Annotated in this window: 52 protein-coding genes (1 of these 52 running past the window's edge); 28 read left to right on the forward strand and 24 right to left on the reverse strand. The window is 67.5% G+C overall.

Going from position 1 to position 57329, the window contains the following annotated elements; all coding sequences use genetic code 11:
* Both aceE and nboR read left to right on the forward strand, forming a co-directional pair.
* On the forward strand, positions 1-2143 hold a 2143-nt coding region (gene aceE, locus ABD243_RS11840), incomplete at its 5' end, for a pyruvate dehydrogenase (acetyl-transferring), homodimeric type (protein WP_344365747.1).
* 34 nt (positions 2144-2177) lie between these two features.
* Positions 2178-2798, forward strand: a complete 621-nt coding sequence (gene nboR / locus ABD243_RS11845) for a nicotine blue oxidoreductase (RefSeq protein WP_344365750.1) — start codon at positions 2178-2180, stop codon at positions 2796-2798.
* 28 nt (positions 2799-2826) lie between these two features.
* Here the strand turns inward: nboR and ABD243_RS11850 are convergent, their stop codons facing one another.
* The 9 genes from ABD243_RS11850 to ABD243_RS11890 form a co-directional block, all read right to left on the reverse strand.
* On the reverse strand, positions 2827-3471 hold the full coding sequence (locus ABD243_RS11850) for a uracil-DNA glycosylase (RefSeq protein ID WP_344365754.1): 645 nt from the start codon (positions 3469-3471) through the stop codon (positions 2827-2829).
* Complete coding sequence (locus ABD243_RS11855; RefSeq protein ID WP_344365757.1) at positions 3468-4208, reverse strand: HEAT repeat domain-containing protein; 741 nt, start codon at positions 4206-4208, stop codon at positions 3468-3470. The genes ABD243_RS11850 and ABD243_RS11855 overlap by 4 nt, the downstream gene beginning before the upstream one ends.
* A gap of 51 nt (positions 4209-4259) precedes the next feature.
* Positions 4260-5243 carry an aldo/keto reductase gene (locus ABD243_RS11860; RefSeq protein ID WP_344365759.1) on the reverse strand — a complete coding sequence of 328 codons (984 nt, stop codon included), beginning with the start codon at positions 5241-5243 and terminating at the stop codon, positions 4260-4262.
* Between the two features lie 69 nt (positions 5244-5312).
* A complete protein-coding gene (locus ABD243_RS11865; protein WP_344365762.1) occupies positions 5313-6056 on the reverse strand; it encodes an aspartate/glutamate racemase family protein in 744 nt (247 codons plus the stop codon).
* A gap of 27 nt (positions 6057-6083) precedes the next feature.
* Positions 6084-7652: an NCS1 family nucleobase:cation symporter-1 gene (locus ABD243_RS11870; RefSeq protein WP_344365764.1), complete on the reverse strand. Its 1569-nt coding sequence runs from the start codon at positions 7650-7652 to the stop codon at positions 6084-6086.
* Between the two features lie 208 nt (positions 7653-7860).
* On the reverse strand, positions 7861-10743 hold the full coding sequence (locus tag ABD243_RS11875) for a molybdopterin-dependent oxidoreductase (protein WP_344365768.1): 2883 nt from the start codon (positions 10741-10743) through the stop codon (positions 7861-7863).
* Between the two features lie 2 nt (positions 10744-10745).
* On the reverse strand, positions 10746-11744 hold the full coding sequence (locus ABD243_RS11880; protein ID WP_344365770.1) for an FAD binding domain-containing protein: 999 nt from the start codon (positions 11742-11744) through the stop codon (positions 10746-10748).
* Positions 11735-13099, reverse strand: a complete 1365-nt coding sequence (locus tag ABD243_RS11885) for an XdhC family protein (protein ID WP_344365773.1) — start codon at positions 13097-13099, stop codon at positions 11735-11737. Before ABD243_RS11885 ends, ABD243_RS11880 begins: the two co-directional genes overlap by 10 nt.
* Positions 13100-13171: 72 nt before the next feature.
* Positions 13172-13660 (reverse strand): nucleoside deaminase, encoded by a 489-nt coding sequence (locus ABD243_RS11890; RefSeq protein ID WP_344365775.1) that lies wholly within the window; start codon positions 13658-13660, stop codon positions 13172-13174.
* Between the two features lie 374 nt (positions 13661-14034).
* Between ABD243_RS11890 and ABD243_RS11895 the strand changes: the two genes are divergently transcribed.
* Positions 14035-15399 carry an 8-oxoguanine deaminase gene (locus tag ABD243_RS11895; protein WP_344365778.1) on the forward strand — a complete coding sequence of 455 codons (1365 nt, stop codon included), beginning with the start codon at positions 14035-14037 and terminating at the stop codon, positions 15397-15399.
* A 62-nt stretch (positions 15400-15461) separates the two neighbouring features.
* On the opposite strand, the gene ABD243_RS11900 is transcribed toward ABD243_RS11895, so the two are convergent.
* The gene (locus tag ABD243_RS11900) at positions 15462-15638 is read right to left on the reverse strand and encodes a hypothetical protein (RefSeq protein WP_344365780.1); all 177 of its coding nucleotides are present in this window, start codon (positions 15636-15638) and stop codon (positions 15462-15464) included.
* A 399-nt stretch (positions 15639-16037) separates the two neighbouring features.
* Here ABD243_RS11900 and pucL point away from each other — a divergent pair, with 399 nt between their 5' ends.
* Complete coding sequence (pucL, locus tag ABD243_RS11905; RefSeq protein ID WP_344365782.1) at positions 16038-16946, forward strand: factor-independent urate hydroxylase; 909 nt, start codon at positions 16038-16040, stop codon at positions 16944-16946.
* A 184-nt stretch (positions 16947-17130) separates the two neighbouring features.
* Positions 17131-18636: a nucleobase:cation symporter-2 family protein gene (locus ABD243_RS11910; RefSeq protein ID WP_344365785.1), complete on the forward strand. Its 1506-nt coding sequence runs from the start codon at positions 17131-17133 to the stop codon at positions 18634-18636.
* 103 nt (positions 18637-18739) lie between these two features.
* Here the strand turns inward: ABD243_RS11910 and ABD243_RS11915 are convergent, their stop codons facing one another.
* A complete protein-coding gene (locus ABD243_RS11915) occupies positions 18740-19495 on the reverse strand; it encodes an IclR family transcriptional regulator (RefSeq protein WP_116767191.1) in 756 nt (251 codons plus the stop codon).
* Positions 19496-19698: 203 nt separating this feature from the next.
* Here ABD243_RS11915 and ABD243_RS11920 point away from each other — a divergent pair, with 203 nt between their 5' ends.
* From ABD243_RS11920 to ABD243_RS11975, 12 genes are all read left to right on the forward strand, one after another.
* Positions 19699-21123 (forward strand): NAD-dependent malic enzyme, encoded by a 1425-nt coding sequence (locus ABD243_RS11920; protein ID WP_344365789.1) that lies wholly within the window; start codon positions 19699-19701, stop codon positions 21121-21123.
* A 25-nt stretch (positions 21124-21148) separates the two neighbouring features.
* A complete protein-coding gene (gene aceB, locus ABD243_RS11925; RefSeq protein ID WP_344365791.1) occupies positions 21149-22747 on the forward strand; it encodes a malate synthase A in 1599 nt (532 codons plus the stop codon).
* 3 nt (positions 22748-22750) lie between these two features.
* Positions 22751-24088 (forward strand): DUF6986 family protein, encoded by a 1338-nt coding sequence (locus tag ABD243_RS11930; protein WP_344365794.1) that lies wholly within the window; start codon positions 22751-22753, stop codon positions 24086-24088.
* Complete coding sequence (locus ABD243_RS11935; RefSeq protein WP_116767195.1) at positions 24085-24900, forward strand: bifunctional allantoicase/(S)-ureidoglycine aminohydrolase; 816 nt, start codon at positions 24085-24087, stop codon at positions 24898-24900. The genes ABD243_RS11930 and ABD243_RS11935 overlap by 4 nt, the downstream gene beginning before the upstream one ends.
* A gap of 234 nt (positions 24901-25134) precedes the next feature.
* A complete protein-coding gene (locus tag ABD243_RS11940) occupies positions 25135-25296 on the forward strand; it encodes a glycine zipper domain-containing protein (protein WP_202615868.1) in 162 nt (53 codons plus the stop codon).
* Between the two features lie 206 nt (positions 25297-25502).
* Positions 25503-26303, forward strand: coding sequence for a hydroxypyruvate isomerase family protein (locus tag ABD243_RS11945; RefSeq protein WP_344365801.1), 801 nt, complete (start codon positions 25503-25505; stop codon positions 26301-26303).
* A gap of 43 nt (positions 26304-26346) precedes the next feature.
* On the forward strand, positions 26347-27225 hold the full coding sequence (locus ABD243_RS11950; RefSeq protein ID WP_344365803.1) for a 2-hydroxy-3-oxopropionate reductase: 879 nt from the start codon (positions 26347-26349) through the stop codon (positions 27223-27225).
* A gap of 122 nt (positions 27226-27347) precedes the next feature.
* The gene (gcl, locus tag ABD243_RS11955) at positions 27348-29138 is read left to right on the forward strand and encodes a glyoxylate carboligase (protein WP_344365805.1); all 1791 of its coding nucleotides are present in this window, start codon (positions 27348-27350) and stop codon (positions 29136-29138) included.
* A 1-nt stretch (position 29139) separates the two neighbouring features.
* The gene (locus ABD243_RS11960) at positions 29140-30351 is read left to right on the forward strand and encodes a glycerate kinase (RefSeq protein ID WP_344365808.1); all 1212 of its coding nucleotides are present in this window, start codon (positions 29140-29142) and stop codon (positions 30349-30351) included.
* The gene (gene allB, locus ABD243_RS11965) at positions 30344-31687 is read left to right on the forward strand and encodes an allantoinase AllB (RefSeq protein ID WP_344365811.1); all 1344 of its coding nucleotides are present in this window, start codon (positions 30344-30346) and stop codon (positions 31685-31687) included. Before ABD243_RS11960 ends, allB begins: the two co-directional genes overlap by 8 nt.
* The gene (locus ABD243_RS11970; protein ID WP_344365813.1) at positions 31684-32496 is read left to right on the forward strand and encodes a winged helix-turn-helix domain-containing protein; all 813 of its coding nucleotides are present in this window, start codon (positions 31684-31686) and stop codon (positions 32494-32496) included. The genes allB and ABD243_RS11970 overlap by 4 nt, the downstream gene beginning before the upstream one ends.
* Positions 32497-32540: 44 nt before the next feature.
* Positions 32541-33038: a peroxiredoxin gene (locus ABD243_RS11975; protein ID WP_344365816.1), complete on the forward strand. Its 498-nt coding sequence runs from the start codon at positions 32541-32543 to the stop codon at positions 33036-33038.
* Between the two features lie 133 nt (positions 33039-33171).
* Here the strand turns inward: ABD243_RS11975 and ABD243_RS11980 are convergent, their stop codons facing one another.
* The gene (locus tag ABD243_RS11980; RefSeq protein WP_344365819.1) at positions 33172-34146 is read right to left on the reverse strand and encodes a serine hydrolase; all 975 of its coding nucleotides are present in this window, start codon (positions 34144-34146) and stop codon (positions 33172-33174) included.
* A 175-nt stretch (positions 34147-34321) separates the two neighbouring features.
* Here ABD243_RS11980 and bcp point away from each other — a divergent pair, with 175 nt between their 5' ends.
* Both bcp and ABD243_RS11990 read left to right on the forward strand, forming a co-directional pair.
* A complete protein-coding gene (gene bcp / locus ABD243_RS11985; RefSeq protein WP_344365822.1) occupies positions 34322-34801 on the forward strand; it encodes a thioredoxin-dependent thiol peroxidase in 480 nt (159 codons plus the stop codon).
* A gap of 256 nt (positions 34802-35057) precedes the next feature.
* Positions 35058-36008: a hypothetical protein gene (locus ABD243_RS11990; protein WP_344365847.1), complete on the forward strand. Its 951-nt coding sequence runs from the start codon at positions 35058-35060 to the stop codon at positions 36006-36008.
* 191 nt (positions 36009-36199) lie between these two features.
* Here the strand turns inward: ABD243_RS11990 and ABD243_RS11995 are convergent, their stop codons facing one another.
* Positions 36200-37048, reverse strand: coding sequence for a class I SAM-dependent methyltransferase (locus ABD243_RS11995; RefSeq protein WP_344365850.1), 849 nt, complete (start codon positions 37046-37048; stop codon positions 36200-36202).
* Positions 37049-37137: 89 nt separating this feature from the next.
* On the opposite strand from ABD243_RS11995, the gene ABD243_RS12000 reads away from it, so the two are divergent.
* From ABD243_RS12000 to purM, 3 genes are all read left to right on the forward strand, one after another.
* The gene (locus ABD243_RS12000; RefSeq protein ID WP_116767206.1) at positions 37138-37506 is read left to right on the forward strand and encodes a hypothetical protein; all 369 of its coding nucleotides are present in this window, start codon (positions 37138-37140) and stop codon (positions 37504-37506) included.
* Between the two features lie 77 nt (positions 37507-37583).
* Complete coding sequence (gene purF / locus ABD243_RS12005; RefSeq protein ID WP_344365854.1) at positions 37584-39284, forward strand: amidophosphoribosyltransferase; 1701 nt, start codon at positions 37584-37586, stop codon at positions 39282-39284.
* On the forward strand, positions 39281-40450 hold the full coding sequence (gene purM, locus ABD243_RS12010) for a phosphoribosylformylglycinamidine cyclo-ligase (RefSeq protein WP_116767208.1): 1170 nt from the start codon (positions 39281-39283) through the stop codon (positions 40448-40450). Before purF ends, purM begins: the two co-directional genes overlap by 4 nt.
* A 91-nt stretch (positions 40451-40541) precedes the next feature.
* Here purM and ABD243_RS12015 read toward each other — a convergent pair whose 3' ends face one another.
* A complete protein-coding gene (locus ABD243_RS12015; protein ID WP_344365857.1) occupies positions 40542-41339 on the reverse strand; it encodes a VOC family protein in 798 nt (265 codons plus the stop codon).
* Between the two features lie 233 nt (positions 41340-41572).
* Positions 41573-41806 carry a DUF3073 domain-containing protein gene (locus tag ABD243_RS12020; RefSeq protein ID WP_116767215.1) on the reverse strand — a complete coding sequence of 78 codons (234 nt, stop codon included), beginning with the start codon at positions 41804-41806 and terminating at the stop codon, positions 41573-41575.
* 292 nt (positions 41807-42098) lie between these two features.
* Here ABD243_RS12020 and ABD243_RS12025 point away from each other — a divergent pair, with 292 nt between their 5' ends.
* Positions 42099-42890: a septum formation family protein gene (locus ABD243_RS12025; protein WP_344365860.1), complete on the forward strand. Its 792-nt coding sequence runs from the start codon at positions 42099-42101 to the stop codon at positions 42888-42890.
* A gap of 125 nt (positions 42891-43015) precedes the next feature.
* Here the strand turns inward: ABD243_RS12025 and clpB are convergent, their stop codons facing one another.
* On the reverse strand, positions 43016-45685 hold the full coding sequence (clpB, locus tag ABD243_RS12030; protein WP_116767217.1) for an ATP-dependent chaperone ClpB: 2670 nt from the start codon (positions 45683-45685) through the stop codon (positions 43016-43018).
* Between the two features lie 1168 nt (positions 45686-46853).
* Between clpB and ABD243_RS12035 the strand changes: the two genes are divergently transcribed.
* Complete coding sequence (locus ABD243_RS12035) at positions 46854-47345, forward strand: carboxymuconolactone decarboxylase family protein (RefSeq protein WP_344365862.1); 492 nt, start codon at positions 46854-46856, stop codon at positions 47343-47345.
* Between the two features lie 57 nt (positions 47346-47402).
* Here the strand turns inward: ABD243_RS12035 and ABD243_RS12040 are convergent, their stop codons facing one another.
* Genes ABD243_RS12040 through ABD243_RS12055 form a run of 4 tightly spaced genes read right to left on the reverse strand, consistent with a single transcriptional unit; the run spans position 47403 to position 50509 of the window.
* Positions 47403-48452, reverse strand: a complete 1050-nt coding sequence (locus ABD243_RS12040; RefSeq protein ID WP_344365878.1) for a sulfate/molybdate ABC transporter ATP-binding protein — start codon at positions 48450-48452, stop codon at positions 47403-47405.
* Positions 48449-49312 carry an ABC transporter permease gene (locus tag ABD243_RS12045; RefSeq protein ID WP_344365884.1) on the reverse strand — a complete coding sequence of 288 codons (864 nt, stop codon included), beginning with the start codon at positions 49310-49312 and terminating at the stop codon, positions 48449-48451. Before ABD243_RS12045 ends, ABD243_RS12040 begins: the two co-directional genes overlap by 4 nt.
* Before the next feature lie 7 nt (positions 49313-49319).
* Entirely contained in the window at positions 49320-50102 is a 783-nt protein-coding gene (modA, locus tag ABD243_RS12050; protein WP_344365888.1) for a molybdate ABC transporter substrate-binding protein, read from the reverse strand.
* Positions 50099-50509: a TOBE domain-containing protein gene (locus ABD243_RS12055; protein ID WP_116767221.1), complete on the reverse strand. Its 411-nt coding sequence runs from the start codon at positions 50507-50509 to the stop codon at positions 50099-50101. The genes modA and ABD243_RS12055 overlap by 4 nt, the downstream gene beginning before the upstream one ends.
* 272 nt (positions 50510-50781) lie before the next feature.
* On the opposite strand from ABD243_RS12055, the gene ABD243_RS12060 reads away from it, so the two are divergent.
* Positions 50782-51651 (forward strand): DUF4031 domain-containing protein, encoded by an 870-nt coding sequence (locus tag ABD243_RS12060; protein ID WP_344365893.1) that lies wholly within the window; start codon positions 50782-50784, stop codon positions 51649-51651.
* Positions 51652-51719: 68 nt separating this feature from the next.
* Here ABD243_RS12060 and ABD243_RS12065 read toward each other — a convergent pair whose 3' ends face one another.
* The 3 genes from ABD243_RS12065 to ABD243_RS12075 form a co-directional block, all read right to left on the reverse strand.
* Positions 51720-52193 carry an SRPBCC family protein gene (locus ABD243_RS12065; protein WP_091252778.1) on the reverse strand — a complete coding sequence of 158 codons (474 nt, stop codon included), beginning with the start codon at positions 52191-52193 and terminating at the stop codon, positions 51720-51722.
* Between the two features lie 72 nt (positions 52194-52265).
* Entirely contained in the window at positions 52266-52682 is a 417-nt protein-coding gene (locus ABD243_RS12070) for a YccF domain-containing protein (RefSeq protein WP_091252775.1), read from the reverse strand.
* Positions 52683-52784: 102 nt separating this feature from the next.
* Positions 52785-53339, reverse strand: a complete 555-nt coding sequence (locus ABD243_RS12075; RefSeq protein ID WP_344365899.1) for a YceI family protein — start codon at positions 53337-53339, stop codon at positions 52785-52787.
* 387 nt (positions 53340-53726) lie between these two features.
* On the opposite strand from ABD243_RS12075, the gene ABD243_RS12080 reads away from it, so the two are divergent.
* A complete protein-coding gene (locus tag ABD243_RS12080) occupies positions 53727-54833 on the forward strand; it encodes a metallophosphoesterase (RefSeq protein ID WP_344365902.1) in 1107 nt (368 codons plus the stop codon).
* A gap of 73 nt (positions 54834-54906) precedes the next feature.
* Here ABD243_RS12080 and ABD243_RS12085 read toward each other — a convergent pair whose 3' ends face one another.
* Positions 54907-55632 carry a glycoside hydrolase family 16 protein gene (locus tag ABD243_RS12085; RefSeq protein WP_344365904.1) on the reverse strand — a complete coding sequence of 242 codons (726 nt, stop codon included), beginning with the start codon at positions 55630-55632 and terminating at the stop codon, positions 54907-54909.
* A gap of 664 nt (positions 55633-56296) precedes the next feature.
* Here ABD243_RS12085 and ABD243_RS12090 point away from each other — a divergent pair.
* Entirely contained in the window at positions 56297-57076 is a 780-nt protein-coding gene (locus tag ABD243_RS12090) for a glycosyltransferase family 2 protein (RefSeq protein ID WP_344365906.1), read from the forward strand.
* Between the two features lies 1 nt (position 57077).
* A protein-coding gene (locus tag ABD243_RS12095; protein WP_344365909.1) for a glycosyltransferase family 2 protein crosses the window boundary here: on the forward strand, positions 57078-57329 show its start. The gene runs 747 nt beyond the window's last position; 252 of the gene's 999 nt are visible here — the first part of the coding sequence; its start codon is at positions 57078-57080; its stop codon lies beyond the right edge, outside the window.

Below are 57329 nucleotides of genomic sequence, written 5' to 3' on the forward strand. Positions count from 1 at the left end.
CTGGGAGTTCCCCACGGTCTCGATGGGCATCGGGCCGATGAACGCGATCTACCAGGCCCAGTCCAACCGGTACCTGCACAACCGCGGCATCAAGGACACCTCCGACCAGCAGGTCTGGGCGTTCCTGGGCGACGGGGAAATGGACGAGCCCGAGTCCCGCGGCCTGCTCCAGCTCGCCGCGAACGACAAGCTGGACAACCTGAACTTCGTGATCAACTGCAACCTCCAGCGCCTGGACGGCCCGGTCCGGGGCAACGGGAAGATCATGCAGGAACTCGAGGCGTTCTTCCGCGGCGCGGGCTGGAACGTGATCAAGGTCGTCTGGGGCCGGGAGTGGGATGACCTGCTGGCCAAGGACGAGGACGGCTCGCTCGTGAAGATCATGAACGAGACCGTCGACGGGGACTACCAGACCTACAAGGCCGAATCCGGCGCGTTCGTCCGCGAACACTTCTTCGGCCAGACCCCGCAGACCAAGGAAATGGTCCAGGACCTCACCGACGACCAGATCTGGAACCTCAAGCGCGGCGGCCACGACTACAACAAGGTCTACGCCGCGTACAAGGCCGCGACCGAGTTCAAGGGCAAGCCGACGGTCATCCTGGCCCACACGGTCAAGGGCTACGGCCTGGGCACCCACTTCGAGGGCCGCAACGCCACGCACCAGATGAAGAAGCTCACCCTCGCGGACCTGAAGGCCTTCCGCGACCACCTGCGCATCCCCATCACCGATGACCAGCTCGAAGCCGACCCCTACCGGCCCCCGTACTACCACCCCGGCCCGGACGCACCCGAAATCCAGTACCTCATGGAACGCCGCCGCGCCCTCGGCGGCTTCGTCCCCGAACGCCGGCCGGACCACGCGCCCGTGGAGCTTCCCGACCGCAAAACCTATGAGGTGGCCAAGCGCGGCTCGGGAAAGCAGCAGGCCGCCACGACCATGACCTTTGTGCGCCTGCTCAAGGACCTGCTCCGGGACAAGAAGTTCGGACACCGCATTGTCCCGATCGTTCCGGACGAATCCCGCACCTTCGGCATGGACGCGTTCTTCCCCTCGGCAAAGATCTACAACCCGGACGGCCAGGGCTATCTCTCCGTGGACCGGGACCTCGTCCTGGCCTACAAGGAATCGGCCCAGGGCCAGCTGATCCACCCGGGCATCAATGAGGCCGGCGCGGTGGCCGCGTTCACCGCCGCGGGCACCTCGTACGCCACGCACGGCGAACCGCTCGTGCCGATCTACGTGTTCTACTCGATGTTCGGTTTCCAGCGCACCGGCGACTCCTTCTGGGCCGCCGCGGACCAGATGACCCGCGGGTTCATCATCGGCGCCACCGCCGGCCGCACCACCCTGACCGGTGAAGGCCTGCAGCACGCCGACGGCCACTCCCCGATCCTCGCCGCCACCAACCCGGCCGTCGTCACCTACGACCCCGCGTACGGCTACGAGATCGGCGTGATCATGCGCGACGGCCTGGAGCGGATGTACGGACCCGACTCCGAAGACCGGAACCTGATGTACTACCTCACGGTCTACAACGAGCCGATCTCCCAGCCGGCCGAACCCGAGAACCTCGACGTCAACGGTGTGTTGAAGGGCATCTACCGGGTGTCGGCTTCGGAAGTGGCCGGGCCGAAGAGCCAGATCCTTGCCTCCGGCGTGTCCGTCCCCTGGGCTCTCGAAGCCCAGCGGATCCTCGCCGAGGACTGGGGCGTCTCCGCCGATGTGTGGTCCGTGACGTCCTGGAGCGAACTGCGCCGCGACGCCATGGCCGCCGAGGAAGAGGCCTTCCTCAACCCCGGCCAGCCGGCCCGCGTCCCGTTCGTGGCCCAGCAGCTCGCGGACGCGACCGGTCCGATCGTGGCCGTGACCGACTACATGAAGGCCGTGCCGGACCAGATCCGGCAGTTCCTCCCGCACCAGTTCGCCTCCCTCGGCGCGGACGGCTTCGGCTTCTCCGACACCCGCGCCGCGGCACGCCGCTTCTTCAAGAACGACACCCACTCGATCGTGGTGAAGACCCTGCAGCTGCTCGCGGCGAGGGGCGACGTGGAGGGGGGCGCGCCGTCGTACGCCATGGACCGCTACAAGCTCCTGGATGTCAACGCCGGGACCACCGGCGGAGCGGGCGGCGACTCCTGAGCGTTGCGTTCGAGGCGCGCGTTAGGGTGGGCAGATGAGCGACAGCGGAACCCTGAGCCCGACTACACGCACGACGGCGGTGCTGCTTGCCGCCGGCGCCGGCACACGGCTGGGGCTCGGCCCCAAGGCGCTGCTCCGGTTCCGCGGCCGCACGCTCGTCGAAGTGCTCGCTGACATGCTGCTGCAGGGCGGCTGCCGGGAAGTGGTGACGGTGCTCGGCGCGGACGCGGCAACGGTCCGCGCCACCACCGACCTCAGCCGGCACAAGGTCATCGAAAACCCGGACTGGGAGTCCGGGATGGGCAGCTCCTTCCGGGCGGGGGTCGCCGCGGCGCCTCCGGAGGATCATGTGCTCATCGCGCTCGTGGACCAGCCCGGCCTGACCGCCGGGACGGTCGCCCGGCTGCTGGCGGCCCATCGGCCGGGCCGGGTGACGGCGGCCGCCTACCGCGGCCCGCAGGGCAAGCTACGGCGGGGACATCCGCTGCTCCTGGATGCCGGCCTTCGCGCTGCGGCCGCGGAAACGGCGACGGGCGACGCCGGGGCGCGCGTCTTCCTGCAGGCCCGCCCGGATCTGGTTGATCTGGTGGATTGCAGTGACCTCTCCGGCGGTGAGGACCTCGACACCCCGGACCAGTTGCACCTGCTGGATTAGGGTCCGGCGCGGCAACCGAGGGTTGGTCTTAGCCGGAGGTGCCCAGCAGCTCCTGCAGGCCGCGTTTGAATCCGGAGCGGCCGCCGTGGGCAGGATGCCTGATTTTCGGTGCGTCCAGGCCGCTGCGTTGCAGGCTGCGGTGCGCCACATTGCCTACCGCCACCACGGCTTCGATGGGAAACAGCTCTGTTAGCGCCTGCCAAAACGGGGTTCCGAGGGCTGCTTCGGCGGATGTCGGGGTGCGGTTGGACAGCGGCCGACCCGGCATGTGGGTATGCCACGGGCAGGCGCTCCATAACAGGGGAAGGAAGTCCAGCTCGGCCAGGACCTCCCACAGCACCGTTGCGGTCGGCTCCGCCGCGACGCCGGCGGCGTCCGCCGGCAGCACGTAGCCCTTTCCCGGCCCGAAGAGCCCGAAGCCGTTGGCGGGCCCCTCCAAAATGGTCCGGTTGGTGAAGGGCACGCCGGTGATCCGCATGCCCCGGAAACCGGGGGCTTCGCCCAGCAGCAACACCTGCGGGGAGCGGTTCAGCATCTCCTGCAGGTAGATACGCAGGTTCTGCCGGCGCTGCGCGTTCCCCGGGATGGCGTGATCGAAGAAGTTGTTGCACCAGGGCCCTGTTTCCACCGAAGCGAGCCGGTCAATGAAGGCATCGAGGGAAGAAGCGGTCATTTGCCGGCCCGCTCCAGGACGGCGGCCACGCGTTGGGCAGCTGCAGGGTCGGCCTTGGCCAACCGTGCCTTCGTGAGGTTCTCCCGCACGATCCAGCGCACATCCTTGTCGTCGCTGGCGGCCCACCTTTCCAGGCGTCCGAAACCCTCCGCCGGTGCAGCCGCAATTGCGACGCTCCAGCAGTACCCAAGCCCCTGCCGCAGCACGCGGAACTGCTCGTCACGCCGCGATTGATGATCCATGCCCCGGAATGACGCTGTGATCCGGTCCAGGGTGTCCAGGGCCCGGACGGCGTCGTCGGGTGCGCGAAGCAGGCGGGGTTCGCAGATACCGGCCGCAAGGGCGCGTTGCACCAGCGGCGGACCATCTACCCAATCCTCAGCCAGGGTCCACAACGACGGCATATTCTCATCGCCGAGCCGCTGCAGGGCCATGGCAGCGCCCTCTCGCACGCGCCAGCGCGAATCGGCCGCCAGCACCCTCAACGTCTCGGCGGCGTGCCGCTCGCCGTCGGCCAGCAGTCGGCCAAAGCCGACGGCGCCGCACGTCGCCAGGTATTCGTCCGGGCTCTCCGCGCACGTCCGGATCAGCGCAGGGTCAGCCACATCAGCGAACGCCTCCGCAAGTTCAATGTTCCCCCTGGGACCGGGAAGGCCGGATTCGGCGTTCAGGTATCCCACCCACTTCTCAGGCGGGAGCGATTCCAGGACCGCTCTGTAGTCCGATCGTTTGGTCACGGGTCAATTCCTCGCTGCCGAAGTGCGCCTGACCGTGGAGAATCCTGCGCCTTACCAGCGCGGGTGGATCGATTCGCGGAAGTAGCGGTCATAGATTTCCCGGACGCCGACGTCGAATGTGGCGTCAATGCCGCTGACGCCCGCCGCGGCGGCGTTGGAGCGCGCCTGGTCCACGTTCCGCGCCCCCGGAATCACCGTGCTGATGCCGTCCTGCGCCGCGATCCAGGCGATCGCGGCCTGGGCGGTGCTGACGCCGTCGGGCACCAGTTCCTCGAACTCGGCGACCGCTTTGAGGCCCTGCTCAAAGTCCACGCCCGAGAAGGTCTCCCCGACATCGAACGCGGAGCCGGTGCGGTTGTAGTTCCGGTGGTCGTTCTCCGCGAAGGACGTGTCCTTGGTGTACTTGCCTGACAGCAGCCCGGAGGCAAGGGGCACGCGAGCAATGACGCCCACACCGGCTGCCTGTGCGGCGGGAAGCACCTCGTCCAGGGGCTTGAGCCGGAAGGCGTTGAAGATAATCTGCACCGTTGACGTGCCTTCGTGGCGGATGGCTTCGAGGGCTTCGTCGGTCCGCTCCACACTGACGCCGTAGTTCCGGATGGCGCCGTCGGCCACGAGGGTGTCCAATGCGTCGTAGACTTCGGCGTTGCTGTACACGGCGGTGGGCGGGCAATGCAGCTGGACCAGATCCAGGCAGTCCATCCCCAGGTTCCGCCGGGAGCGGTCCGTCCATTCGCGGAAGTTGGCCAGGTTGTAGTTCTCCGGCGTCTGTTCCACCCGCCGGCCCATCTTGGTGGCCACCGTGATGTCCAGGCCGGGGTTGTCCGCCAGGAACGCTCCGATGGCCTGCTCGCTGCGCCCGTCGCCGTAGACGTCGGCGGTATCAAAGAAGGTGACGCCTGCCTCCGCCGCAGCGGCGAGAACAGCCTGCGCCTGCGCGGGATCCACGTTGCCCCAGTCCGCGCCCAGCTGCCAGGTCCCCAGGCCAACGATGGAGACGTTCCGTCCGGTCTTGCCCAACATTCGCTGTTCCATCGTCCGACTATAAGCCGTCGGCGCCCTCAATGTGAGTGGCCGACGGCGTCGGGCGCCTCTAGCTCCGGCTCAGGGCATCGCCGCCGTGGCGGCCCCCGTCAGCGGCCATCCGATGACCGTCTTGGGCCGCGGGGTGGCATAGGTCCGGACTTTTGAAGTGCTCAGTCCCAACCGGACCAGCGATTCGGCGATGGTGACGGCAGCCGCCACCCCGTCCACCACGGGGACGCCGGCACGCTTACGGATCTCCTCGTCCAGGCCGGCCATGCCGCCGCACCCGAGGACGATGACTTCCGCCTTGTCCTCGCGGACCGCCAGGAGTGCCTGTTCGATGATGGCTTCCACGGCGCGCTCCGGTTCCTCCTCGAGTTCCAGCACGGCCATTCCGCTGGCCCGGACCGAGGCGCACCGGGCGTCGAGGCCGGCCAGCTTCAGCCGGTCCTCGATCAGGGGGACGGCACGGTCCAGGGTGGTAATCACGGAGTATTTGTGGCCAAGGAACATCGCGGTGCTCGCGGCCGCTTCGGTGATGTCCACTACCGGAACGTCGAGGAGCTCCTGGAGTCCTTCGCGGCCGTGCTCACCGTAGCCGGCCTGGATGACGGCGTCGAACGGCTCCGGATAGGACAGGACCCTGTCCATGACGGCGATCGCCGCGAGGTAACTCTCAAAGTTTCCCTCGCAGGAGTCGGCGCCGAAGCGGGGAGTGAGTCCCACGATCTCCGTGTCCGGCAGCGCGGCCTGGCGTGCCTGGGCGGCGATGGTGTCTGTCATGGACTGCGTGGTGTTGACGTTGGCGACAAGAATGCGCATGGTGCTTTCCGCTTTCGGACAGATGGGTCAGTGGTTGCTGGCGACGGCGATTGCTTCGCCGTCGACGTCGACGAGCCGCTGGGAGCGGTCCGAGATGGCGTAGTAGACCGCCGCGGCGATGCCGGCTGCGACGAACCACGCGAACGGGGCGGCGGCTTCGAGCGCCGGAACAAAGGCGACCAGGAGCGCAACGCAGGCGGCCGGCACCAAAGCAATGATCGCCCGGGGATTGAAGCCCTTCTTGTAGAAGTAGGCTCCCGCCGGGTCCTCGGTGTAGAGCTCCAGGACGTTGACCTTGCCGCGGCGCAGCAGCCAGTAATCGGCCATTACGACGCCGAATAGCGGGCCGAGCAGCGCTCCGAGTCCGCCCAGGAAGTACACGATCACGATCGGGTTGTTGTACAGGTTCCACGGCAGGATGATGAGGCCGATCGTGCCGCTGACCCAGGCCGCCTTGCGGAAGTTCAGGTGCTTCGGGAAGAGGTTGGTCAGCGCATAGACGGGAGCCACAAAGTTGGCCATCAGGTTCACGGCGATGGTCAGGATCAGCAGCGCAAGGCAGGCCAGGACCAGGAACATCGTGTTCGGGATGGTCTGGACGATGTCCGACGGGCTCTTGATGATCGTGCCGTTGATCTTGAACTGGCCGCCGGCCATGACCACAACGATCGCGCCGAAGAGAAGCATGTTGATGGGGATACCCCAGAAGTTGCCCCGCACCACCGCCTTCTTGGAGACGGCGGACCGGGTGAAGTCACAGAAGTTCAAGACGAACGTTCCGTAGATGGACACCCACAGCGCACCGCCGGCAAAGATGGTGCGCCACATTTCGGCGCCTTCGAGGGCGTGGTTCGAGGTCCAGGCGATGGAGCCGCCGGCTTGAACGAAGATCCAGATGGCCATGGCCGCCATGGTCACCAGGATGATGGGCCCGGCGAAGGCTTCATACTTGCGGATCATTTCCATGCCGAAGCTGACGATGACCAGTTGGACGATCCAGAGGAACACGAACGAGGCCCAGCCCAGCGTGGAGAGGCCGAGGATGGAGTTGGCGTCCAGCTCCCGCAGCGAGGGGACCATGGCCACGAGCATGACGCGGAGCACCACAGATGCCAGGTACGTCTGGATACCGAACCACGCCACGGCCACCGCCCCGCGCAGGAGGCTGGCGATCTGTGCTCCCCTGATGCCGAAGCTGATCCGGCTCATGACCGGGAACGGGACGCCGGTCTTGACACCCATAAAACCGGAGAAGCTGAGAAGCCCAAACAAGAGGACGGCTCCGACGCCCAGGGCGAGAAGGATCTGCCAGCCGCCCAGCCCGAGGGCGAAGAGCCCGATGGCAAAGGCATAGTTTCCGAGGCTGTGGACGTCGTTGGCCCAGAGCGTGAAAATGCTGTAGCTGGTCCAGCGGCGACCTTCCCGCTTCGTCGGGGCAAGGTCGATGTTGTAAAGGGAAGGGCTGATCGTTCGGCCGGAGGCGGCGCTGGCTGCTTCGCAAAGCGCGTCGACACCCATGGAAGGGTGGGCAGCTTTGCTCAAGCCAACTGCGGTCTCGGGAGCCGGGTCGACGCCGGTCAACGGGGTCGTCTGCATCGTGATCTCACTTCTTGAAGATGTCTTCCATGCATTCCGCGCTGGGATATGTGCCGGAAACTACCGGCAGGAGCGTCATTGCATTCATTCCACAATGCGGAAGATGGGTATCGAGTAGTGAAATAACGGTATGACCTGGATCACGTGTCAGTCAAGGGTCACCGGATCGCGGCCAGTCACAAACCGTTCCTACGGCCCCACGTTGGGTCTAGCGGGAGGGGACCAGCCCGGCTTCCTTCAGTCCCAGGTAGATCTTGTCGCGGGAGATGGGCAGCTCCGCGAACCTCACGCCGGTGGCGTTCCGGATGGCGTTCGCGAGCGCCGGCGCCACCGGGTTGAAGGGGCTTTCGCTCATGGACTTGGCGCCGAGCGGGCCCAGTTTGTCGCTGGTGTCGGCGAAGTACACCTCGCTGCGCGGCACGTCCGCGAAGGAGGGGATGTGGTATTGCCGGAGGATGTCCGTAGTGACGCGGCCGGCGTCGTCCACCCTGACTTCCTCGTACAGCGCGGCACCGAGGGCCTGGGCGATGCCGCCTTCGATCTGGCCGCGGCACTGGCGCGGATTGACCACCATGCCGGCGTCGGCCGCCTGGACGCTTTGCAGGATCCGCAGCTCACCGGTCCCGGTGTTCACGGCCACCCGGAAACCCTGGACGTTGAACGCCACGGAGCGCGGCGTCCCGCCCCAGTGACCCTCGGCGGCGAGTTCGACGCCGGACTGCTTAGCGGCGTCGTATATTTCCGTCAGCGGCACCCGGGTTCCCTCGCGGACGACGGCGTCCGCCTCCAGCACGCACCCGGCGGCGGGGACCTGCCGGAGTCTGGCGGCGAAGGCGCGGATGCGCACGGCGAGGTCCTCGGCGGCGGCGAGCGTGGCCTTCCCGGCCACCACGGTGCCGGCCGAGCCGAACGCACCGGAGTCGTGCTCGACGAGGTCGGTGTCGGACTGCCGCACAGTGACGCGGGCGGCAGTGGTGGACAGGGCGGTGGCGGCGAGCTGGGCGTGGACGGTGGTGGTGCCGTTGCCAAATTCAGCCGTCCCGACGGCGGCGGCGTAGGTCCCGTCGGGCAGGAGCCGGAGCCGTGAGTGGGCAAAGTGGCCGCGCGGCGGGACGGTGTCGATCATGGACAGGGCGGAGCCCTCCCCCGTGACCCAGTCCGGGCCGAGGTCCTCGAGTCCGGCGACCCGGTAGCGTTCCCGGCCGCGGTCCAGGGCATCCTGTACCAGCCGGGTGCACTGGTCCAGGCCGTAACTGCCGTAGAGCACGTCCTCTTCGGGGTCGGGGTGGGTGGAGAGCATGTCGTCGCCCTCGCGGACCATATTGCGGCGGCGGAACTCCATCGGGTCCATGCCGATCCCGGTCGCGAGCTCGTCCATGCCGGATTCGATGGCGAAGATCACCTGGCTCAGCCCGTAGCCGCGGAACGCGCCGGACGGCACCGTGTTGGTATACACGGCGTGGGCATCCACTTTCTTGTTGGCGCAGTTGTACACGGCCAGGGATTCGCCGCAGCCGTGGAACATCACGCCCACGGAATGGTTGCCATAGGCGCCGGCGTTGGTCAGCACGTCCAGTTGAAGCGCCGTCAGTTTGCCCTCGTTGCTGGCGGCGGCCTTGAGGTGGATAGTGAACGGGTGCCGGGTGGTGGCGGCCGTGAACTGCTCGGTGCGGGTGAATTCAAGCTGCACCGGGCGCCGCAGTGTCAGCGCGGCGAGGGCCACAATGTCCTCGGTGAGGACTTCCTGCTTGCCGCCGAAGCCGCCGCCAACGCGGCCGGCCACCACCCGGATCTGTTCTTCCGGCAGACCGAAGACCCGGCCCAGGGTGCGCCGGACCAGGAAGGGCACCTGGCTGGACGTTCGGACCTGCAGCCGTCCATCGTCATCGATCGAGGCGATGGCGGCGTGGGTCTCCAGTGCGGTGTGCTGAACCCGCTGGGTCCGGTAGGTCTGCTCGTGGATGAAGTCCGCGGTGGCGAAGGACGCGGCGACGTCGCCCAGCTCGGAGTGCAGTTCGGCCACCACGTTCTGCTCCGGTCTGCCGATGCGGGCTGTGAGGGCGTCCTTGTCCCCGTGGATCGCCGGCGCACCCGGGTGCATCGCTTCTTCGGGAGTGAAGACGGCCTGCAGGACCTCGTATTCGACGGCCAGGGCGAGGACTCCGGCTTCCGCCGCGGCAACAGATTCAGCTACGACGGCGGCGACCTTTTGCCCGATGAACCGTACGACGTCGTCGAGGACCCGGGTGTCATCCGGGTCGTCGGTGTGCTGCTCGTGCTGGGCCGTGGAAAACAGCTGGGCCGGGGCGTCCTCATGGGTGAAGACGGCCACGACTCCGGGGACCTGCAACGCTGCGGACTTATCGATGGCGACCACCCGGGCGTGGGCGTACGGTGAGCGCAGCAGCTTCAGGTGCAGCAGTCCGGGCATTTCGTCGGCGGGGACGTCCAGGGTGTAGCGGGCCTGTCCCGTGACGACGGCGAAGCTGGCGGGTGCCGGAACGTCATCGCCCATTTGTCCGGGACGCGGTGCCGGCTGGCTTGGTCCGGCGACCCCGGATCCCGGACCTGCGGCGTCGGGGTGCCCTTCCCGCCCGCAGACAGCGTCTTCGATGGCGCGATAGCCGGTGCAGCGGCACAGATTGCCCTTGAGGTTCCGCGGCAGGTCCGCCTTCTGCTCGTCGTCGAAGGTGGCCGCCGTCATCACCATGCCCGCCGTGCAGAAACCGCACTGGAAGCCCTGCCGGTCCAGGAACTGCTGCTGCATCGGGTGGAGTGCTGTGGTCCCGGCGGCGCCGCCGCCTGGGGTGTCAGGTCCGCCGGGGTCACAGGTGGCAGCCAGTCCTTCGATCGTGGTGACGGCTCGTCCCGCTGCCCGGACGGCCGGGTAGATGCAGCTGTGCACCGGGGTTCCGTCCACGTGGACCGTGCAGGCCCCGCAGTCGCCGCCGTCGCAGCCCTTCTTGACGCCGAGGGCGCCCTGTTCCCGCAGGAACGTCCGCAGGCACTGGCCCGGCCGCGGGCTGTCCGCTGCCGCAGTCCCATTGACAACGATGCGGCTAGTGTCGGTGCGGCTGGTGTTGTTGGCCATGATCAGCGCCCTTCCTGCTGTGACTGTTCCGGTGTTGGTGTGGCGGGGCCGGGCGTGCGCCGTGGCGGCCAGAAGTCGCCGGAGACTCGGGCCGGGGCAACTCCTTCGGGCGCGGCCAGCTCCGCCCGGATTTCCTCTGCGAGCCGGTACGTCATGTCCTTCCGCCAGGCCGGCAGCCCGTGGATGTCATCGTGATAAAGCGAGTCCGGGATGGCAGCATCGAGGGCGGCGACCAGGGCCGACGCGGATGGGCCTGCGCCCCGAGCCGCCGTAATGCGCAGCTGCACGGGCCGTTTGGTGGCCGCCGTGACGGTCAGGACCAGTGCGCCGTGGGCGTCGGACCGTCCGATCAGCAGCGCGCCGGACCGCCCCAGGTTGCTCAGCGAGAGCCTGCGGAAGGCCACCCGCGAGGACAGGGCCGACGCCGGGAGGTGGATGCTGCGCAGGAGCTCGCCGGGGGCCAGGCAGTTCTTCGCGTCCCCCGTAACGAACTCGGCCACCGGCACGGTGCGGCTGGCGCCGCCGGGGCCGGGGCCGAAAATGGTGGCCGTGCCGTCGAGCGCGGCACAAAGCGAGATCATGGGGCCGGCCGGCAGCGAGGTACACAGGTTGCCGCCCACTGTGGACATGTTCCAGACCTTGAAGGAAGCCACAAAGGAGTCGCAGCAGGGACGGATCAGGTCCAGGGCCGGCCAGGCGGCTGCGCCGGCGACCACTTCACCCCGGTTCCTCCCTGCAACAAGGGCCAGCGCGTCCGAATCCGGCAGTGCGTACAGTTGTGCAACCGTGCATGTGGCCGCGATCTCGATACCCGAGTCGGTCACCGTGAGGGCGGGCCAGTTGGTGGCGCTGAGGTCCAGCAGCCGCCGGAGCGGCTCCTTGCCGAAGGCGAAGCTGCCGTAGGAGAACAAGACGGTGCCGCCGGCCAGCCAGGCATCCCCGTTGCGCCACTCGCCGGGATCCCCGGTGCGGACCACCGCTTCGATGGTGTTCATATCCATGGTGTCTCCTGGGGCTGCCGGGGTGAGGGGGTCAGGGTTGCGGCCTGTGGGGCGGCGGAGCTGCCGCCCCGGTGGTGGATCGGACCCGCACCGTCCTTCAAGGACTTGCACTGGGCCGGGGGACGATTTGCCCGGGATATTCCGGCCGAAGCTGTACCGTCGGGGTCCGTGCCGTGTCCGCGGCGCGCCAGGACCTCCGCCGTGATGGAGACCGCCACCTCGGCCGGGGTGACGGCTCCGAGGTCGAGGCCGATCGGCGAATGCAGCCGGGACAGTTCCGCGGCGGGCACGCCCGCGGCGAGGAGGGACTCGGCCCGCTGCTGGTGGCTTCGCCGCGATCCCATCGCACCTATATAGGCCAACTCGAGGCCCAGAGCGGTTTCAAGCAGCGGAATGTCGAATTTGGGGTCGTGTGTGAGGATGCAGACCACGGTCCGGGCGTCGGTCCTTCGCGCCGCGGCTTCCTGCGCGAGGTAGCGGTGGGGCCACGCGGTGACCACCTGGTCGGCGCCGGCGAACCTGTCCTGGGCCGCGAAAGCCGGGCGGGCATCACAGAGCGTCACGTCATATCCGAGTAGCTTGGCGGCCGGCAGCAGCGCCGCGCCGAAGTCGTTGGCGCCGAAGATCAGCAGCCGTGCCGGCGGGCGCCGGCTCTGCACCAGGAGGGTTACAGGCTCGTTGTTCGTGGCCCGAGCCTCCCGGACGCCAGCCGGTCCGGATGCCCGCTCGGCTGCGGGGCCGGACAGGCAACCGTCCGGTGGGGCGAGCCGGACCAGCCCGGTCTGTCCCCGGCGCAGCAGCGGCTCCACCTGGGCGGCTGCGGCCTGCACGAGCGCGCGGCCCGCCGGGCCGCCCCCGCCGGACGGGCCCAGCAGCAGGGCCAGTTCGGGGCAGGTTTCGGCCTGGTAGGCTGCGGGCTCCGGGACAACGACGGCGCCGCCGCCGTGCGCGTCGACCCTGCGGATCAGTGCCACAGGCGTTGCGGGTCCGCGGGCTCCAAGGGCGGCCAGGCTTTCACGCTGCAAGGTGCCTGGTTCGGTGCCCAGCGGTTCAATGTGGATTTCCAGTTCGCCGCCGCAGGTGAGCCCGGCTGCGAACGCGTCTTCGGCGCTGTAGCCGAAAACTTCACGGCGGGTGCCGCCGTCGCGCATGGCCTCCAACGCCAACTCCACCACGGCACCTTCGACGCAGCCGCCCGACAGGCTGCCCAGGACCTCGCCGGCCTCGGACACGATCATGGACGTTCCGAGCGGCCGGGGAACGGAACCTGCCGCCCCTACCACTGTGGCCACGGCGCACCGCTGCCCGCTAACGGCGGGCTGCCATTCCTGCAATGACGGCATCAGTTCCAGCATTGCTGCTCCCTCTTTCCCGGTGCGGCGATGATGTCCATATTCTTGTGCCCGTCATGGGCCGGTGGAAGGACCTTAGTAGTCAATTCGGGAATCAAGGGCATTCCATGTTGTGAAGGGTTCCAGGACGGCCGGCGCCTGCGGGTCGTGAAGTTCCAGTTTGCCCACAGGCATCAGGGCGTCGCGCTGGTCGTTTTCGAAGAATTCATAGAACACGGCGTCGTCGAAACCCGCGGACGCGGCGTCATGGCGGTCCGCCGCGAAGACCACCCGCGCGACCCGCGCCCACAGCGCGGACGCCAGACACATGGGGCAGGGCTCACAGCTGCTGTAAAGGATGGCTCCGGTGAGGGCGAAGGTGCCAAGTTCGCTGCACGCGCGGCGGATTGCGGTGACTTCGGCGTGCGCGGTGGGGTCGTTCAGGGCGGTGACGCGGTTGACGCCGTCGAACGCCTGTCCGTCCGCGGTGACAACGACGGCACCGAACGGTCCGCCGTTGTTCAGGACGTTTGCCGTGGCCAGCTCAATGGACCTGGCCAGATATGCCTGGGCGGTGGCGCTCATGATGCGGCTCCCTTGTGCTGTGGAAGCCGGTCCGACGAATGGGACGCAATGACCAGTTGCGACGGTTACCAGGCTTCAGCGCGTGCTTTTGAAGGTGTACTTGCGCCTGGTAGATAGCTTCTCCGGAAACCGGGGCCCGCCTTTGGCAAACTCCAGAGTAGCAGCGAAACGTGAGCTGCGCCATAGATTTTTGGAATCCTAGTTTCGTGATGTGAAATTCTGATTTCCGAGTGGTCACAATGCGCACTGTTGACGGGCACGCCTCCGCCAGCCTAGCCTGATCTCCAACCGGCGCCTCGAGCCGGACGCCTGGATCAGCAGACAGGCCCACACTGAGCTGGCCTACGTCCCTACGCTCAGACAGGAAACCTGCCATGCCTACGCGCCCCTCCGACTCCCGCCTTTGGATCCGCAATCCCCTTGGAGCTTTCACCGCCAACGCCCTCGACGCCTCCGGCGGAATCGTGGTGAGCGGCGGAATCATCGTCGAAGTTCTGGCCGCCGGCCAGCAGCCGTCGGCACCATGCCAGGAAACGTTCGACGCCGGCAACCACGTCCTGCTGCCCGGCCTGATCAACACCCATCACCACTTCTACCAGACGCTCACCCGAGCCTGGGGCCCGGTGGCAAACGCCCCCTTGTTCCCGTGGCTGCAGAAGCTATACCCGGTATGGGCGCGGCTCACCCCGCGGGACCTGGAGCTGGCAGCCACCGTTGCCCTGGCAGAACTCCTGCTTTCCGGCTGCACCACGGCCGCGGACCACCACTACCTCTTTCCCTCCGGCCTGGAAGACGCCATCGACATCGAGGTCGGCGCGGTCCGGAAACTGGGAATGCGGGCGACCCTCACCCGGGGGTCGATGACCCTCGGGGAGGACGACGGCGGCCTGCCTCCGCAGTCCACCGTGCAGGCGGCGGATATCATCCTGACGGACAGCGAGAGGCTCATCGGCGAGTACCACGAACGGGGCGACGGCGCAGTCATCCAGATCGCCCTCGCCCCGTGTTCACCGTTTTCCGTGACGCAGGAGATTATGTCCAACAGCGCCGCCATGGCCGAGCGCCTGGATGTCCGGCTCCACACCCATCTCGCCGAGACGCTGGATGAGGAGGAGTTCTGCCGGGAGAAATTCGGACTACGCACCGTGGAGTACCTGGAAAGTGTCGGCTGGCTCAGCGGCAGGACCTGGCTGGGGCACGGCATTCACTTCAGCGACGCCGAGATTGCGGCGCTGGGAGCCGCAGGGACCGCCGTCGCGCATTGCGCCACCTCCAACATGCGGCTGGCATCGGGCACCGCTCGGGTGATTGAGCTTGAGGATGCCGGCGTCCCGGTGGGACTGGGCGTGGATGGTTCGGCGTCGAACGATGCCTCAAACATGATCCTTGAGGCGCGGCAGGCACTGTATCTGCAGCGCCTGCGGTACGGCGCCCAGGTGCCGGTGGAACGGGCCCTGGGGTGGGCCACCCGGGGGTCGGCCGCGGCCCTCGGCCGGCCGGACCTGGGCCAACTGGCGCCCGGGATGCAGGCTGACCTGGCCCTTTTCCGGCTTGACGAGCTGCGGTTCTCCGGCAGCCACGACCCGCTGGCCGCGCTCCTGCTCTGCGGGGCGGACCGGGCCGACCGCGTCATGGTGGCTGGCCAGTGGCGGGTGGTCGACGGGCAGATTCCAGGGCTGGATATCGCCGGGCTCATCGCGGAGCACTCGGCGGCTGCGCGGAAACTGGTCGGCGACTAGGGCCGGCGCGCCCATCCGACAGCCGGCCGTTACGCGACGGCGCGGCCTGTGTTCGGACGCCGTCAGGGCTGCCGGCGTCCGAACACAGGCAGCATCCGGAACCAGCGGGAGATGCCGCCTGATGTCCGCTCATGGTCGGCCGGGATGTAGAAGTCCGGGTCCGTGCCGCCGAAAGGCAGATACAGCTCTTGACCGGCGGCCGGAAAATCAGCGGCAACGCCCTTATCCTGCGGGTCCATCGGTTCCTCCTCGTTCCCGGCGCGGCCCCCAGTCCCTCAAGGGCCGCGCCGGGGCTGCATCCACTTTTCCACATTTTGGAAAATTTTTATTGTTATGTGGAAATCTTAGGGAGCGCCGCAGCGGCGGTCAAGGGCCGAGGCCGGACCGCCGGGAGGAGCGCCAGTCACAATCCGATTTTTGAAAAAGTGATGTACACCACGGCCCTGCCGGGCTAGTGTTTAAACCAACTCGTGGCGTAGGTCACGTAACCTGGGAGCAGCAGGCAGGGTTGTAATGAGCTGACGTCACTGGACGTCGGCTCTTTTTGTTGGGTCGGCTCCATCGGAAACGCGTGCGAAACACGCGCTTAATTTCAATGATGGAACCTAGGTTCCACATCACGGAAGTTGGGAATAGCCATGAGCAACAAGATCATCCTCGGCCACAACCAGTACGGAAAGGCCGAAGTCCGGGTCGTCAAAATCACCCGGGACACGGACCGCCACGAGATCGAGGACCTGAACGTCACCTCACAGCTCCGCGGCGATTTCGCCGCCGCACACCTTGCGGGCGACAACGGTCATGTCGTCGCCACCGACACCCAGAAGAACACGATCTACGCTTTCGCCCGGGAGGGCGTCGGCTCCCCGGAAGCGTTCCTTCTGCGGTTGGGCGAGCACTTCACCTCGAGCTTCGACTGGGTCTCCGGCGGCCGGTGGGAAGCGGAGTCGTACAGTTGGGACCGCATCCAGGCGCACGGCGCCGAGCACGACCACTCCTTCGTCCGCAACGGCCAGGAGGTGCGCACCGCGGTATTGGTCCGGGACGGCGCCGACGTGCACCTGATTTCCGGGCTCAAGGACCTCACGGTCCTCAAGTCCACGCAGTCCGGCTTTGTGGGCTACCCACGGGACAAATACACTACGCTGCCGGAAACCACGGATCGTATCCTTGCCACGGACGTCTCCGCCCGCTGGCGCTTCAAGACCGGCACCGACTTCAGCACCACCGACTTCAACAAGAGCTACGACGACGTCAAGAGCCTGCTATTGGAAGGGTTTAGCGAAAACTACTCCCACGCCCTGCAGCAGACGCTTTTCGACATGGGCGCCAAGGTCCTCGAGGCCCACGGAGAGATCGACGAGATCAAGTTCTCCATGCCCAACAAGCACCATTTCCTCGTCGATCTCTCACCGTTTGGCCTCGACAACCCCAACGAGGTCTTCTTTGCCGCGGACCGGCCCTACGGCCTGATCGAGGCCACGGTCCAGCGCGAGGACGCCGGCCCCGCGGAGATCGCCTGGAGCGGTATCGCAGGATTCTGCTAGGCCGGTCCCGGAACCGCGCGCTTGCCCGGCGCGACCCCGGGTTCTTGTCCGGTCTTACGCTGCTCCGGCACGGGGAACAGCCGGACAAGAACCCAGGGAAACGGGCCGAATTGCTTTGCCACAACTGTTAGCCAGACACCGTTAGCCAGACAAAGACGTCTGCCATGAACCAAGAAAGTCTGCCATGAACACCAAGAAGAAATTAGCCGCGACAGCGGCACGCGCCGCTCGGTCCGGTCGCCCCGAAGACCAGCGCCTGCCGCTGGGAAGCACATTCGCGTACGGATTGCAGCACGTTCTCACCATGTACGGCGGAATCATCGCCCCGCCGCTGATCATCGGCGCGGCCGCCGGCATGTCGTCGCAGGACATCGGCCTGCTGATCGCCGCCTGCCTCTTCGTCGGCGGCCTCGCCACCATCCTGCAGACCATCGGCATCCCGTTCTTCGGGTCCCGGCTCCCGCTCGTGCAGGGCGTTTCATTTGCCGGCGTTTCCACGATGGTGGCGATCGTCCACGGCGGTGGCGGCATCCAGGCCGTGTTCGGCTCCGTCATCGCGGCATCGCTGATCGGGCTGCTCATCACGCCCCTGTTCTCGAAGATTATCCGCTTCTTTCCTCCGGTGGTGACCGGTGTGGTCATTACCACCATCGGCCTGACGCTGATGCCGGTTGCCGCCAACTGGGCCATGGGCGGCAACAGCAAGGCGCCGGACTACGGAAGCGTGGCAAACATCGGCCTCGCCGCGGTCACCATGGCGATTGTCCTGCTACTCAGCAAGGTGGGGAATGCCGCGATCTCGAGGCTTTCGATCCTGCTCGCGATGGTTCTGGGCACCTTGATCGCCTTCGCAGTCGGCATGGCAGATTTTTCCAAGGTGGCCCAGGGCGCAATCGTCGCCTTCCCCACACCGTTTGCTTTCGGCCCTCCCACCTTTGAGGTCGCCTCGATCATTTCGATGCTGATCGTCATCCTGGTCACCCTGACCGAAACCTCGGCCGACATCATTGCCGTGGGCGACATCGTCGGCACCAAGGTTGATTCCAGGCGGATTGGCGACGGTCTCCGGGCGGACATGCTCTCCAGCGCCATCTCGCCGCTGTTCAACTCATTCACCCAGAGCGCCTTCGCCCAGAACGTGGGCCTGGTTGCCATCACTGGCGTCAAGAGCCGCTTCGTGGTCAGCGCCGGCGGGCTCATCCTGGTGGTCCTCGGCCTGCTTCCCGTCCTGGGCCGCGTCGTGGCCTCGGTGCCGACGCCCGTCCTGGGCGGTGCAGGCGTCGTCCTCTTCGGCACCGTCGCCGCAAGCGGCATCCGGACCCTCGCCAAAGTGGAATACCGCAACAACATGAACCTGATCGTCGTCGCGGCGTCACTGGGCTTCGGCATGATTCCGATCGCCGCACCGACCTTCTACGACAAGTTCCCCACCTGGTTCAGCACCATCTTCCACTCCGGCATCAGCTCGGCAGCCCTCATGGCCATCCTGCTGAACCTGCTCTTCAACCACCTGAAGGCCGGGAACTCCGAGAACCAGTCGGTCTTCGTGGCCGGAACCGACAGGGTCATCCGTCAGGAAGACCTTAAATGCCTCGCTGAGGGCGACCGCTACGAGAACGGCAAACTGTTTGACTGCGACGGCAAGGAAGTTCCCGTAGAGCAGTCCAGGATTGCAGCCGACGAGCACTAGGCGTCCGTCCATCCCGCACACGGCAGCGACTTGCGGGGCCTACCACCGTAGGTCCCGCTTGTCGTGCGTCCGGATCCGGACGGCGGCGTTTTGCCCCGGCGGATCAGCCCTGCTTGAGCTCGTCCGAGATCGCGCGGGCGGCCTCCCGCAGCAGCGGCACGGCCTTGTCCGCGAATGCCTGGTCCACCCGGGACACGGGCCCGGACACGGAGATGGCGGCCGGCGTCGGGGCATCGGGGATGGCCATCGCGAAGCACCGCACCCCAACCTCCTGCTCTTCCTCGTCAATGGAGTAGCCGCGCTGGCGGATGAGCTTCAGGTCTTCCAGGAGCGTATCGACGTCGCCAATGCTCTTGGGGGTGGGCGTCGGCATCCCCTGGCGTCCGACGATGCCGCGGACCGTGTCATCGTCCAGCTGGGCCAGGATCGCCTTGCCCATGCCGGTGGCGTGCATGTAGCCGCGCTTGCCCACCTCGGTGAACATGCGCATCGAGTGCAGCGACGGCACCTGGGCGACGTAGATGACCATGTCGGAGTCCAGGACACCCATATTGGCCGTTTCACCCAGCCGGTCCACAAGAGACTTGAGCTGGGGCCTGGCCAGCGAGCCGAGCTGCTTGTTGGCCGCCTCACCCAGGCGGATCAGGCGCGGCCCCAGCGCGTAGCGGCGGTTCGGCAGCTGCCGGATGTACCCCAGGGCAACGAGGGTGCGCAGGAGCCGGTGAATGGTGGGAAGGGGCAGATCGGTGGAATTGGACAGCTCGCTGAGGGTGACCTCGCCGCCCGCATCGGTAATCAGTTCCAGAAGTTCGAAGACGCGCTCAACGGACTGCACGCCTCCCGAGGGCTTATCAGCCATAAAGATTCTCTCCTGCGCGTCGGCGTCGACATTTCTTATCCACATCGTGAAATACAGCTGAAAACCAAAGATACAGCACCCCGCCACCCGGCCAATGACACAACAAGGGTTGTTTTTCCACTAAGCAGATAATAATATCCATAATACGAAAACATCCATCGAAGCGTGAGCGGCCCGTCACGGGCCATACCAGGAGGAACTCAATGGCGAACCCCAGCCCCGGAAATTCGATCACCCTGCGCGTGGAAGCGCCGTCCAGCTTCACCGCCACCAGCGAACTGGCGGCGGCAGTCGGCGGAGCAGGCGCGGCCATCACCGCCCTGGACGTCACCGAATCCCACCACGACACGCTCGTCGTCGACGTCACCTGCAACACCACCGACGACGACCACGCGGCCCGCGTCAAGGACGCCCTCAACGCGCTCGACGGCGTGAAGGTCCAGCATGTCTCGGACCGCACCTTCCTGATGCACCTTGGCGGGAAGCTCGAGGTGGTCCCGAAGGTGGCCCTGCGCAACCGCGACGACCTCTCCCGCGCCTACACCCCCGGCGTCGCCCGCGTCTGCCTGGCGATCGCGGAGGACCCCTCCGCCGCGAGGAACCTGACCATCAAGCGCAACACCATCGCCGTCGTCACCGACGGCTCCGCCGTCCTGGGCCTGGGCAACATCGGCCCGGCCGCGGCGCTCCCGGTCATGGAAGGCAAGGCCGCCCTCTTCAAGCAGTTCGCCAACGTCGATGCCTGGCCGGTCTGCCTGGACACCCAGGACACCGAGGAAATCATCATGATCGTCAAGGCCCTCGCCCCCGTCTACGGCGGCGTGAACCTGGAAGACATCGCCGCGCCGCGCTGCTTCGAGATTGAAAACCGGCTCCGTGCGGAACTGGACATCCCGGTCTTCCATGACGACCAGCACGGCACCGCGATCGTCACCCTGGCCGCCCTGGTCAATGCCCTGCGCGTGGTGGGCAAGAAGCTCGCCGATGTCAAGATCGTGGTCTCCGGCGTCGGCGCCGCAGGCTCGGCCATCATCCAACTGCTCAAGGCCCAGGGCGCCAACCACATCATCGCCGCCGGCCGCTCCGGCGCCATCCACCACGGCGCCAAATACGACGACGAACACCGCTCCTGGATCGCGGCCAACACCAACGAGGCCGGCTTCTCGGGCTCCCTGCACGAGGCCCTCAAGGGTGCGGACGTCTTCATCGGCGTCAGCGCCCCCAACGTGATCGGCGAGGAGCAGGTTGCCTCCATGGCCAAGGATGCGATCGTCTTTGCCATGGCCAACCCCACGCCGGAAATCGACCCGGTGATCGCGTCGAAGCACGCGGCCGTTGTGGCCACCGGCCGCAGCGACTACCCCAACCAGATCAACAACGTACTGGCCTTCCCGGGCTTCTTCCGCGGGCTGCTCGACGCCGGCGCCTCCGACATCATCCCGGAAATGCTGGTGGCCGCCGCGAAGGCAATCGCCAACCGCGTGGCGGACGATGAGCTCAATGCCAGCTACATCATCCCCAGCGTCTTCGACCCGCACGTTGCCGCCGACGTCGCCGCCGCCGTCGCCGCGGCGGCGCGCGCGAACTCCGCGCACGCCGCCACCCGCGCCGTCCCGGCCCACGCCTGATTCGCAGCCTAGGAAAGGACCAGAAATGGCTCTCACCGTCACCGATCCCCAGCCCGTCGACCGGGCTGGGGAAATCCTGACCCCGGAGGCTCTCGCCTTCGTCGAGGAACTTCACCTCCGCTTTGCCGGAACCCGTGCCGAACTTCTCAAGGCCAGAGCCGTCAAGCGCGAGCACGTTGCCCGGACCGGCCGCCTGGACTTCCTGCCGGAGACCCGGGAAATCCGCGACGCCGACTGGAGCGTTGCTCCGGCACCGGCAGCCCTGAAGGACCGCCGGGTCGAGATGACCGGGCCGGCCGCCCCGGCCAAGATGGCCATCAACGCGCTGAACTCCGGCGCCAAGGTGTGGCTCGCCGACCTCGAGGACGCCAGCACGCCCACCTGGTCCAATGTGGTCGAATCGATCCTCAACCTCCGCGACGCCGCCGAGGGAACACTGAAGTACACCTCGCCCGAAGGCAAGGAGTACGCGCTGCGCACTGACGCCCCGCTCGCCGTCGTGGTGGCCCGGCCCCGCGGCTGGCACATGGGCGAACGGCACCTGCTGATCGGCGGGGAACACACGATCGGCGCCCTGGTGGACTTCGGCCTGCACTTCTTCCACACCGCCAAGCGGCTCCTGGAGAACGGCCACGGACCGTACTACTACCTGCCCAAGATGGAGAGCCACCTCGAGGCACGGCTGTGGAACGAGATCTTCGTCTTCGCGCAGGACTATCTCGGCATCCCGCAGGGCACCGTCCGCGCCACCGTCCTGATCGAGACCATCCCGGCGGCCTTCGAGATGGACGAGATCCTCTTCGAACTCCGCGACCACGCCTCCGGCTTGAACGCCGGACGCTGGGACTACCTGTTCAGCATCATCAAGTACTTCCGGGACGCCGGCGAGAGCTTTGTCCTTCCCGACCGGGCCAGCGTCGCCATGACCGCGCCGTTCATGCGGGCCTACACCGAACTCCTGGTCAAGACCTGCCACCGCCGCGGCGCCTTTGCCATGGGCGGCATGGCGGCGGTAATCCCCAACCGGCGCGAACCCGAGGTGACCGCTCAGGCCTTCGAGAAGGTCCGGGCGGACAAGACCCGCGAGGCCAACGACGGCTTCGACGGCTCCTGGGTGGCGCACCCGGACCTGGTGCCGATCTGCCGCGAGGTGTTCGACTCCGTCCTGGGTGCGCGGCCCAACCAGCTGGACAAGCAGCGGCCCGAGGTCAGCGTCACCGCCGAGCAGCTTCTGGACATCCGTTCCGCCCAGGGCCAGGTGACCGAGGCAGGCATGCGCCTGAACCTCTACGTGGCCGTGGCCTACACCGCCGTCTGGATCTCCGGAAACGGCGCCGTGGCCATCCACAACCTGATGGAGGACGCCGCCACGGCAGAAATCTCGCGGTCCCAGGTCTGGCAGCAGATCCGCAACCACTCGGTGCTCGCCGACACCGGCCGGACCGTCACCCGCGAACTGGTGTCCGCCATCCTCGCCGAGGAGACCGAGAAGCTCCGCGGCGAGGTGGGCGAGGACGCTTTTGCGAAGCACTACCTTCCGGCCAGCCGCCTGATCGGCGACATCTGCCTGTCCGAGGACTACACCGATTTCCTCACCACCCCGGCCTACGAGCTGGTGGGCTGAAGCATGGCAGCCACCTCCGCCGGCGCCGGACTGCACCGAAGCAGCCAGGGACCGGTGACGCAGTCCCTGTCCGGGGCCGACCTCGCCAGGATTGACGCGCAGCTCGCCGATACCGACCGGCTGCTGGAGCGCAACTACCCGGGCGATGACGGCTCCCGCCAGCCCGTGCACACGGTCTACGTTCCCGCCGACCGCTTCAGCCCGGAGTTCACCGCCGACTGGGGCGCCCAGGCCCTCGCCGCGGTGGACGCCCGCGGCGGCGTCGAAAGCCTGTGCGCACTGCAGGGCCAGGACGCCGACCTGGCCGCCGCCGTCGCGCCCCGGGTCCGGGCCAAACTCTCAACCGAGCCCGTCGAGGACCTCCGGCTGGACTTCGAGGACGGGTTCGGGGACCGGGGCGACGACGCCGAGGACACCGCCGCTGTCGCCGCGGGGTCCGCCGTGGCCACCGCCGTCGCCGCCGGCACCGCGCCGCCGTTCATCGGAATCCGTTTCAAGTGCTTCGAAGCCGCCACCCGGGCCCGGGGACTGCGGACCCTGGACCTCTTCGTGTCGCAGCTGGCCGCGGCCGGCGAACTCCCGGATGGGCTCATCCTCACCCTGCCCAAGGTCACCACCGTGGCGCAGGTGGAGGCCATGGCCTTCGCCGTGTGCCGGCTCGAGGACGTCCACTCGCTCCCCGCGGGCCGGCTCCGGTTCGAGGTGCAGGTGGAAACACCGCAGCTCATCCTGGGCCCGGACGGGACCTCTCCGGTGGCGCGCCTGCCGCACGCGGTGCCCGGCCGGATCAGCGGGCTGCACTACGGGACGTACGACTACTCCGCGTCGCTGCAGATCTCGGCCGAATACCAGTCCATGGAGCATCCCGTGGCGGACTTCGCCAAGGAAGTCATGCAGCTTGCCGTGGCCGGCACCGGCATCCGGCTCTCCGACGGCTCCACCAACATCATCCCGGTGGGCGACAACGTGGAACAGGCCTGGCAGCTCCACGGCCGGCTGGTCCGCCGGTCGCTGGAACGCGGCTACTACCAGGGCTGGGACCTCCACCCGGCCCAGCTGCCCAGCCGGTTTGCCGCGACCTACGCCTTCTACCGGCAAGGGCTCCCCGCTGCCGCTGCCCGGCTCCGCAATTACGTGGAACAAACCGGCGGTGGCGTCATGGATGAGCCCGCCACCGCACGCGCCCTGGCGGCCTTTGTGCTGCGCGGCGTCCAATGTGGCGCTGTCGGCGCCGATGAAGTCCTGGCGCTGGCCGGCGTCGGACTTCCCCAGCTCACCGTGCTGGCCCACCCGCGGCTGGCCGCTTCCTCCACCCCCTCAGCGAAAAGGACACACCCATGAGCAACTACTTTTCACCCGAAGGCGGTCTCCCGCCCCAGACCCAGCTCCTCACCGACCGCGCCGTGGTCAAGGAGGCCTACACCGTCATCCCCAAGGGGGTGCTGCGCGACATCGTCACCAGCAACCTTCCCGGCTGGACCAACACCCGGTCCTGGATCATCGCCCGGCCCATCGCCGGCTTTGCGACGACGTTCTCGCAGCTGATTGTCGAGGTGGGCCCGGGCGGCGGCAGCGACAAGCCCGAGGCAGAGGCCGGCGTTGAAGGCGTGATCTTCCTGACCAAGGGCGAACTGACACTGACCCTCGACGGCGAAATCCACCACCTCGAGGCCGGCGGCTATGCCTACCTCGCCGCCGGCTCGGACTGGAAAGTGTCCAACGACTCCGCCGGGGAGGCCGCCAGCTTCCAGTGGATCCGCAAGGCCTACGAGCCCCTGGAAGGCTTCACGGCCAAATCCTTCGTCACCCGTGACCAAGACGTCGAGCCGCGGCCCATGCCGAACACCAACGGGGCCTGGGCCACCACCCGCTTCGTGGACCCCGACGACCTCGCCCACGACATGCACGTCAACATCGTCACGTTCCAGCCCGGGGCGTCCATCCCCTTCGCCGAAACCCACGTGATGGAACACGGACTCTTCGTCCTGGAGGGCAAAGCCGTCTACCGCCTCAACGACGACTGGGTGGAAGTCGAGGCCGGCGACTTCATGTGGCTCCGCGCCTTCTGCCCGCAGGCCTGCTACGCCGGCGGCCCGGGTCCGTTCCGCTACCTGCTCTACAAGGACGTCAACCGCCAGATCCGCCTGACCTAAGGCAGGTCCGCGCCGAACCGGTGCACGCACTGCTGGTCCGCACATTGCTGCTCCAGCGAGTGCTGATCCGCGCTGTGCTGAATCACCCTGTGGAGTCCGCCCCGCCTGTCGGGGCGGGCTCCTTCGTGGTTCCGGACTCTTTCGTGGTTCCGGGGCCGTGCGCGCCTCCGCACCAAATGTGGTTCCCAAGCCGGAAACCCTTGCGGCCCGGGCGATGCTTGCTAGCCTGAGGCTGTGAAGTACGAATCCCTGTGGATCGGAATGCTCCTTGGCGCGGCCCTCGGCTTCGCCATCGGAGTCACGACCGTCGACAAGCCGTTCACAGGCCTGCTGATCGGCCTGGGCATCGGCGCGCTCGTGGGCCTGGCAGCCCGGAAAGATCCCACGAAGCGGTAGAACCACCCTTCGCCGGATCCGCAGCACCCCCGCGCCCTTCCCGGACGTACGCCGCTTGACGCGCACCCCTTGACTCTCCTGCCCTAACTTCCCTACACTTTTCATAAAGCAGAATCTAAATTCCACAAAGCGGAAATCGCAGGAAACGGTCTGCAAGGCAACGAAGCCCGGGATCCAGCTCCCGCCCACACCGGAAGGAACCCACAATGACGTACACCGTGAACTGCTCCATCCTCCTGACGGAGCTCCCTCTCCTGGAACGCCCGGCCGCGGCGAAGGCCGCCGGTTTTGACGCCGTCGAATTCTGGTGGCCCTTCGAGACCTCCGTCCCTACCGACGCCCAGGTCACCCGGTTCGAGAACGCCATCACCGATGCCGGCGTGCAGCTCACCGGCCTGAACTTCAACGCCGGCGACATGCCCGCCGGAGACCGGGGCCTCGTGTCCTGGAAGGGCCGCAGCGCCGAATTCAAGGACAACATCGACGTCGTCGCCGGGGTCGGCGCGCGACTCGGCTGCACCGCCTTCAACGCCCTCTACGGCAACCGCCAGGAGGAGCACTCCCCCGAGGAACAGGACGAACTGGCCGTACAGAACCTGGCCGCCGCAGCCGCCGGAGTCGCCCGGATCGGCGGAACCGTCCTGCTGGAACCGGTCAGCGGCGCGGCCCGCTACCCGCTGCTAACCGCGGCGGATGCTCTCGACGTCATCGCCCGGGTCAAGAACGAAACCGGCGCGGAGAACATCAAGCTCCTGGCCGACTTCTACCACCTGGCGGTCAACGGTGACGACGTCGCTGCCGTCATCGAAGGCCACGCCAAAGACTTCGGCCACATCCAGATCGCCGACAGCCCCGGCCGCGGCGCCCCCGGAACCGGGACCCTGCCGCTGGGCGAATGGATCACCCGCAGCCGCGAACTCGGCTACGAGGGCTACATCGGCCTCGAATACAAGGAACCGGCGGAAACCGCCTTCGCCTGGGCCATCCGCCAGCACGCCGCAGGCTAGCCCCACCCGCCCGCGCTAACAAGACTTCAGTAAAGGAAACACAATGAGCAACGTTGCAGTGATCGGACTCGGCATCATGGGCCTGCCCATGGCCATCAACCTCGTCAAGGCCGGCCACGCGGTCACCGGCTTCAACCGGAGCCAGGACAAGATCGACAAGCTCGTCTCCGAAGGCGGTCGCGGCGCCGGCAGCATTGCCGAGGCCGTCAAGAACGCCGACGTCGTCATCACCATGGTCCCGGACTCCCCCGATGTTGAAGGCGTCGTCAGCGGCGCCGACGGCGTGTTCGCCAACGCGAAGCAGGGCGCGCTCTGGATCGACGCATCCAGCATCCGCCCCGACGTCGCCAAGCGTTTGGCCGGCGACGCCAAGGCAGCCGGCATCCGTCCCCTCGATGCCCCGGTCTCCGGCGGCGAACAGGGCGCCATTGATGCCGCGCTGTCCATCATGGTGGGCGGCGACGCCGCTGACTTCGAGGCCGCCCAGGACGTCCTGACGGCCGTCGGCAAGACCATCGTCCACGTCGGCCCGTCCGGTTCCGGCCAGACCGTCAAGGCAGCCAACCAGCTGATCGTCGCGGTCAACATCGAGGTCCTGGCCGAGGCGATTGCCTTCCTCGAGGCCTACGGCGTGGACACCGACGCCGCACTCAAGGTCCTCGGCGGCGGACTCGCCGGCTCCAAGGTCCTGGACCAGAAGGGCCAGAAGATGCTGGACCGCAACTTCGACCCCGGATTCCGCCTGGCCCTGCACCACAAGGACCTCGGCATCGTCACCTCCGCTGCCCGCGAGGCCAACGTCGCCATCCCCCTCGGCGCCGTCGTCGCGCAGCTCGTCGCCGCCACCGTCAACCAGGGCGACGGCGGACTGGACCACTCGGGCCTCTTCAAGCAGGTCCTCCAGCTCAGCGGTCGAAAGTAACCCAGGCCGGAACCAAGCAGCCCGGCGACAGGCCGGAACCAAGCAAAACAGGGCAACCGCCGTCGTACTTCACGACGGCGGCTCCCCCTCCACACCCAAAACAGACTTTCAAGGAGCACACCATGACGAAGATGCGCACTGTTGACGCAGCCGTCGCCATCCTGGAAAAGGAGGGCGCCACCGAGGCGTTCGGCCTGCCAGGGGCGGCAATCAACCCGTTCTATTCCGCGATGCGGGCCCACGGCGGCATCCGCCACACCCTGGCCCGCCACGTTGAGGGCGCCAGCCACATGGCCGACGGCTACTCCCGCGCGGCGGACGGTAACATCGGCATCTGCATCGGCACGTCCGGCCCCGCAGGAACGGACATGATCACCGGGCTGTACGCAGCCTGGGCAGACTCCATCCCGATGCTCTGCATCACCGGCCAGGCCCCGGTTGCCAAGCTGCACAAGGAAGACTTCCAGGCCGTGGACATCGAGTCCATCGCCAAGCCCGTCACCAAGATGGCCATGACCATCCTGGAGCCCGGCCAGGTACCCGGCGCCTTCCAGAAGGCCTTCCAGCTGATGCGCTCCGGCCGCCCGGGCCCGGTGCTTCTGGACCTGCCCATCGACGTTCAGATGGCCGAGATCGAGTTCGACATCGAGACCTACGAGCCGCTGCCCGTGGAAAAGCCGAAGGCCAGCCGCAAGCAACTGGCAAAGGCCTTTGACATGCTGACGGCCGGCGAACGCCCGCTGATCGTGGCCGGCGGCGGCATCATCAACGCCGGCGCCTCCGAGCAGCTGGTGGAACTGGCCGAACTGCTGGGCGTTCCGGTCATCCCCACCCTGATGGGCTGGGGCGCGATCCCGGACGACCACGAGCTCATGGCCGGCATGGTGGGCCTGCAGACGTCCCACCGCTACGGCAACGAGAACTACCTGCGCAGCGACTTCGTGATCGGCATCGGCAACCGCTGGGCCAACCGCCACACCGGCGGCGTGGACACCTACACGGCCGGCCGCACGTTCGTGCACATCGATATCGAGCCCACCCAGATCGGCCGCGTGTTCTCACCGGACCTGGGCATTGCCTCCGACGCCGGCGCAGCCCTGGCAGGGCTGGTCGAGCTCGCCCGCGAGCGCAAGGCTGCCGGCACCCTGCCGGACTACAGCGCCTGGGCGGCCGAGTGCGCCGAGCGCAAGGCCAGCCTGCACCGCAAGACACACTTCGAAAACATCCCGATCAAGCCGCAGCGCGTGTACGAGGAGATGAACAAGTCCTTCGGCAAGGACACCACGTACGTGTCGACCATCGGCCTGTCACAGATCGCCGGCGCACAGATGCTGCACGTGTTCGGCCCCCGCAAGTGGATCAACGCCGGCCAGGCCGGCCCGCTGGGCTGGACTGCCCCGGCCGCCCTCGGCGTTGTCCGCGGCAAGCCGGACGAGACCGTTGTTGCCCTGTCCGGTGACTACGATTTCCAGTTCATGATCGAGGAACTGGCCGTGGGCGCGCAGTTCAACCTGCCTTACATCCACGTGGTGGTCAACAACTCCTACCTGGGCCTGATCCGCCAGTCCCAGCGCGGCTTCAACATGGAACAGAACGTGTCCCTGGCGTTCGAGAACATCAACTCCACTGACCTCTCGGCAACGGCAAGCGGCTACGGCGTGGACCACATCAAGGTGGCCGAAGGCCTGGGCTGCAAGGCCGTCCGCGTGGAGGACCCCAACGACCTGGCGTCCGCTTTCGACAAGGCCAAGGCGCTGGCCGGCGAGTTCAAGGTTCCCGTGGTGGTGGAAGTGATCCTGGAAAAGATCACCAACATCTCGATGGGTGTGGAGATCAACGCGGTCAACGAGTTCGAAGAACTGGCCGAGACCGCCGAAGACGCCCCGACCGCCATCCTGGCGATGCAGGCCTGAGATGCGGGTGGTCATAGCGCCGGACAAGTTCAAAGGCTCGCTCTCGGCCCCGGACGTTGCCCGGCACGTTGAAACGGGGCTCCAACGGGCCTGTGGCGGCAACCTTGAGGTACTCAGGATTCCCGTGGCCGACGGCGGCGAGGGCACCCTCGATGCCGCCGTCGGCTCGGGCTTCGCGCGCCGGAGCGCCGTCGTCAGCGGCCCCACCGGTGAGCCGGTCCGCGCGGACTTCGCCGTCCGCGGTCGCGTTGCCGTCATCGAGATGGCCACCGCCTCCGGGCTCGCCGTGCTGCCCGGAAGTGGCGCCGGTGCCGCGCCGGATTCGGCGAGCGCCACCGGCGCCAGCAGCCTGGGCACCGGCGAACTGATCCGCGCAGCGCTCGACGCCGGGTGCCGGCAGATCATCCTCGGGGTCGGCGGGAGCGCCAACACCGACGGCGGCGCCGGCGTCCTGCAGGGTCTCGGCGCCAGGTTGCTCGACGCCGACGGCCGTGAGCTGCCGCTCGGTGGGGCAGCCCTCGCCCGGCTGGCCTGGATCGACTTCTCCGGGTTCGATTCCCGCCTGGACGAGGCACGCTTCGTGCTCGCCAGCGACGTCGACAACCCGTTGCTCGGACCGTCCGGCGCCGCACGCATCTTCGGCCCGCAAAAGGGCGCCACCCCCGCCGACGTCGTGCTCCTGGATGCGGCATTGGCCCACTTCGTGCAGGTCCTGACTTCCGAGATCGGCCCCCGGGCGCTCCGGGCAGCCGAGGCTCCGGGCGCGGGCGCAGCCGGCGGCGTGGGCTACGCGGCGATCGCGGCACTGGCCGCGACCCGCCGGCCGGGCATCGACGTCGTCCTCGAATTCACCGGGCTGGCAGAGCGGCTGTCCGGCGCGGACCTGGTGATCACCGGCGAAGGCAGCCTGGACGAACAGACTCTGCTGGGTAAGACTCCCGCGGGCGTTGCCCGGGCGGCCCGGCGCGCCGGGGTCCCGGTGGTCGCGGTCTGCGGCCGCACCACCCTGACACCGGAACAGCAGAAGGAATCCGGATTCCAGCAGGTCTACCCGCTGACTTCGCTGGAGGCCAAGGTAGAAACATGTATAGCCGAAGCAGGTCCCCTGCTTGAACAATTGGGAAAGCGCATCGGCGCGGAACTGTCGGGCCTGGTCCCGGCCAGCACCGCACCAGCGAAAATTGCCTGCACAAAGGAGCCCCTCAATGTCTGAAGAACGCTTTGACCTCGTCATCCGGGGCCGGCGCATCCTCACCACCGCCGGCATCGCGGCGCGTGAAGTGGGCGTGCGCGGCGGCAAGATCGTCGCGATCGAGCCCTTGGGCAACGGGCTAGCCGGCGCAGAAGTGATTGAGCTCGCCGACGACGAAACCCTGCTGCCGGGCCTCGTGGACACCCACGTCCACGTCAACGAGCCCGGCCGCACCGAATGGGAAGGCTTCGCCTCCGCCACCCGGGCAGCCGCGGCCGGCGGCGTGACCACCATCATCGACATGCCGCTGAATTCCATCCCGCCCACCACCACCGTCGAAGGGCTCAAGCTCAAGCGTGAGGTGGCCGAGGACCAGGCGTTCGTAGACGTCGGGTTCTGGGGCGGTGCCGTGCCGGGGAACAAGGCCGAGTTGCGCGGCCTCCACGACGAGGGCGTGTTCGGCTTCAAATGCTTCCTGCTGCACTCGGGCGTGGACGAGTTCCCGCACCTGGACGCTGACGAGATGGAAGAGGACATGGCCGAGCTCAAGACCTTTGACTCGCTCATGATCGTCCATGCCGAGGACTCGCATGCGATCGACCGGGCACCCCACCCGGGTGGCGACCATTACTCGACGTTCCTGGCTTCCCGCCCCCGCGGCGCCGAGAACAAGGCCATCGCCGAGGTCATCGAACGGGCCCGCTGGACCGGCGCCCGCGCCCACATCCTGCACCTCTCGTCTTCAGATGCCCTGCCCATGATCGCCAGCGCCAAGCGCGACGGCGTCCACCTCACGGTGGAGACCTGCCCGCATTACCTGACCCTGATGGCCGAGGAAATCCCCGACGGGGCCACCGCCTACAAGTGCTGCCCGCCGATCCGCGAGGCCTCCAACCGCGAACTGCTCTGGGCTGGCCTGCAAGACGGCACCATTGACTGCATCGTTTCGGACCACTCCCCGTCCACGCTTGACCTGAAAGACCTGGAAAACGGGGACTTCGCGGTGGCCTGGGGCGGCGTTTCCTCGCTGCAGCTGGGCCTCTCCCTGATCTGGACCGAGGCCCGGCACCGCGGCATCCCCCTGGAACAGGTGGTCTCGTGGATGGCCGAGAAGCCGGCCGCACTGGCACGCCTCACCAACAAGGGCCAGCTCGCGCTGGGGTACGACGCCGACTTCGCCGTCTTTGCCCCGGACGAGGCGTACGTCGTGGACGTCTCCAAGCTCAAGCACAAGAACCCCATCACCCCGTATGACGGCAAGGCGCTCTCCGGCGTTGTCCGGCAGACCTACCTCCGCGGCACCCTGGTTGACGGCCGGACTCCGACCGGCAAGCTGATCCGCCGCGGCGGCGTATGAGCCAGCCGGCCGCGGCCGGCCCGGCACACGCCGCTTACGCACAGTGCGGCCCGGTTGGCCGGACCGGGCCTGTCGGCCGGGCCGAACCTGTTGGCCGGGTCGGACCTGTTGGCCGGGTCGGACGAGCTGGACAGTCCGGCCTCACCGCGAAGGGGCTGGCCGTCTGGGTCACCCTTCCGGACAACGCCGACTGCGATCCGGCGGCCCTGGCGCGGGCGGCCGAACTCGTGCTTGGCCGCGCCCTCAGATGTGCCCCGGAGGCGGAAGTCCACTTTAGGCCCGCCGCCGGGGCAGCAACGTCCGCCATCGTCCGGTCCCCCGGCGAGGACGGCACCCCGGCGGGAACCGCACCAGAGGTTCCCGCCGGGGCTGAACTGCCTGCCAGAGGTGAACTTCCCGCCGGGGCTGAACTGCCTGTCAGGGCTGACGACGACGGCAGGGCCGCAGCCGACGGCGGGGCGCCGCTCGCGGCTGCCCCGGGCAGCATCACCCGTCTCGCCGTCGACCTCGCGGCCGGGGAGGCCAGGCTCGACGGCGAGCGCGTGCCCCTGACGGACGTGGAGTTCACCCTCCTGAGATGCCTCGTGCAGAACTGCTCCCGCACGGTAAGCCGGCAGGAACTGCAGCATTGCCTCGACGCGTTCGACACCCCTGGTGCGGCCACCCGGTCTATCGATGTGTACGTCGGCCGGGTGCGCCGGAAGCTCAAGGGCTGCCGGCACGCCGTCGTCACCGTCCGCAGCGGCGGCTACCGCTTCGTCCCCGGTCCGCTGGCGACCGTCCGCGGACCAGCGGAATACAGCATCTGACCCCCGCTGCCACCACCATCCCGACCCGCAATCGAAGGAACTCCATGCCATCTACGGTACCCACCCAGCTGCACGCCACCACCAGGCTCCAGACCGGCGCTCCGGCCCCCGGGTTCACGCTGACCGACTCTGCGGGGCGCCGGATTTCCCTGGCCGATTACCGCGGCAAGAACGTCATTGTCTACTTCTACCCCCGCGCCGCCACCCCCGGCTGCACCGCGGAGGCGTGCGACTTCCGCGACAACCTCGCTGCCCTCCAAGGCGCGGGCTACGAGGTCCTGGGCATCTCCCCCGACGCGCGGGAGGCCCTGTCCGCCTTTGCCGCCGAGCATGCCCTGACCTTCCCGCTGCTCGCGGACGAAGACCACGCCACAGCCCTGGCGTACGGAGCCTGGGGCGAGAAGCTGGTGGACGGCGAAGTCCGCGAAGGAACCCTCAGGTCCACCGTGGTGGTGGGCCCCGACGGCAACGTGGTCCTGGCCCAGTACCAGGTCAGCGCACAGGGCCACGTGCGGGCTCTCCGCGAGGAGCTGGGCGTCTAAGCGCCGGACGCCCGCTCCGCGCCGCGTTCGGTTTTCTGCCACGGTTTCGGACAGGGGCGCCGCGGATCCACGGTGCGGTCGTCTGATTCCGCCGCGGATTCCCGAAGACGCCGCACATTCCCTCACGGGCGGCCTAGAAAAGGGCGCCCGTCACGGCCTGCGTTAGCTGATGGATCACCTCGGTGCGTTCCGGGACGTCGCTCAGGCTCTGGCCCTTGGTGTAGATGACCAGCGCGTAGGCCGTGCCGTCCTTGGTGAGGATGCCGGCGTCGTGCAGTTCATCGTCCAGGAGCCCGTACTTGTGGAACACCGTGATCCCGTCCGGCACGGCGGCGGGAATGAGCGTCTCGTAGTTGGTGTCCTGCATGTAGGACAGCAGCTGCGCGGTGTCCTCGGCGTTGAGGAGCGTTCCGGAATAGACCCCGGACAGGATGCCGGCCATTTCCGCCGGGGTCAGCGTGTTGGTTTCCGGATCGTAGGTCACGCCCAGCGACGCCGCGTACTCCGTCAGCTCTTCGTGGCCCACGGCATCCATGATCAGCGACCACGAGTCGTTGTCGCTCTGCTGGATCATTTCGCGCAGCTGGAACCCGGCGGTGTAGTCGCCCAAAGGGTCATCGAGGCTGGCGGCGCCGGTTTCGACCAGGTGATAGTAGGCCGCGGCGGCCAGGACTTTGGCGGTACTGGCCGCCACGAACTGCTCCCGGACCCCGTATTCGTGGACGTCTGCGGGGTCCGCGCCGGACGCCACGTCGACCAGCGCCACGCCGATCTGATACTGGCTGTTGGCGTCGATAATGGCCTGGATTTTCGCGTCCAGTGCGGCGTCGACGGATCCTGCCGCCGCGGCGGATGCCGGGGCCGACGCGCCGGGACCGGCCGACGGCGAAACACTGCCGGCCGCCGGACTGGCAGCGAGTGCTCCCGCGGCGGCCGTCGTCGTTCGTGCCTCCGCGGCTGAGAAGATGCCGGCAGCCAGCGCGACGGCGAGCACTGCTGCACAGGCCGCCGCGATCAGGGTCCGCAGCCGGACGGCCGCCAGCCGAGGTTTGCCGCCCGTCGCGGGCCGGGGTCCGAATCGTCGCTGGCCTGGCGTGTGCTGTTCCATAGTTGCTTCAAACTAGCCACGACACCTATGCCGGAGCTATGAAAAAGCTGTCACCGCGCACCGGACCCGGCGCAACTGGCGGACGCCGACGGGCGTTGCCAGACGGCGGAATACAGCCTGCACCACCGGTGTTGTGCACCACAGACCCGTTGTCTCCCTCCCCTAAAGGATCCTCATGAACGCCAATCCGACCGTCAAGCTCCAGCCCGGCACCCCGGCCCCGGAATTCACCCTTCCCGATGCCGAGGGCAAGCCCGTGTCCCTCGCCGACTACCGCGGCAAGAACGTCATCGTGTACTTCTACCCGCAGGCCGCGACCCCCGGCTGCACCACCGAGGCCTGCGACTTCCGCGACAACCTCGCGTCCCTGCAGGGCTCCGGCTACGAGGTCCTGGGCATCTCCCCCGACGCCCCCGAGGCCTTGGCCCACTTCACCGGCGACTTTGCCCTGACCTTCCCGCTCCTGGCCGACGAGGACCACGCTGTCGCACTCGCCTACGGCGCCTGGGGCGAGAAGCTGGTCCACGGCGAGGTCACCGAGGGCCTCGTCCGCTCCACGGTGGTGCTGGACACCGAGGGCAAGGTGAAGCTGGCGCAGTACCAGGTCAAGGCCCAGGGCCACGTCGCGGCGCTGAAGGAAGAACTGGGCGTCTAACCGTCCGCGCCCGGCGCCGCCCCGCCGCGCCCCGCGGTTCGGGCGTCCAAGCGTCCGCGCCGGGAGGTTCGGGATGCGCTCGGGGCGGTTCTTGCTGCGGTTTCGGACCACGGCTACGCAACCGGACACAGGCAACGCGGATCCACGGCGCGCCAGTCCGACGTCGTCGCGCCGGTCTGAAACTGCCGCGGAGGAGTTCTCCACATCCGCCCCAGTGGTGGTTGTCCGGCCCCGCCTCACGGGCCACCATCGGGGCATGGAACTACCACCGCTGATTCTTAGCAGCGACCTTGCGCGGCTCGGCCAGGATGCACGGGGCCTTGCCCGGCAGGCGAAGTCCGGGCAGCTCCGGCGGATCCGGCAGGGCGTCTACGTCCGGGTGCAGGACTGGGAATCGCTGACGCCGTGGGACCGGTATCCGGTCCTCATCCGGGCGGCGGCTTCCACGTTGAAGAGCCGCACCATCTTCTGTCGCCAGTCTTCCGCAGCCCTGTGGGACATGCCGCTGCTGGGCCACGGCCATCTGGTGCATGCCTGCACTTCCGACGACGGCGGCGGCCGCTCGCGCGCCGGGGTCCGGCGGCACTTCGTCGATTTGGACTCGGCACAGATCAAGGAGCGTCACGGGCTCCTCGTCACGGACCGCGTCCGGACAGCCTTGGACTTGGCCGCCTTGAAATCGTTCGAACAGGGAGTCACGGTATTCGACCACGTCCTCCGGCCGCAGCCTGACAATCTGCCACCGCTCAGCCGCGAGGAACTCCACACCGGCATCGACGGCAACTACACAAAAGCCGCTGCCCGGCGAATCCGGACCGCCCTGGATTTCGCTGATCCGGCGTCCGGCTCCCCGGGAGAATCGGTGAGCCGCGCCCTGATGCACCGGCTCGGCTTCCGGATTCCCCTCCTTCAGGTCGAAATCCGCGACGCCCGCGGGCTGGTCGCATTCACAGACTTTGACTGGCCGGAGGAGCAGCTGTGCGGTGAATTCGACGGACTCGTGAAGTACCGCAAGGCGGAGTTCCTGCAGGGCCGGACACCCGCTGAGGCCCTCACCGATGAGAAGCGCCGGGAGGACCGGATTCGCGCCACCGGCCGACGCGTGATCCGCTGGACGTGGTCGGAGCTGTCCAATCCCGGAAAATTTGAGGTATTTCTGGCCGCGGCAGGCGTTCCGCGGCAGACACTCCCGTCCTGCCGACGCTGATCCTGCCAGGCTTCCGGGAACGCGCTACGGAATCGGACACGGGCAGCGCGGATCCGGGCCGCGCTCCGGGCGGTTTTCGCTGCGGCTTCGGACCACGGCTCCGGAACCAGTCGGATGCAGCGCGGATCCGGGCCGCATCCGAACAATGGCGACGCGCCGGTCCGAAAACGGCGCGAAAACCGGCCGGCTGCCTACACCTTGGTCCCGGCTACCACCGTGGCGGTGGACCGGAGCTGGATGGCGCCGTCGTGCTCATAGCGGCCCAGCAACGCGAATACGTCCGAGCGGATCAAAGCCCGAGACTTCTCGTCCGCCTTGGCCAGCCCCATCGCCACTGTGGTCGCGATGTCGGTCATGAATTCCCAATAGCTCTCCGGGGATTCGAACACGAGGTCGGTGCTGACCTTGCGCTCGGTCACGTCTACCAGCCCGGCGTCCGTGAACATCCGCGTCATGAACCCGGTGGGTGCACAGCGGAAAAGCCCCGGAGTCCCTGCGGGCGGAATGGGCAGCTCGCGGTGCCGGGCAATCGTGCCCAGGATCAGGCTGGCCCACGGGTTCTCGGCGGCGCGTCCCCAGACGACGGCGCCGACCCGGGCGCCCGGCTTGGCGGTGCGCGCCATCTCGCGCATGGCCGCGGACATGACCGGAAAGAACATCAAACCGAAGCGGCAGTACACGGCGTCAAACGTGTTGTCACCAAAGGGCATGGCAGCAGCGTCGCAAACCTTGAAGTCCAGGTTGTGCAGGCCCCGGGTCAATGCCTTTTCTTCGGCCACGCGGAGCATACCGGCGGAAATGTCAGCGAGGACCACCCGCCCGTCCGGCACCTGACCGGCCACATTGAGTGCAGGTTCCCCCGTGCCTGCCGCGACATCCAGGACCCAGGAGTTGGGGCGCAGCCGGAGCTCCTCGAGCAGGGCGTCCCCGAACGGGGCATGCCAGTCAAGCAGTTCAACGTCCCACTTCTTCCAGCCCGCCGAGAACTCATCCCAGAGCAGGCGCTGCTGGTCGCGAACGCGGTCGGCTGAGGCTAACATGGCGGATCCTTGGCTCGTCTGTTCCTAGCCCCAGTCTGCTCCCGGAACGGGTCTCCGGCAATGAGTCGAAGGGCAGTAGGCTTAACGGCATGTCTTCCCACGAAACCCCCGGCACCGCAGGCACCGAACCCCACGGGGAGTCAGCCCCCGGCAGCGTCCCGGAGCGACGCGAGGTCACCGTCCGGCGGGCGCCGAAGTACGTGCCGTTCCTGATCCTGGGCGGGCTCGTAGGCGTCGTTGCGGCGGCCATCATCGCCTACGCCCTCCCGGGTGATGCCAGCTACGACAGCGGCTCCGTATTTGGTTTCTTCATGGTCCTTTGCGCGGCCGGCGGCGTCATTCTAGGTGCCGTGGCGGCCTTGGTGCTGGACCGGATCAGCGTCCGCCGCGCCGAGCGCGCCGTCGTCGAGTCCGTTCCGGACTCCGCACCCGACGCCGACGGCGAGAACCGCGCCTGAGCCGCGCCTGAGCCTGCCGGCAGGTCATAAACCGGGCGCCGGAAAAGTCTTAGCGCACATCGTGAGATAATCGACCAGTGGCACGCGGCGATGGAAAACTTTCTCATGATCTTCTCCCAGGCGAAAAAGGCCCTCAGGACGCATGCGGCGTCTTTGGGGTCTGGGCACCCGGTGAAGAAGTAGCAAAACTTACCTATTACGGGCTGTATGCATTGCAGCACCGTGGTCAGGAGTCGGCTGGTATTGCAACCAGCGACGGCAAGCGGATCAACGTCTACAAAGACATGGGGCTCGTATCCCAGGTCTTCGATGAGGCTACGCTAAACACCCTGACCGGGCACCTGGCCGTCGGCCACTGCCGCTATTCCACTACGGGTGCGAGCCACTGGGCCAACGCCCAGCCCACCTTGGGCGCGACCTCCACGGGCACCGTGGCGCTGGCCCACAACGGTAACCTGACGAACACGGCCGAGCTCAAAGCCATGATCACGGACCGCAACGGCGGAAACCTGAGCGGCGAGATGAAACAGGGCAACACCTCGGACACCGCCCTGGTCACGGCGCTCCTGGAGGGTGAAGCGGGCAAGTCCCTAGAACAGACCGCCCTGGAGCTCCTGCCCAAGATCAAGGGCGGCTTCTGCTTCGTCTTCATGGATGAGGGAACCCTCTACGCGGCCCGCGACACATACGGCATCCGCCCGCTGTGCCTCGGCCGGCTGGAGCGCGGCTGGGTGGTCGCCTCCGAGCAGTCAGCCCTGGCCACGGTCGGCGCGAGCTTCATCCGCGAAATCGAGCCCGGCGAATTCATCGCGATCGACGAGGACGGCGTCCGCTCCCAGCGCTTCGCCGACGCGACCCCGGCCGGCTGCGTCTTCGAATACGTCTACCTTGCCCGCCCGGACGCCGCCATTGCCGGCCGCTCAGTCTACGAATCCCGGGTGGAGATGGGCCGCCAGCTGGCCCGCGAGAACACCCAGGAAGCGGACATTGTCATTCCGGTCCCGGAATCCGGCACGCCCGCCGCTGTGGGCTACGCCGAGGAATCCGGCATCCCCTTCGCGCACGGCTTCGTCAAGAACGCCTACGTGGGCCGCACCTTCATCCAGCCGTCACAGACCCTGCGGCAGCTCGGCATCCGGCTCAAGCTCAACGCCCTGGAATCGGTGATCCGCGGCAAGCGCGTCGTGGTGGTGGACGACTCGATCGTCCGCGGCAACACCCAGCGTGCCATCGTCCGGATGCTCCGCGAAGCCGGCGCCGCCTCCGTGCACGTCAAGATCTCCTCCCCGCCGGTGCAGTGGCCGTGCTTCTACGGCATCGACTTCGCCTCCCGCGCGGAACTGATCGCCAACGGCGCCACCATCGACGAGATCTCCCAGGCGATCGGCGCCGACTCGCTGGCCTACATCTCCGAGGACGGCATGATCGCCGCCACCCGGCAGCCGCGCGAACGCCTCTGCACCGCCTGCTTCACCGGCAAGTACCCGATCGAGCTGCCCGGCGCAGACAAGCTCGGCAAGAACCTGCTCGAGCGCACGGACCTCGGCGGTCTTCCCGCCGCCGGCGGAGCTGCTCCCGGAGCGGACGCTTCCGCGCCGGCCGCACCGGCAGAGGCCACGTCCGACTCCCCCGACGCCGAACCCGGCACCTCGATCTCGGACGACCCGGCCGAGAAGGCCGGCGCCACGGGCTGCGATCCGGGGCCGGACTCCGAATTCGAAGAACTGCTCACCGATGCCGACCGCGTCACCAAAGCCGACAAGAAAGAGCCAGTATGACTTCCGCCTCCCCGGCCGCTGACATGAACGCCGCCCAGAACGCTGGCATCACCTACGCCTCCGCCGGCGTCGACGTCGAAGCGGGAGACCGCGCCGTCGAACTCATGAAGGATGCCGTGAAGGCAACCCACAACGCCTCGGTGATCGGCGGCGTCGGCGGGTTCGCAGGTCTTTACGACGTCTCCCGGCTGCTGACCTACAAGCGGCCCCTCCTGGCCACGTCCACCGACGGGGTCGGCACCAAGGTGGCCATTGCGCAGGCCATGGACATCCACGACACCATCGGGTTTGACCTCGTCGGCATGGTGGTGGACGACATCGTCGTGGTCGGCGCCGAGCCGCTGTACATGACCGACTACATCGCCTGCGGCAAGGTCGTGCCGGAACGTATCGCGGACATCGTTCGCGGCATCGCGGCCGCCTGCTCGGTCGCCGGTACCGCCCTGGTGGGCGGCGAGACCGCCGAACACCCCGGCCTGCTCGGCGAAAATGAGTACGACGTCGCCGGTGCAGCCACCGGCGTGGTCGAGGCCGACGCCCTGCTGGGTCCGGACCGTGTCCGCGCCGGCGACGTCGTGATCGGTATGGCCTCCTCGGGCCTGCACTCCAACGGCTACTCCCTGGTCCGCCGCGTCATCAACCACGCAGGCTGGGCCTTGGACCGCCAGGTCTCCGAACTCGGCCGCACCCTGGGCGAGGAGCTCCTTGAGCCCACCCGCGTCTACGCCGCCGACTGCCTGGACCTCGCCCGCACCTTCCCGGTGAACGGCTCCGCGGGCGGCAAGGCCGTGCACGGCTTCAGCCACGTCACCGGCGGCGGCCTCGCGGCCAACCTCGCCCGCGTGCTCCCGCAGGGCCTGCTGGCCACCGTTGACCGCGCCACGTGGGAACTGCCGGCCATCTTCAAGCTGGTCTCCGAGCTCGGCAACGTCCCGCTGGCCGACCTCGAGCGCACCCTGAACCTGGGCGTGGGCATGGTAGCCATCGTTTCGCCGGAGGCCGCCGACGCCGCCGTGAACCGGCTCAACGACCGCGGCCTGCCGTCCTGGATCATGGGCACGGTGGAGGAGAACTCGGATTCGATCATCAAGTCCGGCCCCGACTACGTCCAGGGCGCCAAGGGCGTCGACGGCGGCGCGGTCCGCCTGGTCAACGCCTACGCCTAAAGGCCCGACCCGACGTCGAGTGCTCCATAACTGCCGTTTTGAGACCTGAAAACGGCAGTTATGGAGCACTCGATGCGCTCAAGCCGCGGCCCTAAACCTCCAGCACGCTGAAGACGCCGCCCTGCGGGTCCCTGAGCGTGGCGATGGTGCCGGCTTCCTCGGCGTCCTCCGGTTCTCCCTCATCCGGTGCCACCAGCACGACGCCGCCCGCGGCCACCGCCGCCTTCACTGCTTCCGCGACGTCGGACACGCCGAAGTAGACCTGCCACCAGGGCTGCAGGGTGTCCTGCGCATCGCCGGGCACCCGCGCGATCCCAGCCACCTCGGTGCCGTCCACCATGAGCGTGGTGTACGTGCCGCCGTCGTCCTGGGGGTATTCGGTCACCTCATGCCCGAAGAGCTGCTGGAAGAGCCCGACGGCGGCCTGCGGCTCGGGCGTCAGCAGCTCGGCCCACGCCAGGGCTCCGGTCTCCTGGCTCCGGGCAGCTCCGAAGTGGCTGCCGGCCTGCCAGGCACCCGTGGTTCCGCCGCCGGGCGGGGCAAAGAAGACCATGACGCCGGTGTCGCCGACGGCCTCGGGGCCGAACTCAAGATGTCCGGAGGAATGGGCCAGTTCGGCAGCCAGGTCCTGGGCGTCGTCGGTGGCGAAATACACGTTCCAGCAGCCCGGTTGGCCCGCGGATTCCTGCCCGGGGGTCTGCGGGGCGATGACGCTCACGAGGTCATCGCCGAGGAAGGCCTTCGCATAACTGCGCCCGTCCGGGGTGGGCAGGTTTTCGTAACGCCAGCCGAAAACTTCAGCGTAGAAGGCCTTCGCCGCCTCCACGTCGCTGGTCTGGAGGTCCGTCCAGCAGAGTTCGCCCTCGGCGAATCCTGTGCGCATGGTCATGGCTGTCCTTCCGGGCGTCGGCGTCGTGTCCGGGAAAATCCGGCACGATCAACGTAGCCCGGGGCCCCGGCGGTGACAACTGCGCGGCGTCGCGACGTGGTCCGTCCGAGGGCTTAAGAAAAACCGCCGGCCACGCCTGAAGCACAGGTGTGGCCGGCGGCCTGAAAATCTATGGCTGGCACCGCAGTGCCGGAAGGTTCCCCCCGGACAAAGCTCCCGGGAGGAAGCGTCGACTAACCAATCCGACGGGTATCTACCTCGTCGTCGTCGTCTTCCAAATCGTCCGCGTACTTATCCACATACGCCGAATAATCCGGCTCGACCGGGTCATCCGTGAAGTGGTTCGTGGCACGACTTCCCGGGCCCGTGAGCTCGCGCTGAAGGGCCGAATAGTCAGTGTTCGGGGAGTAGTACTTGATGTCCCGAGCCTGCTTGGTAGCTTTTGCCTTTTGACGGCCGCGCCCCATGGCGTGACCCCCTTTTGTACTTGGACCGGAGGTGGTCACCTTTGGCGATCGGTGAGGCCCCGGAATGTTTGGTCAATTTGTCGTACACCTAGATTACATGCTTTCGGCGTCAACTGCTTGCCGGGCCGCCCCCTGTGGACAGTGTTGCGCCTCCGGAAGCCGCCGTCGCCGCCCCCGGCGTATGCGCCCCGACTCGCTTCTTCGATAGAGTTTCGTGATGTGCGCCCGGAAAAGGGTGACAATGCCGGGCCTCCAGCCCCGGCAAAGATGCACGGAAGTGGTGAATTTCTCAGTGACTGAAGAGAATCCAAGGCACGACGTCGGGGCCGTCCCGCCGCCGCCTTCGAGGCTGCCGACGTCCGCCCTACCCGTTGTGACGGCCGACCCGGAACGGACCGCGACATCTCCGGCGGATACGATCGCCGGGATGCCCCAGGCCGACGACTCGGCCACGAAACCGTCCGCGGCCAACCGCCTGTCCGCGAAGCTCCCAGGCGTCAGCCTCACCGGCATCACCACAGCAATCTCAGACACCGCACGCCCCCTTGCCCGCCGGATCCGCCGGCAAGGGGCCAAGCGGCTCGGCATGGCCGCGGGTGTGCTCGTCGTCCTCGGGTTTCTGGTGTGGTGGGCGGTGGCCTCGTTTGCCGGCAGCGCCCAGCCCTCCGCGGATAGCAGCGGCCCGACCCCCGCACCCTCGTCGGCGTCGGCGTCGGCCAGCCGGGGAGCCTTGCCGCTGGAAGGCGTCAGCCCCCTGGACTTCCAGTTGCGTGACTGCTTCAAGGACTTCGACCCGAATGCCGAGCAGTCCACGATCGTGGACTGCTCCACCGGCCATTCGGCCCAGTTGGTCGCCGTGGAGAGGTACGCGGCAGATGACTCCTACCCCGGTCGGGATGCGCTCAAGCAGAAGGCGCGCGATGCCTGCAAGGACGCACCCCTGACAGACAAGGCCGGCGACTACGCGCTGAGCTACAAGCTGGCCTACCCGAGTTCGAGCAGTTGGAACAAGGGCGACCGCCGGGTGGACTGCTATGCCGTGACGGACGGCGGGAACGTCATCATGGAGTCCCTGCTTCCCTAGAGCCCTGCCCCACCCTGCCCGGCCCTGGCCTGGCGTGGCGTGGCCTTAGCGAACCGGGCTTAGCGCACTGGCAGCCGGGATGACCCGGCTGCCAGTGGCGTTTAACTTTCTGTTTCTGGCGGCGCCTACTCCTTGCGCCGGACCGAGAGGCCGCTGCCGGTGGACGCGCCGCCGTCGGGCCGGTCTGTGACCGCAGGCCCGCCCATGGTGAGTTCCATGAGGTCGGGCGCGGTGTCCACCACAACCGTGTCGCCGTCGGAGATCTCGCCGGCCAGGATGGCTTTGGCCAGCCGGTCGCCGATCTCGCGCTGCACCAGCCGGCGCAGCGGCCGGGCGCCATAGGCGGGATCGAAGCCGGTTACCGCCAGCCACGCGCGGGCGCCCTCGGTGACTTCAAGGTTCAGCCGGCGGCCCTTGAGTCGTTCGCCCAGCTCCTTGACCTGCAGCTCCACAATGCGGGACAGCTCCTCCACGCTCAGCGGATCGAACAGCACCACTTCATCCAGCCGGTTCAGGAACTCCGGCTTGAAGGAGGCGTGCACGGTGGCCATGACGGCGTTCTTCTTGGCCTCGGCGTCGAGGGTGGGGTCCACCAGGAACTGGCTGCCCAGGTTCGAGGTGAGCACCAGGATCACGTTGCGGAAGTCCACAGTGCGACCCTGGCCGTCAGTGAGACGGCCGTCGTCGAGCACCTGCAGGAGAATGTCGAAGACCTCCGGGTGGGCCTTTTCCACTTCATCGAGCAGCAGCACCGAGTAGGGCCGGCGCCGGACGGCCTCGGTCAGCTGGCCGCCTTCCTCGTAGCCGACGTACCCGGGAGGGGCCCCGACGAGGCGCGCCACGGAGTGCTTTTCCGAGTATTCGGACATGTCGATCCGCACCATCGCGCGCTCGTCGTCGAAGAGAAAGTCGGCGAGGGACTTGGCGAGCTCGGTCTTGCCGACGCCGGTGGGACCGAGGAACAGGAACGAGCCGGTGGGCCGGTTGGGATCGCTGATTCCGGCGCGGGCGCGGCGTACGGCGTCGGAGACCGCGGCGACGGCCTTCTTCTGGCCGATCAGCCGCTCGCCCAGGACGTGCTCCATGTCCAGCAGCTTCTGGCTCTCGCCCTGCAGCATGCGCCCGGCGGGAATGCCGGTCCAGGCCGAAATGACCTCGGCGATGTCGTCGGCGGTGACCTCGTCGGCCACCATGAGATCCTGCTTGGCCCCGCCGCCGGCCACCCGGGCCGACTCCGCCTCAGCGGCTTCATTGAGTTCTCGCTCGAGGGCGGGCAGTTCGCCGTAAAGGATCCGCGAGGCCGCCTCGAGGTCGCCTTCGCGTTGGAACTTCTCGGCGGCGGAGCGCAGTTCGTCAATTCTGGCTTTGAGGTCGCCGACGCGGTTTAGGCCGGCTTTCTCGGCTTCCCAGCGGGCGTTAAGGGCGGCCAGCTCTTCATTTTTGTCCGCTTTGTCCGCCCGGATCGCGGCGAGTCTCTCCACCGACGCGGGATCGGTTTCATTGGCCAGGGCCAGTTCCTCCATGGTCAGGCGGTCCACGGAGCGGCGCAGCTGGTCGATCTCCTCCGGGGCGGAATCGATCTCCATGCGCAGCCGGGACGCTGCCTCGTCCACGAGGTCGATCGCCTTGTCCGGCAGCTGCCGCCCGGAGATGTAGCGGTTGGAAAGCGTGGCGGCGGCGACCAGTGCGGAGTCGGCGATGGCGACCTTGTGGTGGGCCTCGTAGCGCTCCTTGAGGCCGCGCAGGATGCCGATGGTGTCCTCCACGCTCGGCTCCCCGACGAAGACCTGCTGGAAGCGGCGTTCCAGGGCGGGATCCTTTTCGATGTTCTCGCGGTATTCATCCAGAGTGGTGGCGCCGATCAGCCGGAGCTCGCCGCGGGCCAGCATGGGCTTGAGCATGTTGCCCGCGTCCATGGAGCTGTCCCCGGAGGCACCGGCCCCGACCACCGTATGGATCTCGTCGATGAACGTGACGATCTGGCCCTCGGAGCTCTTGATTTCCTCCAGGACGGCCTTGAGCCGCTCCTCGAATTCGCCGCGGTATTTGGCGCCGGCCACCATGGACGCAAGGTCCAGAGCGATCAGGGTTTTGCCGCGCAGGCTTTCGGGGACGTCTCCGGCGACGATCCGCTGGGCAAGTCCTTCGACGACGGCGGTCTTACCCACGCCGGGTTCGCCGATGATGACGGGGTTGTTCTTGGTGCGGCGGCTCAGGACCTGGATGATGCGGCGGATCTCGGCGTCGCGGCCGATCACCGGATCCAGCTTTCCGGAGCGGGCGATCGCGGTGAGGTCGGTGCCGTATTTCTCCAGCGCCTGGAAGGTGTTCTCGGGGTCGGCGTTGTCGACCTTGCGGTCGCCGCGGACCCCGGGCAGGGCGGCGAGCAGAGCCTCGTGGGAGGCACCGGCGTCGCGCATGAGCTTGCCGACGGCGTCACTTCCGGATGCCAGCCCCAGCAGCAGGTGCTCGGTGGAGACGAAGGTGTCGCCGAGGCGCTCGGCCTCGTTCTGGGCATTCTTGATGGCCTGCAGGGCGGTGCGGGACAGCTGCGGCTGCTGCACAGAGCTGCCGGAGGTGGACGGAAGTGACTTGATGGCGGAGCTGGCCTGGACGCTGACAGAATCCGGGTCCGTGCCCGTGGCGCGGAGCAGTGCGACGGCAACGCCCTCCCGCTGATCCATGAGCGCCTTGAGCAGGTGGGCAGGCTCAAGCTGCGGGTTTCCCGCCGTCGAGGCGTTCATGGCGGCAGCCGCAAGAGCCTCCTGGCTCTTGGTGGTGAATTTGGCGTCCAAAGAGAGCTCCTTCCGGGAACATGCTGATATTAAAGTTGAGTCTACTCCACTCAACTTTGCATTAGGTCCCTTTGGGTCCATGTTTGCCGACGGCGAAACAGCTGTCTAGGGCCGGAGTCCCCCGCCTGCACGGGCCGCGCTGGACCGCGGGGCCCGTGGGTGCGGGGGTGCGGGGTGCGGGGCCCGGGCCGCGGGGTGCGGGGCCCGGGCCGCACACCTGCGACCCTGTCCGCTGCTGCCACGGAACATGCGCTCCGCTGTCCGCCAGGAATGGACATAATCCCACTATGTCCACTGTTCGGATCCAGGAATGAACATGTCCCGTCCATACGGGCGCGAAAAACGAGCATGGCCCTGGATTCGGCGCTGGGAATGAGCATGTCCCCACAGGCCACAGCAGGCCGATGCCCATGCCCACCGTTCGAATCAAAGCCTGGACATGCCCAATTCACCCGGGCGCGAGAAATGAGCATGCCCACCCGAGCCCGCATCCAGAATGAGCATGCCCACCCGAGCCTGCACCCAAAATGAGCAGGGTCGGCACCAAGAATGAACCCGTCCGCCACCCCAGGGCCGGCCAATGAGCATGTCCGCCACCCCAGGGCCGGCCAATGAGCATGTCCGGCGCCCCTCGACGCGCAGCGATGAATTGCTTTGTGCCCCTGAAGCTGGGCGTTAATGCCCACGCCCTCCGCACCGCGTTGAAGGCTGGACATGTCGCCCCTTACACCGTGTGACAGAGGGGCATGTCCTCCGCTGAAGCTCGTGACTGCGGGACATGGCCGCGGCTGACCTGCGCGAGTGGACATCCTCCCCTCATGCCCAGTCGTGGATCTGAAAACTGGACATGTCCGCTGCTGGGGTAGGCGACCGCTGGACATGTCCTCCGTAGTCGGCGCGACCACCGGATATGTCCGCAACCAGGGCCGGACGCGGGGCATGTCCCGCAGCGGGACCTGGCGGACCGCAGCACGGCTTGGCACAACTCGGCTCAGCCAGCCCCGCCGGCAAGGAGCGGCACGCCGGGAAGGAGCGGCACGGCGGCCGGGTCCCCCAAGGAACCAGCCGTCGGGCCAATCACTCCCACCTCCAAAGCTTGTCATATGTTTGACAAAATTGTCACACGACGCTCCGGGGCACGCGGGAGCTCGTCGGTATTGTGGAATCCATGAACGAGACGTCGGCACCGCAGAATCCCGGGCACCGGAGTGTCTTCCTGGACAAGGAACATCCTGCCGCCTGGCGTGCACTCAACGGTCTGGGCCTGAAAGCCAAAGAAGCTGCCGCAGAGGCCGGCCTGGACGGGAAGCTGATCGAGCTGCTCAATGTCCGTATTTCGCAGATCAACGGCTGCGCCTACTGCCTGGATCTGCATGTCGGCGATGCCGTCAAGAACGGCGAGTCGGCCCAGCGCCTGGCCGTACTCACCGCCTGGCGCGACACCGCCCTCTTTTCCGACAAGGAACGGGCAGCCCTGACCCTGGCCGAGGCCATCACCACCATCTCCGACGCCCACGCCCGCGACCGCGAGGGCGCCCAGGCCCGCAGGCACCTGACAGCCGAGGAGTTCTCTGCCGTCAGCTGGCTGGCGATCACGATGAACGCGTTCAACCGTGTCTCCATCGTCAGCCAGCATCCGGTCCGCGCCGCCCGGGACTAAGCGGCCCGGGACTAATCAGCACCAGCCGCGCCAACCACCCCCTGCCAAGACAAAAACCTACGCCGGGTAGATGGACACCGCCGCGGCCTTGACCACGAAGTAGGCCTCCAGCCCCGGTGCCAGGCCGAGGTCCGCGGAGGCGGCCGGCGTAATGTCGGCCGCCAACTCGCCGGCGCGGACCCGTATCTGGTCCCCGTGCGGCTCGAGGTCAGTAAGCCTCACCCGGAACGAGTTCCGCGGGCTGCCGTGCGCTTCGGAGAGGAAAACGGACACGGCCGACGGCGGGAATGCGGCCACGCCTGCCTGCCCGGGGACGAGCGGTGCATCATGCTGGCCGGCAAATTCCAGCCCCTCGGGCGAACGGATACCGGCGGCGGTAACGGTACCGGCCACCAGGTTCAGCCCGGCGAGACCGGCGGCGAATCGGCTGCGCGGGCGCCGGAGCACCTCGCGGACCGGGCCTTCCTCGGTGATCCTGCCCTCTTCCAGGACGATCACCCGGTCGGCGAGCATGTAGGCATCCAGGACGTCGTGGGTGACAACGACGGCCCGGCGCCCGGCGAGGACGCGCCTGAGCAGCCGGCGCAGCAGCGGCGCGGCGTGGATGTCCAGGGCCGCCATGGGTTCATCCAGGAGCAGCACCTCGGGGTCGGCGGCCAGCGCGCGTGCCACGGCCACCCGCTGTGCCTGGCCTCCGGAGAGGTCCCCGGGGCGCCGGGACGCGAGGTCGAGGGCGTCGACTTCGGCCAGCCAGTGCCGCGCGGTTTCCCGGGCCGCTGCCCTGGGCACGCCGGCGCTGCGGGGGCCGAAGGCCACGTTGTCCAGCGCGCTCAGGTGCGGAAACAGCAGCGGCTCCTGTGCCAGGAGGGCGGTGCCGCGCCGGTGGGGCGCCGTCCAGGTGTTCGTCGCGGGGCCGAGGTCGAACAGGACCTTTCCGTCCACCTCGCCCCTGCCCGTATCCGGCCGGAGCAGGCCCGCAATGACCGACAGCAGCGTGGACTTGCCGGCCCCGTTGGGGCCCAGCACGGCTACGGTTTCTCCCGGCGCCAGGCTCATGGACACGTCAAAGCCGCGGGCGGCAATGGCGGCGTCAATCCGGACACTCACGGCGCCACTCTCTCCGGTGCCGGCTCCGGTGCCCCGTCCCGCGTTGCGCGTTGAGCCCCGCTGGGTCCGCGCCCGCCGGCCACCCCGGGGCGCCGGTAGGACAGCCCGACGACGGCGACCGCCACCGCGACAAGAAGCAGGGACAGCGCGACGGCGGCATCGGCGTCGGTCTCGCGCTGCAGGTAGATCTCCAGCGGCAGGGTCCGGGTGACGCCCTGCAGGCTGCCGGCAAACGTGAGCGTGGCGCCGAATTCGCCAAGGCTGCGCGCGAACGAAAGTACGGCGCCGGACGCCAGCCCGGGCAGCACCAGGGGAAGGGTTACGCGGCGCAGCACCGTGGTGGGGCGGGCGCCCAGAGTCGCGGCGACGGCCTCGTACCGGCTCCCGGCCGAGCGCAGGGCCCCTTCAAGGCTCACTACCAGGAACGGCAGTGCGACGAAGGTCTGGGCCAGGACCACCGCCGTCGTCGAAAAGGCGACCTGGATACCGGCCAGTTCCAGCGAGCGGCCGAGCAGACCCTGCCGGCCAAAAGTGTAGAGCAGCGCGATGCCGCCGACGACGGGCGGCAGGACGAGCGGCAGCAGCACGAAGGAGCGGAGGAGCCGCTGACCGCGGAACTGCCCGCGGGCCAGGACGAGGGCCAGCGGCACGCCCAGCACGATGCACAGCACCGTGCTGGCCGCGGAGGTGCGCAGGCTCAATCCCAGCGCGGTCAGGGACGACTCCGACGTGACCAGCGGCAGGAACTCCGCCCAGTTGACCTTCGCGACGATGGCGGCCAGGGGCAGCAGGACGAACAGGGCCCCCGCCGCGGCGAGGACGTAGATCCAGCGCGGGACACCCTGATAGCCGTGCCTCATGCGCGTCTCACGGCGTGCCGAACCCGGCATCGCTCAGGACCTTTTTACCTTCGGCACCGGTAACGAGTGCATTGAAGGCCGCGGCCAGTTCCTTATTCTTGCTGGAACCGACCGTGGCGATGGGGTAGGTGTTGATGGCCTTGTCCGCTTCGGCGAAGGGAATCCCCTTGACCTTGTCACCGGCAGCCTTGACGTCCGTCACGTAGACGATGCCGGCGTCGGCCTCGCCCGAAGTGACTTTGCCCAGGACGTCGGTGACGGCGGATTCCTCGCTGACCGGTTTCAGCGTCACGCCGGTGGCTTTCTCGACGGCGGCGGTGGCGGTACCGCAGGGGACCTGGCCGGCGCAGACCACCACCCGGACCCCGGGACGGGCAAGGTCGGCGAAAGACGCGATCGAGGCCGGGTTGGCCGGCGGGACGGCGATCGCCAGGACGTTGGTGGCGAAAATCGCGGCCGCACCGCCCAACAGGCCGGCGTCAGCGAGCTTGGCCATGTTCTTGGTGTCCGCCGAGGCAAAAACGTCCGCGGGGGCTCCCTGGCTGATCTGGGTGACGAGGTCGGATGACCCGGCGAAACTCAACGCCACTTTCGTGCCCGGGTGACTTTCCTCGAAGGTGGTGGCGAGTTTGGTGAAGGGGGCCTTCAGCGATGCTGCAGCGAACACGGTGAGAGTCTTCCCGGAGTCACTGGCCGGGGAATTTTGGCCGGTTGAAGCGGCGCAACCGGCGGCGGCAGCGGCCATGGCTGCAGCCATGGCGACGGCAGCGATCCTCGTGCGGAGGCTCATGCGAGGCTCTTTCCCTTAGGCGTTTCAATGATCACTGTGGTGGCCTTAACGACGGCGGTGGCGACGGAGCCGAGTTCCAGCCCGAGGTCTCGCACGGCTTCGCTGCTCATCAGTGACACGACGCGGAAAGGCCCGCACTGCAGCTCCACCTGCGCCATCACGGTATCGGCCGTAATGGCGGTCACGAGTCCCACGAAACGGTTCCGGGCGGAGCTGCCCACCCGGGCAGGGTCCTCCGGAAGCTGGGCCTGTTCCCGGGCGAGCCGGGCGAGCTCAAGGCCGTCCACAGCCAGCCGGCCGGAATCATCCTTGAGCGGGGTCAGGCTTCCCTGTTCGATCCAGCGCCGGACGGTGTCGTCACTAACGCCGAGAAAGCGGGCTGCTTCGGAGACGCGAATCTTGGGCATAACTCCACACTATTCCTCATTTGCGGTTTATTCACTGAGAAATATCCGCATAAGCAGGCTTTGTGACGCCGGGCATGGCACGCCGGAGCCCTCCCGGCCGGCGTAGGCCCGGTCGGCGTAGGCCCGGTCGGCGTAAGCCCGGCCGGCGTAAGCCCGGCCACCGTGGGCCGGGCTGGCGTAGTTCCGGCCACCGTAGGCCGGGCCGGCGTAGTTCCGGCTGGCGCACGTCCGACGCCCGGGCCGGTGTCCGCGGTCGGCGCTAGACTGCCTCCATGGCCGTCTACGTCGATCCGCCGCTTTGGCCTGCCCACGGAACCCGCTTTTCCCACCTCGTGTCGGACACCTCGCTTGAGGAGCTGCACGCCTTCGCCGCGTCCGCTGGCATTCCGGGGCGGGCGTTCGACGGCGACCACTATGACGTCGCCGAGGCCCGGTACGAGGCCCTGGTGGCGGCCGGCGCTGTCCCCGTGGAGGGCCGGGTCCTGGTCCGGAAGCTGATTGCCAGCGGGTTGCGGATTCCTGCCCGCCGGCGCGGAAAGTCCCTCCGGGTGCCGCTCCTGAACCGCTGGAACGAGGTACTGCCGGGCCACGACGCCCTGTTCCTGGACCTGTTGGACCGCTGGGGCGAGGAGCACCGGAAATACCACGGCCGCACCCACCTGCTGGCCGTGCTGGAGGCCCTGGACCTGCTCTGCGACCCGGCCGGTCCGCCACGGGCCGTGGTGCTGGCCGCGTGGTTCCACGATGCCGTGTACCGCGGCGTCGCGGGCCAGGATGAGGAAGAATCGGCGCGGCTGGCCGAAGACCGGCTCGGGCACGCCGGACTCCCGGCCGACGAAGTGGATGAGGTGGCGCGACTGGTGCTGCTGACGGCGGACCACCGTCCGGAGCCGGGCGACGACGCCGGCGCCCTGCTTAGCGACGCCGATCTCTCCGTCCTCGGCGGGGAACCGGAGGCCTACGCCCGCTATCTGGCCGCCGTCAGGGAAGACTTCGCCCACATCGGCGACGCCGACTTCGCGGCCGGCCGCGCCGCCGTCGTCCGCCAACTCCTCCAGCTTGATCCGCTGTTTCACACTGACCGCGGGCGCGGGCTGTGGCTGGAGGCTGCCCGCCGAAACCTGCAGGGCGAACTCGGGTGAACGGCGTACCCGCGGCGCAGCGGCAGCCGCCGCCCGTAGGATCGCGTGGCTGCGCTCAGTGGTGAGGCTTAGGCGGCCACGCTGAGGTGATTCGCCAGCCGGTCGAACGACTCCCGCCACCCTTCGCCGTGGCGGTCGCGGCTGGCCGCGGAGTCGAACGGGCCCTGGGTGAACGTCATTTGGGTGCCGCCGTCGATCTCGTCCAGCTGGATGGTTACCTCGGTTTCGAAGCCTCGGGTGCCGTCCGGCTTGTCCCAGGCATGGGTGAACACAAACAGCTGCGGCGGCTCGATATCCGTGTGCACCCCGCTCCACCAGAATTCCTGCCCGGTACTGTCCTGGATCATGCAGGCGCGGTACAGGCCGCCGACTTCGAAGTCTGCGTCGATGCTCTCGCGCGGGACGTGGAAGCCGCGCGGGCCCCACCACTCCGGAGCCTGGTCCGGGTCCGTCAGCGCGGACCAGACTACCCGGATCGGAGCCCTGAACTCGCGGACAATCACCAGCATGAGGTCTGTGTCCCCGGACGCCAGTTCGCTCATGATCCTCTCCCTCGATTTCCGTGGATCCGGTGGCGGAAGTGTCCCCCAGGTTCCGCCGGCTGCGCCGCCGCCCTAGTAGCGGCGGTCGTGGCTGTAGGCCGTCACATAGGGCGTGTTGCTCGGGACGATCTGCTTGCCCAGGGGCATCAGCGAGACCGGGATGAGCTTGAGGTTGGCGATCGCCAGCGGGATGCCAATAATCGTGATGGCCATGGCGAAGGCCGTGACAACGTGCCCGATCGCGATCCAGATGCCCGCCACCAGCAGCCAGATGACATTGCCCAGCAGGGCAAACGCGCCGTGTCCGCCGGGCTTGTCCACCACCATGCGGCCGAACGGCCACAACGCATAGGACGCGATGCGGAACGAGGCGATGCCCCACGGAATGGTGACAACCAGCAGACAGCAAACGATTCCGGCAAAGAAGTATCCGAGGGCCAGCCACAGGCCGCCAAAGAGCAGCCAGATGATGTTCAGAAGTGTCTTCATGGATCCATTCTCGCCCGTGGGAGTGACATTCGGCCTGAGGGGCGGCCCGGAATAATCCCTGGCTTCGGACCCGACCCCCAGGTACCGCTTCCGGCTGACCGGTTATGAGGCGTCGGCCTGCTTGACCATGGCGGCTTCAACACTGATCTTGACCTTGTCGCTGACCAGCAGTCCACCGGCTTCCAGGGCGGCGTTCCAGGTCAGGCCAAATTCCTTGCGGCTGATGTCCGCCTCTGCGCTGAAGCCGGCCCGGGTGGCGCCGAACGGGTCCACCGCGACCCCGGTGAACTCGACTTCCAGATCCACGGGTTTGGTGACATCGCGGATCGTCAGGTCTCCGGTCAGCACATAGTCCTCCCCGTCGCCCCGGATCCCGGTGGCCCGGAAGGTCATTTCGGGGTACTTCTCGACGTCGAAGAAGTCGGCGCCGCGGACGTGGTTGTCGCGGTTGGCGTCCCCCGAATCGAAGCTCGCGGTCTTGACCGTGGCGTGCAGGCTCGCGTCGGCCAAGGAAGCGCGCACCCGGGCCTCCGCGGAGGCCTCGTTGAAGCGGCCACGGACCTTGCTGATGCCCGCATGGCGGACGCTAAAACCGACTTCGCTGTGGGACATGTCCAGTGTCCACACTCCGGGGGTCAAACCTTCGGGCAGCGTCACAACGGTCTCCTTCGAGCGGGGCGGGCCTGTCCCGCCAGAGCGATCGGGGTATTCCCCCACCCTGCATGCTAACGAGGAACCCCCTCCCGGGCTAGGGTCCCGCAGGCACTTGACGCCGGGCGTGCGGATTCCGGACTTCCGGCGCCTGTGACAGCGCCCGTGACGTCGCCTGTGACGGCGCCTGATCGGGCGACCGGGACGGCTCCTGATTCCCCGACTGATTCCGCGGCCGGGGGTCAACGCGGTCTCTGGCCTTCACTCCACGGCCGGGTTACTCTGGCCTATAGACGCCGGGCAATCACCCAATTTCGCAGAACTATTCGCACAGTGCCGACCAACGCAGCGCTGACTAACACAGTCCTGATTAACCGAGTGACGTGAGGAATCGTGGCCAGGTCCCTGGGGAAACGTGGCAAGGCCGGTCTGGGCGCCTGCCTGCTGATCCTGAGCCTGCTGCTTTCCGCCTGCCAGCCCGGGCCGCCGGAGCCCGCACCACGCCCAAGCCCCGGCACGCCGTCGTCGGGTTCGGCACCGGGGCCGGGCACGCCGACGTCGGGTCCCGCGCCGTCGTCCGGTGAAGCCGTGCACTTCACCGCCCAAGGCGATATCGGCGTCAGTTCGGGCGCCAAGAAAGTGCTCGACGTCGTTGCCGGCCTCCGCCCCCAACTGAACCTCGCCCTCGGCGACTTCACGTACAAAGCCGGCATCGAACAGCAGTTCTGCGACATGGTCACCGCACGCCTCGGCGGGGACTTTCCCTACCAACTGGTGACAGGGAACCACGAGAGCGACGGCCACGAGGGCGACATCGAGAAATTTGTCCAGTGCCTGCCCAACAGGCTGCCTGGCCTCCAGGGCGAATACGGGACGCAATGGCGCGTCGATGTTCCCGAGCAGAATCCCGTGGTCCGCTTCATTATGGTCTCCCCCGGCATCGATTTCCGGGGCGGGGAGCCGCTGGACTACTCAAGGGACAGCGAACGCTGGCGCTGGACCGCCGACGCGATCGACGGGGCCAAATCGCAGAACATCCCGTGGACGGTGGTGGGCATGCACACCCCCTGCCTGAGCGTCGGCAACTATGACTGCCAGGCGGGAAAGGACTTCACGAACATGCTGATCGATAAGAAAGTGGACCTCGTCCTGTCCGGCCACGACCACATCTATCAGCGGACCCACCAGCTGGCGAGGGGCGGGGACTGCGCGGAACTCGTTCCCGCCACCTTCACCTCCGGTTGCCTGGCCGATACCGGCAACTCCATGAACCAGGGCTCCGGAACCGTGTTCGCCACGGTGGGAGTGGGCGGCGTCGGACTCTACAACGTGAAATCCGATGACCCGGAAATGGGCTACTTCGCCAGCACGTCCGGAAAGAACCGGGATCCGGCCTTCGGGACACTCGATGTCACGGCGACGGCGGACCAACTGGCGGCCCGCTTCGTTCCGGCCGAGGGATACACCTTCACGGATTCCTTCACCCTCCGCCGCAGGTGAAAGCCCGGTGCCGGGCGCGCTTCGGGTTACGGCCGCTGCACGGCCCCTGCACGATCCGGTAGAGCCGTGAAAATCAGGCCGGCACCCAGACGCTGATCCAGTCGAGGGACACGTGGCCCTGGGCCTCCGGGGCAGGGCAGCCGGTCAGACAGGACTCGGTCTGCAGAATCAGGTGCATGGGTGTCGTCGGCGCGTTGGTGCTGACGCCCAAGGACCGCCCGTCCAGGAAGAACTCGATCCGACCGGGGCTCCATTCCATGGTGGCCACATGCCAGGATGTGACGGATTGGTCCGAATCCAGCTTATCGAAGGCGTCCGCGCCGTTGCGATCGTAATGTACGGCGCCGTAGATGATTTTGGCGAGGTCCCCTTCCGGGAAGTCGACCTCGCCGTCCCGAGGCCAGATGCCGCTATCCGGCCACAGAAGCCAGGCCGTCTTAAAGCCCGGCAGCGCGTCAGCCCGGTAGCGGACCGAATACCGGCCGTAGAGGAGACTGTTGGCCCGCGGCGGATTGGAGCTGGCGTTTGGGATCTTGGGCATCGGCGCCGCCCCCATCGTGATCCCGTTTTCCGTGTGCAGGTACCAGTCCAGCGAGCCGTTGCGGACGCTGAGGACTTTCGACGGGTAGTAGCCGGTTTTTCCAGGGTTTTTCTGCCCGGCAGTGTCCGGGGTCCCGTCCTTGTAGCCGGCGCTCCATCGTGCGCTGTAGAGGGGGCCGGGGAAGCCGCCCAGCGGGACGTCGCCAGCGGAGAAGTCCTCGACAAACACTTGCTTCCAGCCTGGCAGATTGGCCGTCATCGACACATCCGTGGTCCGGGCCGGGAGCGGTGCCTGGCCGTTTCCCGACCCGGGAGCAGGCTGGCTGGCCGCCGCCGGAGCTGGCTCAGTCGCGGCGCCGCCTTCGGCAGACCCGGTCGGGACCCCTGGCTGGGAGCCAGCGGACGGGGACCCGGCGGGTTGGGCGGCTGACGGAGCGGCCGGCGAGGGCGAAACAGACGTGAACAGCGGCCGCTCACCGCGGGGAGCGGCATCGGAGCCGCACCCGGCCAGCGCCAGGGCGGAGGCAAGAACCATGGCAGGAAACAGCACGACCCGGGAAGCGAGAGGGAGACGGCGATTCATCGGCACGCGCCCCCTACGCACGTATGTCCGCATCCGGCCAGTGTCGCATGGAGGCCTCGGTCCATCAACCGTTTACCGACCATTTTAGTTGAATCATCAAGTTAATCCAAGGTTAATGCAAGGTGCCGTGACCAGACTTTAACCCTGGGGTAATTTACTAAGTTGTCGGCAACTGTAAGCGTCAGCGTTGGGTCTAGTTTCCGGATTGAGCGGCCGGGAAGCGCTGCAGTTGAGACGAGCAGAAACACGTCATTGAGTGGTGAGGCCAGTGTCCATCCCGAATCTCAAGCCGAACGCGCGCCCCCAAACGACGCCCCCTCCGGCAAATCCCTCCGTCAGTGTGGTCATTCCCACTCTGAATGAGGCAATGAACCTGCCGTGGGTGCTCCGGCGAATGCCCTCCTACGTGGATGAGGTGGTAATCGTTGACGGCCGTTCCCTGGACGCCACAGTCGACGTCGCGCGGGCCTTACGTCTGGACGTCGTGGTGGTGGCCGAACCCCGCCCGGGCAAAGGCAACGCGGTGCGGGCCGGCTTTGCCGCGGCTTCCGGCGACATCATCGTCATGCTTGACGGCGACGGCAGCATGGACCCCCAGGAGATCGGCTGGCTGGTGACTCCACTCCAGCACGAATACGACTTCGTGAAAGGCTCACGCTATGTGACGGGCGGCGGCTCAGACGATCTCACGTGGCTGCGCAGCGGGGGAAACAAGTTGCTCACCGGGCTGGCCAATGCCGTTCTCCACAGCGACTACTCGGACCTTTGCTACGGTTACATCGCCCTCCGCCGTGAATGCGTTGACATTCTGGAGCTGGAGTCGGACGGCTTCGAGATCGAGACGGAACTGATTGTGCGGGCGTCACGGGCCGGCCTGCGCATTGCCGAGGTCCCCAGCCACGAGTTGTCGCGCATCTCGGGACAGTCGAACCTGCACACCTTCCGGGACGGCTGGCGGGTTCTGCGCACCCTTGCCCGCGAGCGAGTGAGCTGGGAGGCTCCAACCGCCGGAGCCCGCCCCGAGGCCCTGCGGAGGGTCAAGTACAAGTACCCCAGTGTGGTGTTCCCACACGTCCCCACCGATCCCAGCAGCGTTCTGGGCATAAGGGCAGGTGAATAAGATGTCCGAGCATTCAGCCTTGCCGGCAGTATCTGTGGTGATTTGCTCCTATTCCGAGGACCGGTGGGACATGCTGATGGGCGCCCTGGACTCGGTGCGCACCCAGACCGTCCCGCCCAAGCAGACGATCGTCGTCGTCGATTACAACGTGGACCTGTACAAGCGGCTGATCTTCACCGTCCCGGACGCGGTAATTGTCGAAAATAGCGGCCCCAAGGGCCTTTCGGGCGCACGAAACACCGGAACCTCCGTT

It is taken from the genome of Arthrobacter humicola (assembly GCF_039531445.1).
GTDB classification, from domain to species: domain Bacteria; phylum Actinomycetota; class Actinomycetes; order Actinomycetales; family Micrococcaceae; genus Arthrobacter; species Arthrobacter humicola.

Coding starts and splice junctions, on each gene's coding strand:
- nboR (WP_344365750.1), top strand. CDS start 2,178: ATGAGCGACAGCGGAACCCTGAGCCCGACTACACGCACGACGGCGGTG.
- ABD243_RS11850 (WP_344365754.1), bottom strand. CDS start 3,471: ATGACCGCTTCTTCCCTCGATGCCTTCATTGACCGGCTCGCTTCGGTG.
- ABD243_RS11860 (WP_344365759.1), bottom strand. CDS start 5,243: ATGGAACAGCGAATGTTGGGCAAGACCGGACGGAACGTCTCCATCGTT.
- ABD243_RS11865 (WP_344365762.1), bottom strand. CDS start 6,056: ATGCGCATTCTTGTCGCCAACGTCAACACCACGCAGTCCATGACAGAC.
- ABD243_RS11870 (WP_344365764.1), bottom strand. CDS start 7,652: ATGCAGACGACCCCGTTGACCGGCGTCGACCCGGCTCCCGAGACCGCA.
- ABD243_RS11875 (WP_344365768.1), bottom strand. CDS start 10,743: ATGGCCAACAACACCAGCCGCACCGACACTAGCCGCATCGTTGTCAAT.
- ABD243_RS11880 (WP_344365770.1), bottom strand. CDS start 11,744: ATGGATATGAACACCATCGAAGCGGTGGTCCGCACCGGGGATCCCGGC.
- ABD243_RS11885 (WP_344365773.1), bottom strand. CDS start 13,099: ATGCTGGAACTGATGCCGTCATTGCAGGAATGGCAGCCCGCCGTTAGC.
- ABD243_RS11890 (WP_344365775.1), bottom strand. CDS start 13,660: ATGAGCGCCACCGCCCAGGCATATCTGGCCAGGTCCATTGAGCTGGCC.
- ABD243_RS11895 (WP_344365778.1), top strand. CDS start 14,035: ATGCCTACGCGCCCCTCCGACTCCCGCCTTTGGATCCGCAATCCCCTT.
- ABD243_RS11900 (WP_344365780.1), bottom strand. CDS start 15,638: ATGGACCCGCAGGATAAGGGCGTTGCCGCTGATTTTCCGGCCGCCGGT.
- pucL (WP_344365782.1), top strand. CDS start 16,038: ATGAGCAACAAGATCATCCTCGGCCACAACCAGTACGGAAAGGCCGAA.
- ABD243_RS11910 (WP_344365785.1), top strand. CDS start 17,131: ATGAACACCAAGAAGAAATTAGCCGCGACAGCGGCACGCGCCGCTCGG.
- ABD243_RS11915 (WP_116767191.1), bottom strand. CDS start 19,495: ATGGCTGATAAGCCCTCGGGAGGCGTGCAGTCCGTTGAGCGCGTCTTC.
- ABD243_RS11920 (WP_344365789.1), top strand. CDS start 19,699: ATGGCGAACCCCAGCCCCGGAAATTCGATCACCCTGCGCGTGGAAGCG.
- aceB (WP_344365791.1), top strand. CDS start 21,149: ATGGCTCTCACCGTCACCGATCCCCAGCCCGTCGACCGGGCTGGGGAA.
- ABD243_RS11930 (WP_344365794.1), top strand. CDS start 22,751: ATGGCAGCCACCTCCGCCGGCGCCGGACTGCACCGAAGCAGCCAGGGA.
- ABD243_RS11935 (WP_116767195.1), top strand. CDS start 24,085: ATGAGCAACTACTTTTCACCCGAAGGCGGTCTCCCGCCCCAGACCCAG.
- ABD243_RS11945 (WP_344365801.1), top strand. CDS start 25,503: ATGACGTACACCGTGAACTGCTCCATCCTCCTGACGGAGCTCCCTCTC.
- ABD243_RS11950 (WP_344365803.1), top strand. CDS start 26,347: ATGAGCAACGTTGCAGTGATCGGACTCGGCATCATGGGCCTGCCCATG.
- gcl (WP_344365805.1), top strand. CDS start 27,348: ATGACGAAGATGCGCACTGTTGACGCAGCCGTCGCCATCCTGGAAAAG.
- ABD243_RS11960 (WP_344365808.1), top strand. CDS start 29,140: ATGCGGGTGGTCATAGCGCCGGACAAGTTCAAAGGCTCGCTCTCGGCC.
- allB (WP_344365811.1), top strand. CDS start 30,344: ATGTCTGAAGAACGCTTTGACCTCGTCATCCGGGGCCGGCGCATCCTC.
- ABD243_RS11970 (WP_344365813.1), top strand. CDS start 31,684: ATGAGCCAGCCGGCCGCGGCCGGCCCGGCACACGCCGCTTACGCACAG.
- ABD243_RS11975 (WP_344365816.1), top strand. CDS start 32,541: ATGCCATCTACGGTACCCACCCAGCTGCACGCCACCACCAGGCTCCAG.
- ABD243_RS11980 (WP_344365819.1), bottom strand. CDS start 34,146: ATGGAACAGCACACGCCAGGCCAGCGACGATTCGGACCCCGGCCCGCG.
- bcp (WP_344365822.1), top strand. CDS start 34,322: ATGAACGCCAATCCGACCGTCAAGCTCCAGCCCGGCACCCCGGCCCCG.
- ABD243_RS11990 (WP_344365847.1), top strand. CDS start 35,058: ATGGAACTACCACCGCTGATTCTTAGCAGCGACCTTGCGCGGCTCGGC.
- ABD243_RS11995 (WP_344365850.1), bottom strand. CDS start 37,048: ATGTTAGCCTCAGCCGACCGCGTTCGCGACCAGCAGCGCCTGCTCTGG.
- ABD243_RS12000 (WP_116767206.1), top strand. CDS start 37,138: ATGTCTTCCCACGAAACCCCCGGCACCGCAGGCACCGAACCCCACGGG.
- purM (WP_116767208.1), top strand. CDS start 39,281: ATGACTTCCGCCTCCCCGGCCGCTGACATGAACGCCGCCCAGAACGCT.
- ABD243_RS12015 (WP_344365857.1), bottom strand. CDS start 41,339: ATGACCATGCGCACAGGATTCGCCGAGGGCGAACTCTGCTGGACGGAC.
- ABD243_RS12020 (WP_116767215.1), bottom strand. CDS start 41,806: ATGGGGCGCGGCCGTCAAAAGGCAAAAGCTACCAAGCAGGCTCGGGAC.
- ABD243_RS12035 (WP_344365862.1), top strand. CDS start 46,854: ATGAACGAGACGTCGGCACCGCAGAATCCCGGGCACCGGAGTGTCTTC.
- ABD243_RS12045 (WP_344365884.1), bottom strand. CDS start 49,312: ATGAGGCACGGCTATCAGGGTGTCCCGCGCTGGATCTACGTCCTCGCC.
- modA (WP_344365888.1), bottom strand. CDS start 50,102: ATGAGCCTCCGCACGAGGATCGCTGCCGTCGCCATGGCTGCAGCCATG.
- ABD243_RS12055 (WP_116767221.1), bottom strand. CDS start 50,509: ATGCCCAAGATTCGCGTCTCCGAAGCAGCCCGCTTTCTCGGCGTTAGT.
- ABD243_RS12060 (WP_344365893.1), top strand. CDS start 50,782: ATGGCCGTCTACGTCGATCCGCCGCTTTGGCCTGCCCACGGAACCCGC.
- ABD243_RS12065 (WP_091252778.1), bottom strand. CDS start 52,193: ATGAGCGAACTGGCGTCCGGGGACACAGACCTCATGCTGGTGATTGTC.
- ABD243_RS12070 (WP_091252775.1), bottom strand. CDS start 52,682: ATGAAGACACTTCTGAACATCATCTGGCTGCTCTTTGGCGGCCTGTGG.
- ABD243_RS12085 (WP_344365904.1), bottom strand. CDS start 55,632: ATGACGGCCAATCTGCCAGGCTGGAAGCAAGTGTTTGTCGAGGACTTC.